Source organism: Nostoc sp., from assembly GCF_036917435.1.
Taxonomy (GTDB): Bacteria; Cyanobacteriota; Cyanobacteriia; order Cyanobacteriales; family Nostocaceae; genus Nostoc.
This window is the reverse complement of record NZ_JBALDM010000006.1, coordinates 57,672-115,342: the sequence shown is the minus strand read 5'-3', so window position 1 is coordinate 115,342 and position 57,671 is coordinate 57,672. Positions and strand designations below refer to the sequence as shown.

At 41.2% G+C, this 57,671-nt stretch carries 56 protein-coding genes, 1 tRNA gene, 2 pseudogenes and 1 riboswitch (2 of these 60 cut by a window edge); of the genes and pseudogenes, 32 read left to right on the top strand and 27 right to left on the bottom strand.

Features of this window, described 5'->3' with window-relative positions; all coding sequences use genetic code 11:
• On the bottom strand, nucleotides 1-120 hold the start of the coding sequence (locus V7K98_RS02695; RefSeq protein WP_335019288.1) for a carbohydrate ABC transporter permease. 717 nt of this gene lie to the left of the window's left edge; the window shows 120 of its 837 coding nt (coding positions 1-120); it begins with the start codon at nucleotides 118-120; its stop codon lies beyond the left edge, outside the window.
• 235 nt (nucleotides 121-355) lie between these two features.
• Nucleotides 356-547: pseudogene (locus tag V7K98_RS02690) on the bottom strand (Uma2 family endonuclease); the annotation flags it as partial.
• A 100-nt stretch (nucleotides 548-647) separates the two neighbouring features.
• Here V7K98_RS02690 and V7K98_RS02685 point away from each other — a divergent pair.
• The 5 genes from V7K98_RS02685 to V7K98_RS02665 all read left to right on the top strand — a co-directional run bounded on the left by V7K98_RS02685 (nucleotide 648) and on the right by V7K98_RS02665 (nucleotide 2,663).
• Complete coding sequence (locus tag V7K98_RS02685) at nucleotides 648-1,004, top strand: Spx/MgsR family RNA polymerase-binding regulatory protein (protein WP_335019287.1); 357 nt, start codon at nucleotides 648-650, stop codon at nucleotides 1,002-1,004.
• A 101-nt stretch (nucleotides 1,005-1,105) separates the two neighbouring features.
• Complete coding sequence (locus V7K98_RS02680) at nucleotides 1,106-1,273, top strand: hypothetical protein (RefSeq protein ID WP_335019286.1); 168 nt, start codon at nucleotides 1,106-1,108, stop codon at nucleotides 1,271-1,273.
• A gap of 129 nt (nucleotides 1,274-1,402) precedes the next feature.
• On the top strand, nucleotides 1,403-1,909 hold the full coding sequence (locus V7K98_RS02675) for a DUF1993 domain-containing protein (RefSeq protein WP_335019285.1): 507 nt from the start codon (nucleotides 1,403-1,405) through the stop codon (nucleotides 1,907-1,909).
• 251 nt (nucleotides 1,910-2,160) lie between these two features.
• Nucleotides 2,161-2,370 (top strand): hypothetical protein, encoded by a 210-nt coding sequence (locus tag V7K98_RS02670; RefSeq protein ID WP_335019284.1) that lies wholly within the window; start codon nucleotides 2,161-2,163, stop codon nucleotides 2,368-2,370.
• A 155-nt stretch (nucleotides 2,371-2,525) separates the two neighbouring features.
• Nucleotides 2,526-2,663, top strand: coding sequence for a hypothetical protein (locus tag V7K98_RS02665; protein ID WP_335019283.1), 138 nt, complete (start codon nucleotides 2,526-2,528; stop codon nucleotides 2,661-2,663).
• A gap of 250 nt (nucleotides 2,664-2,913) precedes the next feature.
• Here the strand turns inward: V7K98_RS02665 and V7K98_RS02660 are convergent, their stop codons facing one another.
• Nucleotides 2,914-4,119, bottom strand: a complete 1,206-nt coding sequence (locus V7K98_RS02660) for a glutathione S-transferase family protein (protein ID WP_335019282.1) — start codon at nucleotides 4,117-4,119, stop codon at nucleotides 2,914-2,916.
• A gap of 403 nt (nucleotides 4,120-4,522) precedes the next feature.
• Here V7K98_RS02660 and V7K98_RS02655 point away from each other — a divergent pair, with 403 nt between their 5' ends.
• Entirely contained in the window at nucleotides 4,523-5,125 is a 603-nt protein-coding gene (locus V7K98_RS02655) for a hypothetical protein (RefSeq protein ID WP_335019281.1), read from the top strand.
• A 9-nt stretch (nucleotides 5,126-5,134) separates the two neighbouring features.
• Here V7K98_RS02655 and V7K98_RS02650 read toward each other — a convergent pair whose 3' ends face one another.
• Entirely contained in the window at nucleotides 5,135-5,317 is a 183-nt protein-coding gene (locus V7K98_RS02650; protein WP_335019280.1) for a hypothetical protein, read from the bottom strand.
• A gap of 329 nt (nucleotides 5,318-5,646) precedes the next feature.
• Between V7K98_RS02650 and V7K98_RS02645 the strand changes: the two genes are divergently transcribed.
• On the top strand, nucleotides 5,647-6,696 hold the full coding sequence (locus V7K98_RS02645) for a J domain-containing protein (RefSeq protein WP_335019279.1): 1,050 nt from the start codon (nucleotides 5,647-5,649) through the stop codon (nucleotides 6,694-6,696).
• A 196-nt stretch (nucleotides 6,697-6,892) separates the two neighbouring features.
• Here the strand turns inward: V7K98_RS02645 and ilvC are convergent, their stop codons facing one another.
• Together ilvC and V7K98_RS02635 are read right to left on the bottom strand one after the other, a co-directional pair.
• Nucleotides 6,893-7,888, bottom strand: coding sequence for a ketol-acid reductoisomerase (ilvC, locus tag V7K98_RS02640; protein WP_335019278.1), 996 nt, complete (start codon nucleotides 7,886-7,888; stop codon nucleotides 6,893-6,895).
• A 76-nt stretch (nucleotides 7,889-7,964) separates the two neighbouring features.
• Nucleotides 7,965-8,126, bottom strand: a complete 162-nt coding sequence (locus tag V7K98_RS02635; RefSeq protein ID WP_335019277.1) for a hypothetical protein — start codon at nucleotides 8,124-8,126, stop codon at nucleotides 7,965-7,967.
• 13 nt (nucleotides 8,127-8,139) lie between these two features.
• Here V7K98_RS02635 and V7K98_RS02630 point away from each other — a divergent pair, with 13 nt between their 5' ends.
• The 5 genes from V7K98_RS02630 to V7K98_RS02610 all read left to right on the top strand — a co-directional run bounded on the left by V7K98_RS02630 (nucleotide 8,140) and on the right by V7K98_RS02610 (nucleotide 13,452).
• Nucleotides 8,140-9,066 carry a DUF4349 domain-containing protein gene (locus tag V7K98_RS02630; RefSeq protein ID WP_335019276.1) on the top strand — a complete coding sequence of 309 codons (927 nt, stop codon included), beginning with the start codon at nucleotides 8,140-8,142 and terminating at the stop codon, nucleotides 9,064-9,066.
• 234 nt (nucleotides 9,067-9,300) lie between these two features.
• Entirely contained in the window at nucleotides 9,301-10,656 is a 1,356-nt protein-coding gene (locus V7K98_RS02625; RefSeq protein WP_335019275.1) for an NAD(P)/FAD-dependent oxidoreductase, read from the top strand.
• A 131-nt stretch (nucleotides 10,657-10,787) separates the two neighbouring features.
• Nucleotides 10,788-12,023 carry an LL-diaminopimelate aminotransferase gene (locus tag V7K98_RS02620; RefSeq protein WP_335019274.1) on the top strand — a complete coding sequence of 412 codons (1,236 nt, stop codon included), beginning with the start codon at nucleotides 10,788-10,790 and terminating at the stop codon, nucleotides 12,021-12,023.
• 110 nt (nucleotides 12,024-12,133) lie between these two features.
• A complete protein-coding gene (locus V7K98_RS02615) occupies nucleotides 12,134-12,772 on the top strand; it encodes a Uma2 family endonuclease (RefSeq protein ID WP_335019273.1) in 639 nt (212 codons plus the stop codon).
• A gap of 134 nt (nucleotides 12,773-12,906) precedes the next feature.
• Nucleotides 12,907-13,452 (top strand): hypothetical protein, encoded by a 546-nt coding sequence (locus V7K98_RS02610; RefSeq protein WP_335019272.1) that lies wholly within the window; start codon nucleotides 12,907-12,909, stop codon nucleotides 13,450-13,452.
• Between the two features lie 285 nt (nucleotides 13,453-13,737).
• Here the strand turns inward: V7K98_RS02610 and V7K98_RS02605 are convergent, their stop codons facing one another.
• The 3 genes from V7K98_RS02605 to rsmI all read right to left on the bottom strand — a co-directional run bounded on the left by V7K98_RS02605 (nucleotide 13,738) and on the right by rsmI (nucleotide 17,404).
• Nucleotides 13,738-15,096 (bottom strand): voltage-gated chloride channel family protein, encoded by a 1,359-nt coding sequence (locus V7K98_RS02605; protein WP_335019271.1) that lies wholly within the window; start codon nucleotides 15,094-15,096, stop codon nucleotides 13,738-13,740.
• Nucleotides 15,097-15,190: 94 nt separating this feature from the next.
• Nucleotides 15,191-15,274, bottom strand: a riboswitch (Fluoride riboswitch).
• A 27-nt stretch (nucleotides 15,275-15,301) separates the two neighbouring features.
• A complete protein-coding gene (locus tag V7K98_RS02600) occupies nucleotides 15,302-16,489 on the bottom strand; it encodes an MFS transporter (protein WP_335019270.1) in 1,188 nt (395 codons plus the stop codon).
• Nucleotides 16,490-16,543: 54 nt separating this feature from the next.
• Complete coding sequence (rsmI, locus tag V7K98_RS02595) at nucleotides 16,544-17,404, bottom strand: 16S rRNA (cytidine(1402)-2'-O)-methyltransferase (protein ID WP_335019269.1); 861 nt, start codon at nucleotides 17,402-17,404, stop codon at nucleotides 16,544-16,546.
• Between the two features lie 110 nt (nucleotides 17,405-17,514).
• Between rsmI and V7K98_RS02590 the strand changes: the two genes are divergently transcribed.
• The 3 genes from V7K98_RS02590 to V7K98_RS02580 all read left to right on the top strand — a co-directional run bounded on the left by V7K98_RS02590 (nucleotide 17,515) and on the right by V7K98_RS02580 (nucleotide 20,427).
• On the top strand, nucleotides 17,515-18,411 hold the full coding sequence (locus tag V7K98_RS02590; RefSeq protein ID WP_335019268.1) for a sugar kinase: 897 nt from the start codon (nucleotides 17,515-17,517) through the stop codon (nucleotides 18,409-18,411).
• 20 nt (nucleotides 18,412-18,431) lie between these two features.
• Nucleotides 18,432-19,292, top strand: a complete 861-nt coding sequence (locus V7K98_RS02585; RefSeq protein WP_335019267.1) for a 3'(2'),5'-bisphosphate nucleotidase CysQ family protein — start codon at nucleotides 18,432-18,434, stop codon at nucleotides 19,290-19,292.
• Between the two features lie 415 nt (nucleotides 19,293-19,707).
• Entirely contained in the window at nucleotides 19,708-20,427 is a 720-nt protein-coding gene (locus V7K98_RS02580; protein WP_335019266.1) for a hypothetical protein, read from the top strand.
• A gap of 72 nt (nucleotides 20,428-20,499) precedes the next feature.
• Here V7K98_RS02580 and V7K98_RS02575 read toward each other — a convergent pair whose 3' ends face one another.
• The 4 genes from V7K98_RS02575 to murG form a co-directional block, all read right to left on the bottom strand.
• Nucleotides 20,500-21,387, bottom strand: a complete 888-nt coding sequence (locus tag V7K98_RS02575; protein WP_335019265.1) for a hypothetical protein — start codon at nucleotides 21,385-21,387, stop codon at nucleotides 20,500-20,502.
• Between the two features lie 48 nt (nucleotides 21,388-21,435).
• Entirely contained in the window at nucleotides 21,436-21,942 is a 507-nt protein-coding gene (locus V7K98_RS02570; RefSeq protein ID WP_335019264.1) for a hypothetical protein, read from the bottom strand.
• 262 nt (nucleotides 21,943-22,204) lie between these two features.
• Nucleotides 22,205-23,521, bottom strand: coding sequence for a hypothetical protein (locus V7K98_RS02565; RefSeq protein WP_335019263.1), 1,317 nt, complete (start codon nucleotides 23,519-23,521; stop codon nucleotides 22,205-22,207).
• 38 nt (nucleotides 23,522-23,559) lie between these two features.
• Nucleotides 23,560-24,633 carry an undecaprenyldiphospho-muramoylpentapeptide beta-N-acetylglucosaminyltransferase gene (gene murG / locus V7K98_RS02560; RefSeq protein WP_335019262.1) on the bottom strand — a complete coding sequence of 358 codons (1,074 nt, stop codon included), beginning with the start codon at nucleotides 24,631-24,633 and terminating at the stop codon, nucleotides 23,560-23,562.
• Between the two features lie 84 nt (nucleotides 24,634-24,717).
• Between murG and V7K98_RS02555 the strand changes: the two genes are divergently transcribed.
• The 4 genes from V7K98_RS02555 to bioD all read left to right on the top strand — a co-directional run bounded on the left by V7K98_RS02555 (nucleotide 24,718) and on the right by bioD (nucleotide 29,256).
• On the top strand, nucleotides 24,718-25,542 hold the full coding sequence (locus V7K98_RS02555; protein ID WP_335019261.1) for a nuclear transport factor 2 family protein: 825 nt from the start codon (nucleotides 24,718-24,720) through the stop codon (nucleotides 25,540-25,542).
• A 327-nt stretch (nucleotides 25,543-25,869) separates the two neighbouring features.
• A complete protein-coding gene (locus V7K98_RS02550; RefSeq protein WP_335019260.1) occupies nucleotides 25,870-26,643 on the top strand; it encodes an SDR family oxidoreductase in 774 nt (257 codons plus the stop codon).
• 181 nt (nucleotides 26,644-26,824) lie between these two features.
• Complete coding sequence (locus V7K98_RS02545) at nucleotides 26,825-28,576, top strand: protein kinase domain-containing protein (protein ID WP_335019259.1); 1,752 nt, start codon at nucleotides 26,825-26,827, stop codon at nucleotides 28,574-28,576.
• Entirely contained in the window at nucleotides 28,576-29,256 is a 681-nt protein-coding gene (gene bioD, locus V7K98_RS02540) for a dethiobiotin synthase (protein WP_335019258.1), read from the top strand. Before V7K98_RS02545 ends, bioD begins: the two co-directional genes overlap by 1 nt.
• On the opposite strand, the gene V7K98_RS02535 is transcribed toward bioD, so the two are convergent.
• Nucleotides 29,214-29,399 (bottom strand): hypothetical protein, encoded by a 186-nt coding sequence (locus tag V7K98_RS02535; protein ID WP_335019257.1) that lies wholly within the window; start codon nucleotides 29,397-29,399, stop codon nucleotides 29,214-29,216. The genes bioD and V7K98_RS02535 overlap by 43 nt on opposite strands.
• A 103-nt stretch (nucleotides 29,400-29,502) precedes the next feature.
• Between V7K98_RS02535 and V7K98_RS02530 the strand changes: the two genes are divergently transcribed.
• Both V7K98_RS02530 and V7K98_RS02525 read left to right on the top strand, forming a co-directional pair.
• The gene (locus tag V7K98_RS02530; protein WP_335019256.1) at nucleotides 29,503-30,405 is read left to right on the top strand and encodes an undecaprenyl-diphosphate phosphatase; all 903 of its coding nucleotides are present in this window, start codon (nucleotides 29,503-29,505) and stop codon (nucleotides 30,403-30,405) included.
• Nucleotides 30,406-30,489: 84 nt separating this feature from the next.
• Nucleotides 30,490-30,660 (top strand): annotated as a pseudogene (locus V7K98_RS02525) (dihydroxyacetone kinase subunit DhaK); the annotation flags it as partial.
• A gap of 502 nt (nucleotides 30,661-31,162) precedes the next feature.
• Here V7K98_RS02525 and V7K98_RS02520 read toward each other — a convergent pair.
• Nucleotides 31,163-33,457, bottom strand: a complete 2,295-nt coding sequence (locus V7K98_RS02520) for an IMS domain-containing protein (protein ID WP_335019254.1) — start codon at nucleotides 33,455-33,457, stop codon at nucleotides 31,163-31,165.
• A 770-nt stretch (nucleotides 33,458-34,227) separates the two neighbouring features.
• Here V7K98_RS02520 and pdhA point away from each other — a divergent pair.
• The 8 genes from pdhA to V7K98_RS02480 all read left to right on the top strand — a co-directional run bounded on the left by pdhA (nucleotide 34,228) and on the right by V7K98_RS02480 (nucleotide 40,198).
• Nucleotides 34,228-35,262 (top strand): pyruvate dehydrogenase (acetyl-transferring) E1 component subunit alpha, encoded by a 1,035-nt coding sequence (gene pdhA, locus V7K98_RS02515; protein ID WP_335019253.1) that lies wholly within the window; start codon nucleotides 34,228-34,230, stop codon nucleotides 35,260-35,262.
• Between the two features lie 52 nt (nucleotides 35,263-35,314).
• Nucleotides 35,315-35,467 carry a hypothetical protein gene (locus V7K98_RS02510; RefSeq protein WP_335019252.1) on the top strand — a complete coding sequence of 51 codons (153 nt, stop codon included), beginning with the start codon at nucleotides 35,315-35,317 and terminating at the stop codon, nucleotides 35,465-35,467.
• A gap of 11 nt (nucleotides 35,468-35,478) precedes the next feature.
• Entirely contained in the window at nucleotides 35,479-36,348 is an 870-nt protein-coding gene (locus V7K98_RS02505; protein WP_335019344.1) for an aldose epimerase family protein, read from the top strand.
• 61 nt (nucleotides 36,349-36,409) lie between these two features.
• Nucleotides 36,410-36,481: transfer RNA gene (locus V7K98_RS02500), tRNA-Lys, on the top strand.
• A 127-nt stretch (nucleotides 36,482-36,608) separates the two neighbouring features.
• Nucleotides 36,609-36,818 (top strand): hypothetical protein, encoded by a 210-nt coding sequence (locus V7K98_RS02495; protein WP_335019251.1) that lies wholly within the window; start codon nucleotides 36,609-36,611, stop codon nucleotides 36,816-36,818.
• Between the two features lie 443 nt (nucleotides 36,819-37,261).
• A complete protein-coding gene (locus tag V7K98_RS02490) occupies nucleotides 37,262-38,098 on the top strand; it encodes an RNA polymerase sigma factor (protein ID WP_335019250.1) in 837 nt (278 codons plus the stop codon).
• Nucleotides 38,038-39,636 (top strand): tetratricopeptide repeat protein, encoded by a 1,599-nt coding sequence (locus tag V7K98_RS02485; protein ID WP_335019249.1) that lies wholly within the window; start codon nucleotides 38,038-38,040, stop codon nucleotides 39,634-39,636. Before V7K98_RS02490 ends, V7K98_RS02485 begins: the two co-directional genes overlap by 61 nt.
• A 151-nt stretch (nucleotides 39,637-39,787) precedes the next feature.
• Nucleotides 39,788-40,198, top strand: coding sequence for a CVNH domain-containing protein (locus tag V7K98_RS02480; RefSeq protein ID WP_335019248.1), 411 nt, complete (start codon nucleotides 39,788-39,790; stop codon nucleotides 40,196-40,198).
• A gap of 7 nt (nucleotides 40,199-40,205) precedes the next feature.
• On the opposite strand, the gene V7K98_RS02475 is transcribed toward V7K98_RS02480, so the two are convergent.
• From V7K98_RS02475 to V7K98_RS02455, 5 genes are all read right to left on the bottom strand, one after another.
• Nucleotides 40,206-40,367, bottom strand: a complete 162-nt coding sequence (locus V7K98_RS02475; RefSeq protein ID WP_335019247.1) for a hypothetical protein — start codon at nucleotides 40,365-40,367, stop codon at nucleotides 40,206-40,208.
• Between the two features lie 40 nt (nucleotides 40,368-40,407).
• On the bottom strand, nucleotides 40,408-40,953 hold the full coding sequence (locus V7K98_RS02470) for an RNA 2'-phosphotransferase (protein WP_335019246.1): 546 nt from the start codon (nucleotides 40,951-40,953) through the stop codon (nucleotides 40,408-40,410).
• Nucleotides 40,954-41,014: 61 nt separating this feature from the next.
• Nucleotides 41,015-42,322, bottom strand: coding sequence for an amino acid permease (locus V7K98_RS02465; protein ID WP_335019245.1), 1,308 nt, complete (start codon nucleotides 42,320-42,322; stop codon nucleotides 41,015-41,017).
• A gap of 104 nt (nucleotides 42,323-42,426) precedes the next feature.
• Entirely contained in the window at nucleotides 42,427-42,492 is a 66-nt protein-coding gene (locus tag V7K98_RS02460) for a hypothetical protein (RefSeq protein ID WP_335019343.1), read from the bottom strand.
• Between the two features lie 43 nt (nucleotides 42,493-42,535).
• The gene (locus tag V7K98_RS02455) at nucleotides 42,536-43,516 is read right to left on the bottom strand and encodes a threo-3-hydroxy-L-aspartate ammonia-lyase (protein WP_335019244.1); all 981 of its coding nucleotides are present in this window, start codon (nucleotides 43,514-43,516) and stop codon (nucleotides 42,536-42,538) included.
• A gap of 309 nt (nucleotides 43,517-43,825) precedes the next feature.
• On the opposite strand from V7K98_RS02455, the gene V7K98_RS02450 reads away from it, so the two are divergent.
• Entirely contained in the window at nucleotides 43,826-44,638 is an 813-nt protein-coding gene (locus V7K98_RS02450) for an SDR family NAD(P)-dependent oxidoreductase (RefSeq protein ID WP_335019243.1), read from the top strand.
• Nucleotides 44,639-45,125: 487 nt separating this feature from the next.
• Here the strand turns inward: V7K98_RS02450 and V7K98_RS02445 are convergent, their stop codons facing one another.
• Nucleotides 45,126-46,088 carry a hypothetical protein gene (locus V7K98_RS02445; protein ID WP_335019242.1) on the bottom strand — a complete coding sequence of 321 codons (963 nt, stop codon included), beginning with the start codon at nucleotides 46,086-46,088 and terminating at the stop codon, nucleotides 45,126-45,128.
• A gap of 477 nt (nucleotides 46,089-46,565) precedes the next feature.
• On the opposite strand from V7K98_RS02445, the gene V7K98_RS02440 reads away from it, so the two are divergent.
• Both V7K98_RS02440 and V7K98_RS02435 read left to right on the top strand, forming a co-directional pair.
• Nucleotides 46,566-46,961 carry a hypothetical protein gene (locus V7K98_RS02440; protein ID WP_335019241.1) on the top strand — a complete coding sequence of 132 codons (396 nt, stop codon included), beginning with the start codon at nucleotides 46,566-46,568 and terminating at the stop codon, nucleotides 46,959-46,961.
• Nucleotides 46,900-49,467: a caspase, EACC1-associated type gene (locus V7K98_RS02435; protein WP_335019240.1), complete on the top strand. Its 2,568-nt coding sequence runs from the start codon at nucleotides 46,900-46,902 to the stop codon at nucleotides 49,465-49,467. The genes V7K98_RS02440 and V7K98_RS02435 overlap by 62 nt, the downstream gene beginning before the upstream one ends.
• Before the next feature lie 96 nt (nucleotides 49,468-49,563).
• Here V7K98_RS02435 and V7K98_RS02430 read toward each other — a convergent pair whose 3' ends face one another.
• The 6 genes from V7K98_RS02430 to V7K98_RS02405 all read right to left on the bottom strand — a co-directional run.
• A complete protein-coding gene (locus tag V7K98_RS02430) occupies nucleotides 49,564-49,785 on the bottom strand; it encodes a type II toxin-antitoxin system HicA family toxin (protein WP_335019239.1) in 222 nt (73 codons plus the stop codon).
• A complete protein-coding gene (locus V7K98_RS02425; RefSeq protein WP_335019238.1) occupies nucleotides 49,782-49,991 on the bottom strand; it encodes a type II toxin-antitoxin system HicB family antitoxin in 210 nt (69 codons plus the stop codon). The genes V7K98_RS02430 and V7K98_RS02425 overlap by 4 nt, the downstream gene beginning before the upstream one ends.
• A gap of 47 nt (nucleotides 49,992-50,038) precedes the next feature.
• A complete protein-coding gene (locus V7K98_RS02420; protein WP_335019237.1) occupies nucleotides 50,039-50,782 on the bottom strand; it encodes a Uma2 family endonuclease in 744 nt (247 codons plus the stop codon).
• A 33-nt stretch (nucleotides 50,783-50,815) separates the two neighbouring features.
• A complete protein-coding gene (locus V7K98_RS02415) occupies nucleotides 50,816-51,457 on the bottom strand; it encodes a Uma2 family endonuclease (RefSeq protein ID WP_335019236.1) in 642 nt (213 codons plus the stop codon).
• A 348-nt stretch (nucleotides 51,458-51,805) separates the two neighbouring features.
• Complete coding sequence (locus V7K98_RS02410; protein WP_335019235.1) at nucleotides 51,806-53,710, bottom strand: sensor histidine kinase; 1,905 nt, start codon at nucleotides 53,708-53,710, stop codon at nucleotides 51,806-51,808.
• 85 nt (nucleotides 53,711-53,795) lie between these two features.
• Nucleotides 53,796-57,671: the 3' portion of a trifunctional serine/threonine-protein kinase/ATP-binding protein/sensor histidine kinase gene (locus tag V7K98_RS02405; protein WP_335019233.1), read on the bottom strand. Its footprint extends 2,076 nt past the window's final position; 3,876 of the gene's 5,952 nt are visible here — the last part of the coding sequence; its start codon lies beyond the right edge, outside the window; its stop codon occupies nucleotides 53,796-53,798.

Below are 57,671 nucleotides of genomic sequence, written 5' to 3'. Positions count from 1 at the left end.
AGGCGATTTCAAAGCTGTGCTAATTAGCCACAGTAAAGGAAAGAGCATCACCACTGCGATCGCTCCCAACAGCCCATACATTAACAGATTTTGCGATCGTGATTTTTTCCAGTTCAGCATTTTTATGTTGGCTTGATAGCTTATCCCTCTTCTGTCACTCTCCGAAAACACTTACCATTTCTAAATTCTAGAGCTTTTGTATAGCAAGTGATGTCTACGACGGGCTACGCCTATGCTCGATTCTTTATCTAATAACAAATACAAGACCGATTTTTTTCTAATAGTATAGCTTGTATTGATTGCCTCATGGGGCTTCTAGCGATCGCCCTCCGACAACATTTACCGACTCAGTACTCTTGATCCGTTCACCAAGCAGTGTGCGAAGATAATCAGCTGCTTCTGTGTTGTAGTAGGCGTGAGGTTCTCGTTCTGGGGGCATAACAATCAGGTCGCCACGCAATAGTTCAATGGACTGGTCATCAAAGATACCTGCCTCTATTGCTTGGTGATAACGTTTAATTGTCCATTTATAGGTAGTTACGGTCATAACTATTATTTAGTTTTTTCTACCAATTAGACATTCTTGTTTACTTTGATTTTAAAATGAAGCACTGGCTAGCTCACCAGACATTGTTGCAAAATTTTTTATGCTTATTCAAGTCTACGGCATTCCAAACTGCGGCACTTGCAAAAAAGCTTTGACGTGGCTCCAAAACAACAACATTAACTATGAGTTCATTAACACCAAACATACTCCGCCTACCCGTGAGATGATTCAAAGCTGGGTAAAGTCTTTGGGTTTTGCTTCCATGCGAAATACCTCCGGTCAATCCTACCGCGCTTTAGGAGATCAAAAGAATAGTTGGACTGATCAACAGTGGATTGAGGCATTCACTCATGACACAATGCTGCTTAAACGTCCCCTTTTCGTCAAACATGGAACAGCTGTACTCGTCGGCTTCAGGGATGAAGGAATAGTTCGAGAAAAATTAGATTTAGCCTAAACCACTTACCCCAAAGCCAAATCTATCATCAATTCAATATTGTTTCTCTATCACGCTCAACAGCTTTTCCTCAGCAGCAGTATTCCTCAAATGTTTTGTGCGTGGAACGGTACAATCTGCGATCGCGCAATTCTGCTAGTGCCTTACCTGCCTCAAAAAATGCCCGTTCTACTTTCCGTTCCAAGTCCAAGCGATCGCTTTCTTCTTCTTGGTGTCGTCCCCAACTCTGGACGATGAAAAATCGTCCAGAGTTGTATAAGTTCGTTTAAAACATTCAGTATCTTTGGATCTGTGACTAAATTCGGTTCCATATTCTTTGTCACAGTATCACAGTCAATACCCCCTAATATTAGATGGGGCAGCTCAAAATCCTTTCAACTTTTTGTGGAGAAATCTCAATGACCATTTCAATGTACCAAGCTTCAATACCTGTATCTATTCGCACACTGAATAATCTGGTAAATATTCTCCAAAAAGGTGCTACTTATGCGGAAACTAAAAAAATAGATCCTTCTGTGTTTATAAATAGTCGTCTATCCCCAGATATGTTTCCGTTATCAAAACAAGTGCAAATTGCCTCTGACATTGTAAATAGAGGTGCTGCACGATTAGCAGGTATAGAAGCACCCCAATTTGAGGATAATGAAACTACATTCCCTCAACTTATTGACCGCATTCAAAAAACTATTTCTCATTTAAATACATTCAAACCTGAGCAAATTGATGGTTCAGAAGAGAGAGAAATTACCCTACAAATGCGTGACAAGACTCTATCTTTTCAAGGAATGCCTTATCTGTTCTATTTTGTTTTACCAAACCTTTATTTCCATGTCACAACAGCATATAACATTCTCAGACACTGCGGTGTCGAACTTGGGAAACAGGACTTCCTTGGTCAGCCTTAACCCAAGCAATATCTAACCCAATTTTTTCGAGAATTTCCAATCAAAACTTGCGTTAGATATTGCTTGGGTTAGTAAAAAATAGACTTGTTGACTTCTTGGCATTGTGGGGAAAAGTTTTTTATTCTTCAACATTTCCCTTTTCTCTTTCTCGGTAATTACACTGGCTTGAATCTCGCCGATTAATTAGTAAAATCTAATACTACATCAAATTCAATATTTGTTCGGGTATGAGTATGATTTCTTTTAGACCAATGATATTGATTATAGGCATAAGTATTTCTTTACTGCCTCTTTTGTCCAACTGGCGCGTCCAAGCACAAAATCAATCACAAAATATTGAGCTAAAAGTTTATAGTGAAAATCAGCTTAAACAAAACTGTCCAGACAAAGTGAAAAGTCAGGTGAAAAACCTCATCCTTATCAAGAAGGGAGTTTTGCAACAGATGGCTCTATTAACCTGAATGCCTACGCCAGCAACATCTCCGTTCAAGCCAGTAATAGCTTTAGTGTTACATGGGTTGGTACACTCAAGCCGAAATATTCCTTATGCTTTGCATCTGCTGGAATAACTAAAGTTGATGGACAAGCCTATTCTGAACACCTTAATTATTTACGGATGCACTTTGTTAAAGGTAAGGTTTACTTCATCTTAGATTTGGCTGGTGGCTCCGATCCGAATAATTATCCTCTAGTCGTGCTAAACAACAGTTTCAAGAATGGCAATCCTGCCTGGACTTGGGGTGGAAGTGACTAAAGATCATGCTGGCACCATTGCAGATGTCTATTAGAAGTATTCCAAGAGTAAAAGTTTGTTGCGCCGCCTGCTGTTGTGGAAGTTCCACCCGATGATGAGCATAATTCGATTTTTGAGCAGACACTGTAATTTCGCTAGCTACTGATGCTCCACGCAATATAAGCGGTAGGTTTTTGCGATCGCGCAAAGTAATTTCTTTTTACTATTAATTGTTAAAGGAGCGCGATCTGCCAGGATGGATACCTGAACCCTACTTGATGACAAAGTTAGACGGGTCTTGATCTCGTCGATGCTTAGTGGGAATGGGATCTGGCTGCCCATCACCTGCAAGGGCTGCGGTTTTCTCCAGGGATTCCCTCAATCGTTTGGCTGCGTAGATGGACATATCTCGCGGTACATTAATGCGATCGCGCAAATATCGTAGAGCGACATCAGATCCCAATGGAGGTACACAGTCTTCATTGCTCATCATGTGTGTTAAAGCACAACGTAGGGCTTGATCAAACAATTTATCATCTAAGGGATTGACTCGGATAATATTGATGCGGTGTTCGATAGTTCGTTGAAGAGCTTCCATGCGCGAGTTTTCGGGTTCTGGATAAGTAACATCTGGTAGCCCGAACCAGGGGCCATAATCTACCCGCGCTTTATTGAGAAGCATTTGGGCTTCGCCGTTTTCCCAACAGCCTCCCATCTGGGGTGGCAAATCATGTACGTGGGTGTGAAAGTCGCTCTGGGTACCGCAGTAGGTTGGTCGGCTTTCCATTGCCGCAAACCATGCGCTCAAGCGAGGGTTTTCCGAAAGCAGGGAGTAGCCCTTGTAGTAGTAAAGACTCGCATTCATCCGTTCGAGATATGGCGTAAAAATGACATCGACGATGCCGAAGCCCGATAGAAAGTAAGGGCTTGGAGTGCTACCTAGAGCCTCCTCTACCCTAGCCACGACGGCCATAAATTGTTCTCGGTTGAATTGTTCTTGTTGAGAGGAACCAGCTTTTGAACACAGCCAAGCGCACCAGGCTCTAAATAAAAGTCGTTCTAATTGACGTAGAGTCAGCACCATGCGGTCTTCGATGCTTTGGTTCAATGGAGCAAATACCTTTTCCAAAGCGATCAAAATGTCATCGCTTTCCTTAATAATCCGTCCATCTAGCTCGATCGCGGGGAGCATTCCTGATGGTACCTTACGTTTGTACCAACTTTCTTTCTCCCCGTAGCAGAACATTGTCACTTTTTCGATCCGATAGGGGATCTGTTTTTCCTCTAGCCATAACCAAACTTTTTGACAGTAAGGACACCAAGCGTGGTTATCGCGGTACAGCGTTACCCGCACATCAGATTCCGGCTGACCAAACAAGCGCAACCTGGCTTTAGCATTGGTAAGACCATTAACAGTGTCTATTTGATAGTCCGTGAGGGTTTCTAGTTCTTGCCAGGTTAAGGGTGCGGTAGTCATAGGCTCAGTTGTGTAGGGCAATACTTAGGATAATTCTATACTCTACAATATTTTTAGCTACTCTAACTCCCTTCTAGAGAAGAGAACCTTTCTTGGTTGTCTATCAACTTTATTATCGGAAATCTAAACTCAACCGTGCAACCAAACAATTCATAACTAAACTGATTTGGTCGCCAGTATTACAGTATTACTCGCTCATCTCCCAAAACTGCTGGTATTAGTTCCATAAGTTCACAAAATGTCAATGATATTTTGAAAACTATAACTAGCGAAATACCATGCTAAATTCTAACATTGCTAAAAACATCCAAATGCCTATTAGATAATGTTTTTTCCATAATTCGTTTGAGCTTTATTTCTGAATGTTATAATCACCTTAAAATAATTTTCGATAACTATAACTATGTCAACGAAAAAACGCATTGATATTAATCAAGGATCTTTCCTTAATCCCACAGATAAAAAGATAGTTGTCAATTTAGAAAGTGAAGATATTTTAACTTTAATCACGCAAGAGTTAAAAACTCGTTACTCACCAGAAACTCAAAAACAAGCCCTCGAAGAGAGTTCCCAGCTATTGCCTGATTTCGTATTACAAGAATTATTAAAACGCCAAGAGCAAGTAATAAATGTTAACCCAGATACTTTAATACTCGTTAACTGTAATATCACAGAAACAGAGGTCGATGAGTTGGAATTTGATTTGACTGTCGAAGCATATTTTGTAATTGCAGATGCAAATGGTCAAAATCATTTTCGGGCTAGTAGGATAGTTCTTTGGTCGAATATTTGGGGTGATGAACAAAAACTTTTCGATTTGGAAGATGAACTAGGTGAGCAATTCTGGACTGATTATCAAATCGAGTTGCTCTTTGATGAAAAAAATCAGCAACCAGTTGAATTAGAAGTATCACAAACAGATAATTATACAGCAAGGTTACAATTTTACCCATCTCTGAAAAGGTTTTTACCATCCATAGTTCCCTTTACGGATAATGACTTTTAAAATTAGCAATTAAACCAGAATGCGCCCAGCAATTATGGCAAAATCGTACCGATGTCCCCTGCATATTTGGGTCGAACTGGTGACAGATGCGCCCCAGTGGATTGAATGGATGGGTTGATTTGTTGCTTTTCGCGATCGCTTACCAAAATCACTTGCATTCAGCAATGGAATACGAGATGGTAAAAGTACCACCTCGCAAACCGTCACGCTTGGGGACAAGAAGTCCCTAACTCCGATTAAACAACCACAAAATTGTTGTTGGTTAGTGATAATCCACTCAAAAGTTGTGCAAATTGTACCAGAGTAAACCCAGATACACTGCCGTCTTGGTCAAAGTACAATTTAATGAGTTAACTTCTCGCTTACACTATATTCATTTTGACTTTTGACTTTTGAATACGTGACTTCCGCCTTGCGGTAATAGTCACAGTTCATGTATCATAACTCTTCTGCGTTCTTGTCCTATTGACCCAACTACTTTGACAGTTATATTTTAAACCTTAAACTTACATACGTATTTCATGCCTCGAAAAAAATCACTTCCATTACAATCAACTTCTTCAACTCCACTGGCTCTCTCTCAATTACATATCCGCTTACAGTTTCTAGAAAAAGAACACCAATCGCTACTCAAGCAGATTAAGAGAAAGCGAACTGAACTGAATAACTTTGTTGAACAGACGCGAACTTTCGCCACGGAAATCTTTCATCAAGCCAGTCCCAGCTTTCAAAAAATGGCTGAGTTAGACCAAGAAATTCATGCTCTATTTGATGAAATATTTACTACTAGAAAGTTTGGGAAACAAACCCTCAAAAATATAGAGGCAGTCTACCTCAATCTCCAGTTGACAGGAATCATTTGTCTCAAACCGAATCGTCAACAATTCAATAAAGAGCTAGACGAATTGTTTGACAACCCCGAACCAGAATCAGATTTTTCCAGGGAAACTGCTGAAGATCGCTATCAACATTGGCAAGCACAAGAATCTGTAGAATCTCAGTCTGTAGGTAGAACAAAGGATAAGAGAAAAATTCGTGAAACATTTCTGAGGTTAGCTGAAATCTTCCACCCTGACAAGGTAAAAGACAGCGAGACACAGACATATAATACAGAAATCATGAAATCAATCAATCAAGCCTACCAAGAAGGTGATTTGGCAAGACTTCTAGAAATTGAGCGACTTCACCAAGTGGGAGAAATTATTGATCTGAATAGCGAAGATGATTTAACTCGTAAATGTCGAACTATAGAACAGCAAAATGAAATTCTTCTCACTCAATATGAAAATGTGAAACAGGAACTACGTTTGGCAAAGAAAACTCCAGAAGGAACGATGGTTTCTGATTCTCGTAAAGCTGCTAAAAAAGGCATTGACTCTACAGCTTTGATGCTAGAAACAATAGAGTCACAAATCAACGTTGTTGCTCATATTCGGGATTTTGTCAAGGACTTTAAAGAGCAGAAGATCACTATCAAAGAATTCCTCGGTGGCCCACCAAGTCTGCACTCTTTAGACGAAGAAACTATGGAAGATATTCTGGAGCAGATGTTGTCAGAATTAATGAAATAGCAGAAATGTTGAATTCTGATACAAAGCTTTACATTGTTAGTTACACTAAGTCTCAAAAGCTTAAATTAGTCAGCAAAACATCATCTCCTCAAACCAATGAACATAGCTGATTTTCTGACACATACAAGATTGAAGATCGTACTAATTTTAAAATCATTGTAGAGAGACGTTACAACAATGCAACGTCTCTACATTCTTAAGCTTTTTTCAACCAGCTAAACATAGCCCGTAAATCTTTACCAACTTCTTCAATTTTGTGTTCAGCTTCTTTCCGACGCATAGCGGTAAATCCTGGTTTACCAGCTTGGTTTTCTAGAACAAATTCTCGTGCAAATTGCCCAGATTGAATTTCGCTGAGAATCTTCTGCATTTCAGCTTTAGTTTCTTGAGTAACAATTCTCGGCCCACGGGTATAATCGCCATATTCAGCAGTGTTAGAAATGCTGTCGCGCATTTTAGCTAAACCGCCTTCCACAACCAAGTCAACAATCAGCTTGACTTCATGCAGACATTCAAAATAAGCCAATTCTGGTTGATAACCAGCTTCTACCAAAGTTTCAAATCCGGCTTTGATTAAAGCACTCAAACCACCGCATAATACAGCTTGTTCGCCAAATAAATCAGTTTCGGTTTCTTCGCGGAAAGTTGTTTCGAGAACACCAGCGCGAGTCCCACCGATACCTTTAGCGTAAGACATGGCGCGATCGCGTGCCTGACCACTTGCATCCTGATAAACTGCAAACAACGCTGGTACGCCTTCACCTTGTTCATAAGTCCGCCGTACCAAATGCCCCGGCCCTTTTGGTGCTACCATCACTACGTCTACGTTAGTCGGTGGTACAACTTGCCCAAAGTGAATATTAAAGCCGTGGGCAAAGGCTAACACATTTCCTTCTTCTAGATTTGGTTCAATCTCGTTTTTGTAAATCGTTTTTTGGACTTCATCAGGTAACAAAATCATGATGAAGTCAGCAGCATTAGCAGCATCTGCAACATTTTTCACAGTTAACCCAGCAGTTTCAGCTTTTGCTACTGACTTACTACCCGGATATAGTCCCACAATCACATTCAAACCACTATCTTTGAGATTGAGAGCGTGGGCATGACCTTGAGAACCATAGCCGATGATAGCAATAGTTTTTCCAGCCAAAAGGTCTAAATTGGCATCTTCGTCATAATACATCCGGGCCATAGAAGCATCTCCTGTCAGCAAGCATCGTCATAAATTGGCAGACTTTTGATTGTACCTCAATTTGAGTAACCACAGATTAACTATGAGTCATTGAATTTATTCCTTTGAACTCTGAGATGAGGGAGATGAGGGAGAAATAAGCAATTCCCAATGCCCAATGTCCAATTCCTGTTACATAAATCGCAACAATACAGGCTTTGAGTTTTACATCAGCAATACTGGGGTTAACTTCATCCATCTGAGGATAGATTATGTACGCTTCGACTAAATTACCGCGCACATCTGCTTTATTTGTAAGTGCATTGTTAGGAGGGTTAATTTTTACCAGCTGCGCCTCTTCTCCTCGGTTGGCAAATAAGCAGTTACCTCCAATTGCAGCCGATGGCGCAGCAAATCCAGCAGCCGCACCTGCTAGGGAAAGCAGAATTTCCCAAAGGGCGGAAGCTGCACCAATAAACCGTTCTCGCCCCCAACTTATTAAAAAGGCAGCAATATCTTTAACTGTCAACTCTGTAGATAAGACTATTGATGCTGTTTCGCAAATTATTAATAAACAGCAAGGAGATTTAATCGGTTTGAAACAACAACAACCAAAAAGTGACAACCCGCGTTACACAGCAACAATCCAATTGCGGATACCAGAGAATCAGCTAGAACCTACTCTGGAAGAACTAGCTAAATTAGGCACTGTTGAAAGTCGTAATATCACTGCCGAAGATGTCGGCGATCGCTTGGTGGATTTCCAAGCTAGATTAACCAATTTGCAGAAGACTGAAGCTAATTTGCAAAAAATTATGGATCGGGCAGGTTCTGTCAGAGATGTGCTTAGTGTTGCTCAAGAACTGAGTAATGTCCGGGAAACTATAGAACAAATTAATGCCCAACTCAAAAGCCTACAAAATCAAGTTGCTTATTCCACAATTACACTCAACCTAGAAGCCGCAGTTTCTAGCACCAGTCCCCAACCTGCTTTTGGTTTGCAAGTTCAAGAAACTTGGAATAATTCTACCCACTCTTTGAGTGCATTTTCTGTTGGCTTACTCAAGTTGGGTATTTGGTTAATTGTTTACAGTCCCTATTTGTTAATTTTTGCTGCTCTTATCTATAGTTTTAGCCGTTGGCAGCGAACTCATTCACCACGTTTGACTCAAACACCAGAATCAACTAGTTCTGAATGAACTTGTATAAATCTTACATCTACCGTTGATAAATTTACATAAGCAAAGGGCATATTAAATATTGCCAAATCTTATTGTCTGAGGCTCTATCTTTAAAGGTTCTATTTATCCTGTAGTTTTGATTACTTTAATCATTCTTCAAATGTAAACAGCAATACAAAATATATGACGACAAATTTGATACAAATTTGTTAAGAATAGTTACAATAGTCGGAATACCTGATAATATTTCTTATGGTAAATTCACTTGACAATAATCCACCACATCAAGTAGTTATTGTTGGCGGTGGTTTTGGTGGACTGTATGCGGCAAAAACACTTGCCAAGGCAGCAGTAAACGTTACTCTGATCGATAAACGTAACTTTCATCTATTTCAACCCCTCCTATATCAAGTCGCCACAGGTGCGCTGTCTCCTGCGGATATTTCATCACCGTTGCGTTCTGTTCTCAGCAAGAGCAAGAATACGAAAGTGCTGCTGGGAGAAGTGAATAATATTGATTCAGAAGCAAAACAAGTGATTGTGGGCGACGAAGCAATAGCTTATGACACATTAATTGTTGCTACAGGTGCGAAGCATTCTTACTTTGGCAAAGATAACTGGGAAGAATTCGCCCCAGGCTTGAAAACTGTAGAAGATGCTATAGAAATGCGTAGCCGGATCTTTTCGGCGTTTGAAGCAGCAGAAAAAGAAACCGATCTAGAAAAACGCCGGGCTTGGTTAACTTTTGTAATTGTTGGTGGTGGCCCAACTGGTGTAGAGTTAGCGGGTGCGATCGCAGAATTGGCAAATCAAACCCTCAAAGACGATTTCCGCAACATCGACACATCAGAAGCCAAGATTTTGCTATTAGAAGGGCTGGATCGGATTCTGCCACCCTTTGCACCAGAGTTATCACAAGAAGCGGAAGCATCTCTGACACGGTTGGGGGTGATTGTCCAGACAAAAACACTGGTAACGAATATTGAAAATGATACTGTTACCCTCAAACAAGGCGATGAAGTTAAAGAAATTGCCTCAAAAACGGTGTTATGGGCAGCAGGTGTAAAAGCTTCAGCAATGGGCAAAGTGCTAGCAGAACGCACAGGTGCTGAGTGCGATCGCGCTGGACGCATTATTGTTGAACCTGACTTGAGTATTAAAGGACATTCCAATATTTTTGTAATTGGCGACTTAGCAAATTTTTCTCATCAAAATGGTAAGCCGCTACCTGGTGTTGCACCTGTAGCCAAGCAGCAAGGTGAATATGTCGCAGAACTAGTCCAAAAGCGGCTTGCAGGTAAAAGTTTACCACCCTTTGCTTATACCGATCATGGTAGTTTAGCGATGATTGGGCACAATTCTGCTGTGGTAGATTTGGGCTTTATGAAACTGAAAGGTTTCTTTGCATGGCTGTTTTGGCTAGTGATTCACATCTACTTCTTAATTGAATTTAACAACAAATTAGTAGTGATGATTCAGTGGGCATGGAATTACTTTACCCGTAATCGTGGAGCAAGATTAATTACAGGAAAAGAGTCGCTTACGGAGTTTGTAATTAGCGATCGCACCAATTATTCAGCCGATAATAAACAGCCTGTAAATGTCTAAATTGGGAATAGGGCATGGGGCATGGGGCATGGTTATTCTCCTTGTCCCCAATGCCCAATCCGCAGTCCCCACTCCCCCGCCCTCATAAATTAGCAGTAAGCTATTTGAGGGCGTTTTTCATAATCTAGAGAATGGCAACTATTAACGACAACTACCTGAAACTGAAAGCGGGTTATCTGTTTCCAGAAATTGCTCGGCGGGTGAATGCCTTTGCTGAAGCCAATCCTGATGCTAAAATTATCCGACTGGGCATTGGCGATGTTACCGAACCTCTGCCGGAGGCTTGCCGCACAGCTATGATTAAAGCTGTAGAAGAAATGGGCGATCGCAATACCTTCAAAGGTTACGGGCCAGAGCAAGGTTATGCTTGGTTACGGGAAAAAATTGCTACTCACGATTTCCAAGCACGGGGAGCAGAAATTGATGCCTCAGAAATCTTTATCTCCGATGGTTCCAAGTGTGACAGTGGCAATATTCTGGAAATCTTTGGTCATGACAACATCATCGCTGTTACTGACCCAGTTTATCCTGTGTATGTAGACACTAACGTTATGGTGGGAAATACTGGAGATGCTAACGACAAAGGCGAATTTGAAGGCTTAGTTTATCTCCCAATTACGGCTGAAAACAACTTCACTGCCGAGATTCCCTCCAAGAAAGTAGATTTAATTTATCTCTGCTTTCCCAATAACCCCACAGGCGCAACTGCAACCAAAGAATATCTCAAAGCATGGGTAGACTATGCCAAAGCGAATAACTCGATTATTTTCTTTGATGCAGCCTACGAAGCTTATATTACCGATCCATCACTTCCGCACTCAATTTATGAAATTGAAGGTGCAAGAGAAGTTGCGATCGAGTTTCGTTCTTTTTCCAAAAATGCAGGTTTTACAGGAACTCGTTGTGCGTTAACTGTGGTACCGAAGACACTCACAGGAAAAGCCGCCGATGGTTCTGATGTAGAACTATGGAAACTCTGGAATCGTCGCCAGTCTACCAAATTTAACGGCGTTTCTTACATCGTCCAACGGGGAGCCGAAGCGGTTTATTCTGAAGAAGGACAGGCACAAATCAAAGGATTAGTTAGCTTCTATCTAGAAAACGCCAAAATTATCCGCGAAAAACTTACAGCCGCCGGATTATCAGTTTATGGTGGCGTGAATGCACCTTACGTTTGGGTAAAAACGCCTAATGGTTTATCCAGCTGGGAATTCTTTGATAAGCTGCTGCAAACTGTCAACGTTGTGGGGACACCTGGTTCAGGCTTTGGTGCTGCGGGTGAAGGTTACTTCCGCATTTCGGCCTTTAACAGCCGGGAGAATGTCGAAGAGGCGATGAAGCGGATTGCTGAGAAGTTTAAGGTGTAGCGATCGCTTTTGTTAAACTCAATCTATTAGTCTAAAGGTTACGGTGGGCTATATTATCCACCGCAACCTGATAGATAATTAATTTAACTCAGCTTACTCATATTCTTATTATGACTGCTGCCATCCCCGTTTTTAAACCTGTTAGCCAGATGCAGTTAGCACCTGGTAGCACGGTGACTATTCCTGATGTTAGATGGGAAGAATTTGAATCTATTTTACAAGAATTAGGAGAAAAAAGAACTACACGAATTGCATACAGCCAGGGTACTTTAGAAATTATGGCTCCTTTATCAGAACATGAAATTCCCAAAGATTTAATTTCTGATATTGTGAAAATATTGCTGAAGGCTAAAAATATCAGATATCAACCTTTTGGTTCTACCACGTTTAAAAGGCAAGGTATAGCAGGAGTTGAACCTGATGCTTGCTTTTATATTCAGAATTATCAACAAATGATTGGTCGTCGCCGCTTGCAACCTAACGATCCGCCGCCAGATTTAGCGATTGAGACTGATGTCACATCAAAAACTACTCTTGATGCTTATGAAGCTATTGGAGTCCCAGAATTATGGGTTTACGATAGTGGAAACCTTTCTATTTATTTGCTAAAAGATGGGAAATATGTAAAATCTAACACCAGTCCTAATTTTGAGGATATAGCTATTACTCAGATTATCCCTACTGCTGTGGAACGTAGTTGGCAAGTAGGAAGTTTTCAAGCTTTAGAAGAATTGGAAGCGATGATTTAGTAAATAAAATAGGTAGTAGGAGGTGCGAGGAATAAATTCAATAAATACCAAGTTCAATAGTTTGTATCTTTATGTTATTAGTCATACTAAAAAGCTATACTTTAGTTTCTAATCTATTCCACATATAGATATTTATGCAAAACGTCTTCGGAATCGGTCGTTTAAATGCAAATCCTCACTACTATGACTACTTTCATTCTTTACTTTTTAATGAAGATGGCACTGTAGATATGGCATCTGGAGCAGGACAAGCAATCATTGTTACTGCTCAAGGAAATTATTCAGTGTCAAAAATTAACCGATCTTCATTTAGTATAAGATTTTATGAATTAATTGAAACTAATCATTATACTCACAATGGTAATATTGGCGATAAAATTAGAGATATTGAACCGTTTGGTGTCAGAGTAACAATAGAAAAAGGAACTTTTGCATTTGAGCAAGAAGTTATTTGGAACATAAAAAATGAAGAAGAATATCCATGCTATTTATTTACATCAAGGTATGTATTTGATTACGATCCTCTCAGCTTTTCTAAAGAAAAAAGCCAAATAAACCTCTATTATTTAATAGAACAGAAAGACTTCTATGAATCTGAAAAATACTATTATCCTCAAGCTGAGTGCAAAAAAATGATATTCAAAGAATTACAAGAGTTAGGGATTACGCCGATTTATTGAGATACTGATAGGATTGGTTAATACTTGCCATTTTTCAGATTAACATATAACGCGATCGCCTTCATGTTGTACTTGTCAACTTAGCGTTTTCGGTATGTTTGGCAGAATTACTTTCTGGCTCTGAATACATAGTAAATAACTCACTAAAAACCTCTTCCCCATTAATCTCTCCACTACTAAGAAATCGTTCTACCTCAAGCGCAACTACGAACCTTTAGAACCATTCATAACTAATGACATAGACCACTATGCACTTTCCCAATTATCTATTAACTACACCAATAATTATTCGTGAGAATCACTTACTCCTTCTTCGCCATCATCAGGTAAATCAACTTTTTGCTCAACTTTTCCTCGTCCATAATTAGCCAAAGTCACCCCTTCTTCTAAATATACAGCAGAGTATTTACTCAACCCAATACGTTGTGCCGAGTAAATTCCAGAATGGCCTGAAAATAGATAGCTCACTACACAGCCAATAGCAATAAATACTCCCGATTCCAAACCAAATAATTCAATTCCCATTAAGGTTGATGCTATAGGTGTATTTGCTGCACCTGCAAACACACCCACAAATCCCATTCCTGCTAACAATGGTGTAGGTAATGCTAAAAGCAATGACAAAGTATTACCTAAAGTTGCACCAATAAAAAACAAAGGTGTTACTTCTCCTCCTTTAAAACCTGCACCTAAAGTTAGAGCAGTCAAACCTAATTTTGCTGCAAAATCCCAAGGAGGTAGCTGAGTGGAGAAAGAATCAACGATTGTAGGGATACCAAGCCCAATGTATTTGGTTGTTCCACTTAACCCAACAATTACTGCTATCATCGCACCGCCTATAAAAGGACGCATTGGAGGATAAGATATCTTACTTTTAAACAAGTGACTAATTTGGTGAGTTACTTTAGCAAAGAATCTCGCTACTATTCCAAAGATTGCACCTGCAATAATGGCAGCAATCAGCCCCCAAATTGTGAGCGTTGGTATAGAGGGAGCGTGTCGGTATGCGGTATGATGCAAACCTAATAACAAGGTGACTTGATTTCCAACGATCGCAGCAATCAAAGAAGGGAAAAGAGCATCATAATTAAGTTTCCCAATTGCTAAAACTTCTAAACCAAATACAGTCCCAGCTAAGGGAGTACCAAAAACTGAAGCGAATCCTCCACTGATACCCGCCGTTAATAAAATTCGCCGATTAGCTCCTTGAAAATGTAATATTTTAGTTAACTGATCTGCTAAAGAAGCACCCATTTGTAATGCTGTACCTTCACGACCGGCTGAACCTCCAAATAAATGTGTAAGGACTGTTCCTAGCAAAACAAGAGGAGCCATACGGAAGGGAATAACACTTTTGGGGTTATGGATTTCTTCTAGTAAAAGGTTATTTCCGGCTTCCACAGTGCGACCGAATTGATGATATATCCAACCACTTAAAAAACCGCCAATGGGAAGTAAGGCGATAATCCAGCGATGCGATCCTCGACAATCGGTTGCCCATTCTAATGATGCTAAGAGAGCCGCAGAAGCCGTTCCAGCAAAAATTCCAACCACAATGGAAATAGGCAACCATTTAATTAGGTGTGGTAATGCAATAAACGGTTCAAATTGACGAAATTGTTTTATGAATGCACTGGCGAACATCCCATGACTCCTTGAGGCGCAATTTGTAGACTTACACTTTCTACAGGGGAGTCAGGTGATGCATTTAACAAGCCCTACTCTCCCGCAGTCAGCGAAGAAAGTAGGAGCCATCAGCCTTTCAGTGATTATTTTTTGGACTGAAAAGGCGGTTTTGGCGAGCTCCATCGCCATTCATTTAAGGATACCATTTTTGCTTTTAATAGAATTAATATTTGTTTTTTTGAGTGATTAATAATAATACAGATGCGATCGCGAACAAACTCCCAGCGATAAATGTCGCCTCTGCTCCCAGTGTTTGCCACAATCCCCCAGCTAGCAAACTCGCAGGTAAAAGCGCTAATCCTACAGCCAAGTTGAGGAATCCAAAGGCAGTGCCGCGCAGATTTGCAGGTATGCTATTTGCCACTAACGCTAATAGCAATCCTTTACTCATACCCAAATGTAGACCATAAAGGGCAAACAATCCCCAGACTTGCCAAGGTGCTTGTACAAAGGCGAAACCCAGATACACTACAGCATATAGGAGAAATCCGCTTATTAGTAGCCAAAATCTACCTAAGCGATCGGAAAGTATTCCTATTGGGTAGACACTAAAGGAGTAAGCCATATTCATTACCACTAATGTCAACGGGATGAGTGAGGCAGAAATCCCTATTTGCTCGGCTCGCAACAATAAAAAGGCATTGCTAGAGTTTCCTAAATTGAATAGTAGCGCCACTGCTACGAGTACCCAATATTTTTGACTTAAACTGCGTAAAGTTTCCCATTGCAGAGGATTGCTTCGGCTGACTTGAGTTTGCTCTGCTTTCGGTTCTTGTACTCCCACGGTTAATAAAGCCACCGCTAAAAAACCAGGGATGAGTGCTAGCCAAAAAACCAGGCGGAAGTTGTTTTGAGAAGCAGCCATCAAGATAAATGCTGCCAATGGCCCTAAGAATGCTCCGATAGTATCGAGAGATTGACGTAATCCGTAGGCTGCACCGCGTACCTCTGCATTAGTAGAATCGGCAACTAAAGCATCACGGGGCGCTACGCGGATACCTTTGCCAATGCGATCGCCAAATCGAGCTATTAACACCCCAGTTGGACTGCTAGCTATAGCAAATAGTGGTTTAACAAAGGTTGATAAACCATACCCAAATATCGCTAATCCCTTGCGATATCCCAAATAATCACTCAACGCTCCCGAAAATATTTTTAACACTGAAGCTGTTGCTTCTGCAATGCCTTCGATAATGCCCACAGTCAACACATTCGCCCCTAAAACTGACACCAGAAATAAGGGCAATATAGAATTAATCATCTCAGAGCTAATATCTGTCAGCAGACTAACAAATCCCAATACCCAAACAGTGCGGGGAATTGTCTGGAAAAATTTGTTTTGTAATTGCATATTTCCCGTTTTACTGATGGCATTTACTACATAGAAGCATCTCAGTTTTGCAGATCACAACTCAGGAGTGAAGACTATAGAAAGAGCTAGTTGATAGAGTTCACGACGGGGAAGGGAGGTAAATTTTGCTAACTGACGGCTAGCTTGCGATCGCGATATTCCCTGACTAATTAACTGTTTCAATTCGGCTTTCAATTCCTCTTCTGTCAATTGGGGTTGACTAGCCGGAATTCCAGCCACTACTAATGTATATTCACCCTGGGGTTCTCGTTGGCTGTAGTGAGCGATCGCTTCGGCAATTGTCCCCCGCCAAAATTCCTCATACAATTTAGTTAACTCTCGACACAGCACAATTTGGCGATCGCTTCCCCAAACTTCTGCTAAATCTTGTAAAGTATCTCGCAAGCGGTGGGGCGATTCATAAAAAATCAATGTGCGAGATTCTGTTTGCAGAGATTCTAAATGTTCTTGTCTCTGTTGAGTTTTCGCAGGGAGAAAGCCTTCAAAGACAAACCGATCTGTTGGTAATCCAGCCGCACTCAAAGCGGTAATTGCTGCACTAGCCCCGGGAATGGGAACTACGGAAATCCCCGCCTCAATACAGGCTTTCACCAGTTCATATCCAGGATCGGAAATTCCTGGCATTCCAGCATCACTCACAAGAGCGATCGCTTTATCGTTAACTAAATGCTCTAATAATTCTGGGATGCGGCTGGTACGATTGTGTTCGTGGTAACTCACTTGGGGAGTCTTAACTTGAAAATGTTGTAGTAGTTTCCCTGTGTGACGGGTGTCTTCCGCAGCAATAATATCCACTGTCTGCAAAATTCGCACCGCCCGAAAGGTTATATCTTCCAGGTTGCCAATAGGTGTGCCGACAACGTAAAGTGTTCTTGGTTTTGGATCGGTTTGCATGAGCAAGAGTTAGGAGTTTGTAGAGACGCGATTCATCGCGTCTGTGCAGGATAGACAGGAGAGACGCGATAAATCGCGTCTGTACAAGAGAGACGAAACATATATGATATATGGTTAATCCAAAATTCAAAATCCAAAATCCAAAATCGGATTGTGGGTTATTTGTGGGTTTAGTAACCTTAGATTTGATTTACCTTGCTGACTCTGCCCCGAAGAATAATCAGAAGATTGTTGCTACTGACTATACTGTAGCGGCAGGTGGCCCAGCAACGAATGCAGCTGTGACTTTCAGCCATTTAGGTAATCAGGCTACAGTCCTAGGTGTAGTAGGTTCTCACCCAATGACACAGCTAATTCGAGGTGATTTGGCAAATTACCAAGTTGCGATCGCAGACCTTGAGCCTACCACTGATTTAGCACCGCCTGTTTCTTCAATTATTGTCACTCAAGCCACTGGTGAACGGGCTGTGGTTTCGATCAATGCTGTCAAAACTCAAGCCAGCAGCGCATCTATCCCGCCAGATATATTATCAAATATCAATATAGTACTGATTGATGGACATCAAATTGCGATTAGTTATTCCATAGCTCAAATGGCTAAAGCTAAGAATATTCCAGTAGTAATTGATGGTGGCAGCTGGAAACCTGGATTTGAGCAAATTTTGCCATTTGTGGATTATGCCATCTGTTCGGCTAATTTTTATCCCCCTAACTGCCAGACTGGAGAAGACGTTTTTGCCTATCTGAGCGGATTTAACATTGCTCACATCGCCATTACCCACGGACAAAAACCAATTGAATACTTGAGTTGCACTAAAACTGGTATCGTAGATGTGCCACAGATGCAAGCGGTTGATACATTAGGGGCTGGAGATATTTTTCACGGTGCTTTTTGTGATTACATTTTACGAGAAAGTTTTATTGATGCACTGGCGCTAGCAGCTAATATTGCTGCTGAGTCGTGTAAATTTTTTGGCACTCGGCGCTGGATGAATTTAAAGAGCTAAATTATACAAGGTCAAATTTAATGAAAGACTTAGAAGAAATATTAGCGATCGCTCGTGAGATCGGTTGGGGTGCAGCAGATATACTGCGATCGTATTACCACGGCACAGCAAAAGACCCTAATTTAGACGTACAATATAAACAAAATGAGCCTGTTACCGTTGCCGATGTAGCTGTAAGTCAATATATTTTGCAGAAACTACAAGCAACTTTGGGTAATGAAGATTTTGCTTACATCAGCGAAGAAACCTATCAATCGCCAACTACGGGCGCACACCCTTCCGCCCCTTGGGTATGGATAATTGATCCTTTGGATGGTACACGAGACTTTATCGAAAAAACTGGAGACTATGCAATTCACATTGCTTTAGTAAAGGAAACACACCCAGTATTAGCAGTGGTAGCAGTACCAGAAGCAGAAAAATTATATTACGCCATCAAAGGTGGAGGGACATTTGTAGAAACCCGTGACGGATCTGTTCCTTTACAAGTATCGTCAGGTAAACGAGTTGAGGATTTAACTTTAGTCGTTAGCCGCTCTCACCGCAACCAACGCTTAGATTACTTACTACAAAAATTACCTTGCCAAAATCAGAAAGCTGTGGGTAGTGTAGGTTGCAAAATTGCTACCATTGTCGAGCAACAGGCAGATATCTACATTTCCCTTTCCGGCAAGTCTGCGCCCAAAGATTGGGATATGGCAGCACCAGAACTGATTTTAACAGAAGCTGGTGGTAAGTTTACGCACTTTGATGGCACTCCGTTGCAATATAACACCGGAGATATCAATCAATGGGGAGGTTTGCTGGCTAGTAATGGTGAATATCATGAAGTACTGTGCAAGGAAGCAGAAAAGACTCTATCACAGTTTGACCAAAGCTAATGGGTATTTGAGGATGAGTATTTTTTAATTTTGTTTTTAACATCTCTTCATAGTTGCCATATTTCCAGCAAGCCACAAGTAATTAGGCATACATCAATAAACAACAGTATTCGTAGTAGCGCTGAAAGCAAATACAGCGCTACTATAGTATTCATATTTGATTTTTGAAAAAACTCAGTACAATTCATCAGTACAATTCAAAGAGACTTCATGTCTCTTGCCTCGCCATATATAGCTTTTCTTAATCATACAAGGTACATCATAGCCCCCTCCTCGCTTGCGGGGAGGGGGTTGGGGGTGGGGTTCTTGTAACTCACTCAACTGACAACCGCTATAAATATATTCTTCCTCTATACCCATAAAGGATTATAAACATCGTTAGTCTGCAATCCTTGGCTGTGGATTTTGAAAAAAAATGTTACGACTTTATCATGTATTACTAGGTTCTATCTTGGTGGTGTCAGTACCTCTGGTAGCAAAATTTGTTCTTCCCCAATTTTCTCCACCCCAAGTAGTAAAGTCTCCTACCGTTGTAAAACTTCCCAACCCTAAAGAGGGAAATATCTGGCAGAAAATTCTGGGAACCACTGCTGCTCCAACTAACTGGCAAGTTGCCGCTTGTGAAGGAAATGCACCGTTGTTGTGTATCTTCTCCAAAGGGGAACGTTTGGGTACAGTTGAGATTAATGTTTACCCTTTAGCAAACAATGAGGATTTCCAAAAGAAACTCGTAGTAGCTGGTATTCCATCTGGTTCTCAAGTGGACTATCAAAGTCCTAAGTATCAAACCCAGGTATTAGCAGCACTCAAGGCTTGGGTTACAGATCACTACGCTGCGTTTGCGAAAGATCGTCAGCATGAATATGGAAAAGAGATTACTTTCTCAACCTATCCACCGCAACCTGTACCCATTGGTAAGCTTCAGGGAATCCGCTATGGGTTTGCCGGAGTTAAGGAAAAAGGTGGAGTACAAGAGCAACATATCGGTTATGTTGCTTTTGATGGCACTAAACTTTACGTAATTACCACTGCATTTGACACAGGTATGCAAACAGGTAAGTTTGAGAAACTAGAAAACTTGGCTATTTTTCAACCTTACTTAGATGCGATCGCAGCAGATTTGCGTTTACCCTAAAAGCCAAGGTTACAGGTTACAGAGAGAAATCTGTCTCCTGTAACCTATTCCCTTCTTTAATCCGTCATCAACCTAAATTTCAGCTACCGCCCGTTCAATCAAGCGACGTGCTAAAGTTTGCGTGCCAGTGTGTTCATAATAATTCGTTGCGACATCTAAGAACGCCGCGAGGTAATCTAACTTATCATCGGCAATATCGGCAAAACTTTTCAAGTTGTGGACAACCTTTTGTGGCGTTAAATTATTGGCGGAGACTAGCCCACTCATCCAACCTTTAACTGAGTCAAAGCTTTCGCCGATAAAGTTGAGTTTACCAGCAGGACTGTCCCCTGGAATCACATCTTTAATGCTTTGGAAAGTCGAATTTTGCTCTAACTCCTGTGGATTTGTTTGATCAAGCCCAGATAAAGCTTTGCTGATGAAATCTGGCCCTAGGGGTATCAAACCATCAACGCAAATCAATGCCACCATCCGAATGAGTGACTCACCACTATACTCACCTAAAGAGGCAACAAAATCCCCAATACTGTCTCCAGGAATGCCGTTAATTTGACAGAATGCTACCAACTCAGCTACCAATTTTAATGTCAAATCAATAGTTTGAGCTTTGTCTGCTTTAGGGGTGACAGAGTTTAAAAAACCCAATAAAGGAATTTTTTCACCGATTTTGTTAGCTAATGCGGCTGCACCAAGGGCTTTATCTGTAGCATCAACGGTTTGATATAACCACAAAGCCGTTTGGTATCCTTGGGATTTGTCATTAAATAGAAAAACCGCTCTTTCGCCAATTTGCTGAATTAAATCTTCGTCATCTTCACCAGTGACAATTTTAATGGTGTTCACAAAGCCGACAGTATTTTGCCACTCTCCAGGAGCAACAAAATCGAGGGACTTCAACATAGAAATAGTCAAGCCACCGGTTGGCAATTGATCGACTAAATCAACAATCGATTTGCTCACAAAAATCTCCTTATTTAGGTTTTGTTATCTAAGTGTTCGTAGTCCAAATTATTTGAGTTGAGCTAGAGCATTAAGATTAAACTTCTCTAGCCAATTGGCGCGATCGCTAGCTGTAAATGACGGATCGCGGGAAAGTACTTTTACTTGGTACTTACCTACCAAAATTGCAGTTTGCGTTTTACCAACTTCTACTGCGGGATAACCGCCAATTTTTTTGGTACTTTTGGAAAACTTGGCTGCTGTACTAGGTGTACTTGTGGTATCAGAAATAGATAGCAACGCTAATTCTTTACCGCCTTTTTTCAACTTCGCTTCCGCAAAGCCTTTTTTCTCTTGGGTATAGACGCGCTGGTAGCCATCACCTGACTCAGGGAAAAGTTTATTAAATTCACTACCCTGAGTTGCGGTTTTAGCTACTGCAACATTTTTTTGTTGAGTGCTTTCTTTTTGCGCTTGGTCAAAACGTCCAGGTGTTTTTGGACTACAGGCTGTTGTAAGTAATACCACTGACAGCAACAAAGCGGCTACTACCCTACGCCCACGGTGTAAAATCATTCTTGGCTTCTCCTTATACTTGAGCTTTTAGGCAATTATCTGCGCTGCTAGTAATTATTACCCGTAAAATTAACTTTTTGAAATTATTGTCTAAATTCTGAATTTATTGAACGTTAATCAATGGAAAAACGCCCCCTTTGGGGAGAGCGTTTTCCAAGCAACTGATGTACAGCTTAACCTCACCCGATAAAAAATAAGCTTTATCTCCCCTCTCCTTAGCAAGGAGAGGGATTTGGGGTGAGGTTTTAAATTGTTAATGCATTTACTTCTTTATTAAAAAATACGCCGTAGCATACTCTGGCAATTGTGTGATATTTTGCCCAAATTCTTGTTTATTCTTAAAGATACCTGCTAAAAAATCGAGTTGATAAAGATTGGGTAAAAAGGCTCCACCTGTATCGGCGATGACTCCCATTCGCAGATGTTTGCGACCACCCTGAGTATGCTCAATCACAACCACTTTACCTAAACCGATATTCAAAACATCTCCAGCAAAAGTAACTCCGGGTTTAACAGAAATTTTTGCATCTATTTTATATCCATAGCCTTTAATAGCATCAACTTCTCTAAAATACCAATAACGCTTTTGTGCTGTTGCCTTCAATCCGCGTATATAAGATATTCCATTATTTCTATCTACATTAAAAAATGCCTTATAACCATCTGTAAAATTAATTAGTATTGTTCCTTCCATAATTGCTTCTTCTAAGCCGTTTCTGGTTAGATAAGCAAGATTGGTAACTTTTCCAAATTCTCTACCTCCAGGTTCGTAAATCCCTGATAAAACATCTTGCTTGGTGTATCTTGTATAAAATTTATCGTTATTAGCGTTTTCTTTTAAGCTATAAATGGGTGTATTAAAAGTAGAGGTTTTCTTGCGAGAACCGGGATGAGTAAAGACAGCATATTTGGTAATTCGTAATTGCTTTTGCTGTTTATTTTTTGGGTTGTAAGCAGACCATTTAATTACTCGAAAATTCGTATTGATAAAGTTAGAATCTTGCAAGCGAGTAGCTCGATTATTAGCAATATCCTCCTTTAAAACAACAATCATAAAATTCAAAGTGTTGAGAACATCCGGCACAGTAACGCCTTGACTGGTAAGGATTCCTGGACGGAGAATGTCTGGGTCTTCTGAAGAGTAATCTTGAAAATATTTTCTAGTATTAACGAGAACAGTTAATAAATCTTTTTGATTAAAATTAACCTTACTACTTGGTAGTTTGGCTGGGGTAACAACTTGGCTGCCATTAATACTAAATTTATATTTCTTAAATTCATCGACAACTGCAAAGGGTGCAGATGCAGCTAACAAATTATGTTGAGATAAAAAAGCATTTTGCTTGCCTATAACCTCATCAGATATTTCTTTAGCAACAAAAGGACTTTGAAAATTAGAGGTGAGAGAAATCTCTGATTGAAGCGGGGCAAAACTTTCTTGCTGACTAAAGGGCTGATTTTGTCGATCTAATTGTTTAGTTTTTGACTGAGTATATAAATCGCTACTGGCTAAACTTACAATTAATAAGGCAGCACAACCTACTGTGAAGCGAAATTTGGGGCTGGATAAGATATTCATAACTGGGAAAATAAATTTTTAATATTCAATAATCAACGTTATGTTTCTATCACTTCACGCACTAATTGGGCTAACTTCTCAGCACTATCGGGTACTGCGATCGCATGAGCGTTTTCCCCCATTTTTGCTAACTCTTGCGGTGACTGCAACAAATTCAACACATTACTTTGTAATATTTGGGCTGTCAACTCCGATTGCTTCAGTGTTAACGCCGCGCCAGCTTTGGTAAATACGTCTGCATTATAAGATTGATGGTCTTCTGCGGCAAAGGGGTAAGGAATCAAAATCGCGGGTGTCCCACATACTGCCAATTCTGTCAAGCTACCTGCGCCAGAACGACTAATGGCAAGAGTTGCTCGTTGTAACAACGCCGCCATATTGTTATAGAAAGGTAAGGATATGTACTGTGGATGTTTGAGAGTATCTGCTTCGGGATCGCGATCGCCAGTCAAATGTACTACATAAATACCAGCATCAAACCAAGCCTTTGCAGATTCACGCACTAACTTATTAACCGCAACTGCACCTTGGCTACCACCAAAGACAACAATTAAAGGAACACCGTCAGGAATAGCTAAATCTAGGGGTGCATCGATTGCCCCATCGAGAAATTGCGCTCTTACTGGAGTACCAACGCAGACATTTTTAGCACGAGGCAAATACTTAGCAGCGACTTCAAATCCCAAAGCTACCGCGCTACACCAAGGGCCAAAAAAGCGAGTTACTTTACCTGGTAAGGCGTTAGATTCGTGGAAAACCACGGGTAAACCAAGGGAACGCGCCGCAATAACGGCAGGGCCGGCAATGTAACCGCCTGTGGTAAATACTCCTTGAAAATTTCCCTGCTGCAAAATTCGTCTAACTTTTATAATCGAAAGGGCGAGTTTACCCAAAATGCGAATCGAGGAGAGTCCAAACCCTTGCTGAAACCCTTCAACTGCAATAGTATTCAAGGGATACTCTTTAGGGACAAGTTGAGTTTCCAGGCGATCGGGTACTCCCAGCCATTCGATTTGATAATCTGGAAGTTTTTGTGCCAGTGCGATCGCTGGAAACAAGTGTCCACCAGTCCCACTGGCAGCTATTAATAATCGTATCGGCGCGTTTGCCATCAAACCTCTACCGTTTAGGGTCTAGCTTAACTAAGATAAAACAATTTCCTGACTTTCTCTCATCAAATTAGTAAACTCTTGCCAATGACTAAAATTATTACCGCTTTAGTGAAACGTCAACTTAGATTTCCCGCCAGTATTTGCCTAGTTTCATTCCTGCTAACCTTTGGTTTAACAAGTGGTTGGCAACGCACTCAAGCGACGACACCACAGCAATTAGCCCAAGCGGGTACAGCCAATCTACAAAATCTGTTGACACAAGTTGATGCTGCCGCAAGTCGGGGTGATGTCAAAGGGGTGTTGCAATTCTACAGCCCTTCTTTCACTCATGGAGATGGATTAAACCTCCAAACCCTGGAAAAGTCTTTGGTTTCACTTTGGCAAAGATATCCTAAATTACAATACAGTACCAAACTGCTATCTTCAAAATCTGAAGGCAATGGAATTATTGCTGAAACAGAAACTAAGATAACTGGCTTACCCTCCGGTAGTGGTAATAATTCGACTCTTAATGCCACGATTAAATCGCGTCAGCGCATTGAAAGCGGTAAAATCGTCCGCCAAGATATTTTGGCAGAACGTACTCAAGTTACCTCTGGCAGCAAGCCGCCCCAACTTGATATTAAGTTACCAGAACAGGTAAAAGTCGGTCAGAAGTATAATTTTGATGCGATCGTTCAAGAGCCACTTGGTGATGATTTCCTACTAGGAACGGCGCTAGAGGAACCCATTCAAGCAGATAAACTTTTCAGCCCCACATCCGTAGATTTGCAATTATTAACATCTGGCGGAGTGTTTAAAACGGGACAAGCACCATCTACCCCTGGTAGTCAATGGGTTTCTGCTGTCATCCTGCGGGGTAATGGGATGACGATGGTAACTCAACGCCTGCAAGTGGTGAAGAAATAAGGAGAGACGCGATTAATCGCGTCTGTACAAGTTATGCGATTAGGGACTTCCAAATAAAAAAATATCCAACTATTTATTGTGGGGTGGGCATCTTGCCCGCCCATGATTACGGGCGGGCAAGATGCCCACCCCACAAGATGGGATAATTTATTTCTTGGAAATCCCTTAATCGCGTTTGTATAAGTTATGCAAAACTACGACTTATAGGGGCGATTCATGAATTTCCTTAAGAAAAAGTTTTTCTTTTCGGCTAAAGTCTTCGGTAAGTAATAACTATGAAATTTGTGCTAATTCATAACTATTAACTGCTCACTCCTAACTATCCTAATGACTTCTCTAGAAAATCAAATCATTTTGATCACTGGTGCAAGTAGTGGTATTGGTACTGCTTGTGCGAAAATCTTCGCTGGTGCGGGTGCAAAACTTATCTTAGCGGCACGACGACTGGAACGTTTGCAGCAGCTAGCAGATGCTCTCATTAAAGAATTTGGTATTGAAACTCATTTGTTAGAGCTAGATGTGCGCGATCGCAATGCTGTGGAATCTGCTATTTCTACTCTACCGTCTGCCTGGTCTAACATCGACATTCTCATTAATAATGCTGGTCTAAGTCGTGGTTTAGATAAGTTGCACGAAGCTAAATTTCAAGACTGGGAAGACATGATTGATACTAACGTTAAGGGTTTACTTTACGTTTCTCGTTATGTCGTTCCGGGAATGGTGAGCCGCGATCGCGGTCATGTGGTAAATTTAGGTTCCATTGCTGGGCATCAAACCTATCCCGGTGGTAATGTCTACTGTGCAACCAAAGCTGCTGTCAGAGCAATTTCTGAAGGTTTAAAGCAAGACCTCTTAGGGACGCAGGTACGTGTAACTTCCGTCGATCCTGGTATGGTGGAAACGGAATTTAGCGAGGTGCGCTTTCATGGAGATGCTGAACGCGCCAACAAAGTCTATCAGGGAGTTAAACCTCTGACAGCAGATGATGTGGCTGATGTGATATTTTTCTGCGTGACGCGATCGCCCCATGTCAATATTAATGAAGTTGTGTTGATGCCTGTTGACCAAGCTAGCGCTACCCTAGTTAATCGACGAACTTAAAGGGGGAAGGGGTATGAACTCAGTACTGGCTAAATGCCCCACTACCGCTAACAGCACTTGGAACTTAGGACTCTTCATGTGTTCTTAGAATTACATAACGGGATTTAAAGCCTTACTTTGCGTATACTCCTAACTGGGGGTCACTTCCTCTTCAGTTGCTAATACACTCAATCAATCGATCATGCAACCACCCATTACAGTTGGCACTGTCTTGCAAAACCGTTACCGCATAATTCAAATTCTCGGACAAGGAGGATTTGGTAGAACCTATCTGGCAGAAGACCAGAGGCGCTTTAACGAACTTTGCGCGATCAAAGAATTGATTTCAACAGCAACAGAGGCTTCGGCTTTGCAGAAGGCACAAGAGCTTTTTCACCGAGAAGCTGCCATTTTGTATCAAATTGAACACCCACAAGTGCCAAAATTCCGGGAAAGATTTGAGCAAGACCAGCGCTTGTTTTTGGTGGAAGACTATGTTGCAGGTCAGACTTACCGCAATATGCTAGATGAACGGCTAGCTGTTAGTCGAACTTTCACAGAGACTGAAGTATTGCAGCTAATACAGTCGTTATTGCCTGTTTTAGAGCATATTCACAGCCGAGGGATTATTCACCGGGATATCTCGCCAGAAAATATTATTTTGCGAGATAGTGACACTAAACCTGTGTTAATTGACTTTGGGGTGGTAAAGGAACTAGCAACCCGTTTGCGATCGCCAGAGAGCGCTATGCCAGAAACCACTGTGGGAAAATTAGGCTACTCTCCGAGCGAACAAATGCAAACAGGGGGAGCTTACCCTAGTAGTGACTTGTATACATTAGCGGTGACTGCGATTGTTTTGCTGACTGGTAAAGAACCAAGGGAGTTATTTGATGAAAACCAACTAACTTGGAATTGGCAGCGATGGGTAAAAGTGAGTCCGCGATTTGCTGTAGTGTTGAATCGAATGTTAAATCATCTACCGAGCGATCGCTATCAGAGTGCTGCTAGTGTATCTCAAGCACTACAACCTTTAGAGCAAGTCAGTCTTCCTCCCCTGAATGCGTCGAACTTGCAGACAATGGCTGTTAGTCGCCGTCCTGACTCAGTACCACCCGCTTCGCCCAAGAAACAACCCGATCCTGTAATTCCACCAAGTTCCACTAGTTCAGTCTTGGATAATCCATTAGCGATCGCGGCAATTGGTACTGTTGTAGTGATCGTTACCGGATTTGGTTCTTGGGCACTGGTAAGTTCTATCCGCAGTCAGTCAAAACCATCACCAACAGAGACGCTTCCACAAAATTTCCCTTCACCAGTTATTTCTGGTGGTACTACATTCACATCCACACCTACCATTGAGCAACCTATTTCTAGGCGGCTCAATATCGGAGCAAATAACACAGCCACGGTTACAGATACTCTCAAAATAAATCAAATCATTCACTATACTTTTTCTGGGCAGCAAGGTGACAAATTAACTGCCTTTATTGACCCAGGAAGCAACGTATTCCTAAAAGTTTTAAGTCCTAATGAACAACCACTTGATAACAATACCCTGCCAGTAACAGCTTATGAAGGGATATTGCTGGTTACTGGTAGGTATACTATTGAATTAACAATGCCTTCAGGAGTTGCGGAAAGTAATTACAACCTCAATGTTTCATTAGAAAAACCAGTCAAACCAATTCCTATACAAACACCGACTCCAATTCCTACAGAGACACCATTCCCAATTCCTACACAGAAACCGATTCCAATTCCTACAGAAACACCGTTCCCAATTCCTACAGAAACACCGATTCCAATTCCTACAGAAACACCGTTCCCAATTCCTATACAAACACCGCTCCCAATTCCTACAGAAACACCAATTCCAACTCCGACTACTGGTGAAACGCCAACCTTGCCGCCAGTTGATGGAACACAACCATTTTCTGGCCAAAGAAATTAATGTTAAACACACTACTAATTACTGGAACTGATACCGAAGCTGGCAAAACTGTTTTAACAACAGCGTTAGCAGCCTATTGGCAAAAATATTACCCACAGCGTAGTTGGGGAATCATGAAACCGATTCAATCAGGGATTGGCGATCGCGAATGGTATCAAAAGCTATTTACGCTAGAACAATCCTCAGAAGAAATTACACCGTTATACTTTGAAGCACCTTTAGCGCCTCCCATCGCCGCAGCACGAGAAAATCGCCAAGTTGATTTAGGCGTGGTTTGGCAAGCTTTATCTAAGTTGCGATCGCAGCGTGATTTTGTGCTTGTGGAAGCTTTAGGAGGGTTAGGTTCGCCAGTAACTGAGGAGTTAACCGTAGCCGATTTAGCAGGAGAATGGCGTTTACCAACGGTATTGGTAGTGCCAGTTAGATTGGGTGCGATCGCTCAAGCAGTAGCGAATGTAGCATTAGCTAGGCAATCGCGCGTTAATCTCAAAGGCATTATTCTGAACTGCGTACAACCCCGAACCGATGCAGAAATAGCCGATTGGACACCATTTCAATTGATTCAATCACTTACTAACACACCAGTTTTAGGCTGCTTGCCCTATTTAGATAACCTGACTGATTTAGATAAACTTGCTCAAGTAGCATCAGATTTAGATTGGGAAACATTGATGCTTTGAATTGGGCATTGGGCATTGGGCATTGGGCATTGGGAATTGGGAATTGAGAATTGGGAATTGGGCATTGCTAACTTCTTACCCATGCCCCATGCCCTGTTCCCCATGCCCAAAAACTCCATCCCCTTGTGGGTGGAGTTTTTCATATTTAGATGTCATCCAAGTGCCATGTATTAGTCACAGAAGCGTCACTAATATAAGTTACTTTGTCGGTGTTTGATTAAAAGTAAATTATTTACGCCTGATATCATGATGCTTTCTTTTATGGTAGCGAATGCCGTCTGTGGCAACGGTAGTGAAGTGAATCTAGACTTTGCTAACCTTAGCTGGATTGACGTGATTATTTTAGGCATCGTTCAGGGAATTACAGAACTACTACCAATTAGCAGTACTGCTCATTTGCGGATAGTACCAACTCTACTGGGACTGAAAGATCCGGGATCTGCTTTTTCAGCAGCCATGCAGTTAGCTAGCTTGACAGCTGTTTTAGTCTATTTTTGGCAAGACTTAAAAAAATTAACCGGAGAGACAGTTAGAGCAATTAGCGGACAAGACTATCAATCTAGCTCTTTGCAACTGATGTTAGGCTTATTGATCGGAACCTTGCCCATTGCTGTAGCTGGTGTGCTACTCAAACCAATTCTTAACGCTTGTAACTCACCAATGCGAGGGTTAGTAGTTATCGGTGCAGCTTCAATTATTATGTCAGGATTGCTAGCGATCGCCGAAAAACGTGGAGGACGCGATCGCACTTTCGACAACCTCAGCCTCTGGGATGGCATTTGGGTAGGGGTTGCTCAAGCTTTTGCCCTGATTCCTGGCGTTTCTCGCTCTGGTTCCACCCTCACTGCTGGGTTATTTTTGGGCATGGAACGGGAGACATCTGCTCGATTTTCTTTTTTGTTAGGCTTACCAGCCGTGATTTTGGCCGGTGCTGTAGAACTCCATACTCTGACAAAAGCAGGACTGAGTACGGCTGGTTGGTTGACTTTGTTGGTAGGCTTAATCTCCGCCAGCATTTCCGCTTTTGCAGCAATTTGGGGACTCCTGCGCTACCTGGAAAAACACAGCACCTTGATTTTTGTTTTCTACCGCTTGGCGATGGGTGTATTTTTGATAGTTGGTGTGATGGCTGGTTGGTTGCAGAATTAATGGAAGTATCTCAATGAGTGTAAAAAACACGTTGGTTTACCTTGGCAATGGAATGATGCCTCCGGCAAACCTGCCGTAGGATGTTGTCCAGTCCCCGTTAATGGAACACCGACATTTGAATTGAGCGATCGCAAAATTGAATTAGGTATCGGTATCTACGGTAAGCTAGCAATAGAACGCACAGATATAAAGTCAGTAGATGAGATTACCGAAATTTTGACGCGATCGCTCCTATTTGCACTCAGAACGAATTAACCAACCACTTGAATCTGATTATATGTTGGTAGCGCCAGGAAAATCAGTAACTTTTACTTGTGATGCCTTTCTTTTTTGGATACAGAATCGAAAGAAAAAGCGCGACCGAAAATTAACTTTTAACATCCCTTTTCCATCTGACGATATTTATGTTTTTCGCCCACTGTATCCAGGTTTATATCAATTTCGCTTCAAGTATCGTGAATCTCGTGAAGGGATGGAGGATTTTTCTAACTGGATTGAACCAATAATATTACAAACAATATTACAAAATCTCTGGACTGGAGAGGTACTAAGCTGAAAATACTTTAATTTGCATCCTCAAAAAAATAAATTTCTTGTGGGGTGGGCATCTTGCCCGCCCTATTTGTGCAAATTAAATGCACGACAGCTTAACTCCGCTTGTGGATATTCAATTAGTAGAGTTATCAGCTTAAGTAATGAAAATATAACAGTAGGCGAACTGTAGACATCGCCTAAAAATTCAAACTTATCTAATTATCTAATTCACAACAGATGTACTCTGAATATGCCATTTACCTTGTTCTCGAATCAAATCATACCGAACTCGCAAATTATCGTTAGAAGAGTTTTTAAACTGACCATTTTCATATAACTGCGTTACTTCCTTCACCGTAGCTTCCACGGCAGCACGATTTGCAAATAGCCCAATTTTTTCAACAGATTCTATCTTAAAACTATGCTCGTACTTGCGATAGCGATTGTCTGACCTATTCTGTTGAGCAATCAGCCGCCATTGAGATAAAGCTGAACCAGTTAAAATCTGCTCTAAATTATTAATCTCATGATTGGGGCCTAAAGCTGTGGCTTTGGTAGATAACCAAGTGTTAATAACTTCCCTTGCCTGTACCTTTGTTAAAGAGCCTTCTTCTGATTCTGGTTTACTTTTTGGATCGGGAATAGATACTGGTGGTTCATTTATCTGTACAAACAACTGTACATCATGCAGAGAAGGTGGAGGAAACAACAGATTTTTTAACCATGCAAAAGCTGTTGTGGCTAATACCCAAAAAACTAATATACTCACCAAAGAAATAAACACTCTCCATACCAACCGTGTTTTTCCTTCTATGGTGTTCGGAAAAGTTCGCCGCCGCCGAGGACGACGAGAACTAGGACGATTATCTGGCAGACGCTCTCGGCTAGCAGATGGAGTGGGTTTTCTCCGCCGACGCTTTTGGCTATGACTAGATGCAGCACTCTTAGCTGAACCGTTCAAATGCTGATTAGTACCTCTGCTTATCCGTTCAGCAGCAGGAACGTCTGATTTGATACTTCCAGACGAATTCCACATCTGTGGTGAGAAATTTGGATATTCGGGCGTTTCTCTTGGTGGTGTTTCTGGTAAATCTGGGTTAGGTGTTCTGCTGTGATTAAATTGCGCTGAAGTCTTAGTTGAATTGTTGTGAAAATGAGGATTCTTTGCCTTGGGCTGGGGAAAATACTGAGGGTTAATTACAGCCCATTCATTAGTTGTTTCTGCATCAGTTGGCAAAGCTTCTAAATAAGCTTGTACCTGTTGATTAGCAAAGTAATCTTTTAGGAAAGCTTGCTGGTTTGCTAAATCTCGAAAATGGGGAAATACTTCGTGTTGCAGCCACTGTTCTGCATATAGACACAGCCCTGGTAACAAATCTGGGGAATCTTGAGATTTTTCCCGAATAAAAGCTAAGGCTTCGTACTCCTGACTAAGCTCTAAAACACGAGTTGCTTCTTCAGTTTGTCCCAAGAGTAATGCACATAGCGATTGTTCTAAATGTACATCTTGGCGTTTGCCCAGACGCACGAGCATTTGTCTTGCTTGACGAATTAAAGCAGGTTGCCGTTGAGCAAATCCCCGCGCTATCAAGGCATAAACAGCTAAGTAAGTGGCAACAGCAGAAGAACGTTTGCTTTGAGCTTCAAATAATTTGTGCTGCTCTGCGACTGTTAAGTGGTTGCGTAACTGCTGGATAAATCGCAAAAAGTCATCTATGTTTAAACCAGAGTCATCATTGTTCGTGCCATCAATGCCGCCACGATCTTCTAAGAGATTTTGTAATAATTCCAAGCCTTGGCTTCGTTCGGCAGTCTTTTCTTGAGGTAGTGCCAACAATTCCAAAATTCGATATGGTCGCAATTTGTAAAGATCAGCCTGAATTTCTGCCTGTACACTAGAGAACAACCCCTCGCGTACTAGCAGTTCTTGACCAGTTTCTAGGGATATTGCGGCATTTTCATAGTGACCTTGCTGCCACTGTTCACGACCTAATTCTAGACAAGCAAGGGCAACAGTGAGAACAACATCGGGATGTTCAGCACTTTCATAAATTTCTTCGTCTGCTAAATTATTACTTTTTCTGGCATTCTTAACACTATTTTTATTTACCAGGTACGGACGACCTAGTTTCAATACAAGTTCGTATTCGCCCAACTCTTGCAAAATCAATAAAGCACCAACTAATTCGTCTTGGGTAATTTCGATACCCATACTTTGGGTGTCAATGCCCCTTTTGGTGCTTTCTGTGCGATTTTCCAGTGCTACTGCGGCAGCAGCAAGGTTATCAGGATCATAGGCATGGGCAAGATAAAGCTGATCGTAGGTACTGCGTTGTTTTGGATCTGATAAAACCACGTAAGCTTCTTCTATGAGTTGTTTACGAGAAGAAATTGCAGCCTGAGAAAACTCACGTCGTGGCAATTGTACAATGCGATCGCTGTACGCCTGTCGCAATTGTTCTTCACTTGCCGCTAACGGTAGTCCTAAAATTCGGTAGTAATCTAGCGGAATTCGCACAGCCTACTTCCCCTGCACCGCGATCAACATAATTCACCTAGAGCTTTCCAGGACTGTAAAACCGTGCCATAAAAACGCGGCATAGAATTTACTCTACAAGTGTATATTGCAACAACTTGTTTTGTATCTTCCCCAAATTTTGAGTCACATTTTAGTACTAATTTTTTGCTTTCGCCTAGAAAGCCTCAATTGTTTGTCTTAATTCTTAGTATTTTTGTTTAACACGACTATTATCAGTCTTCGATAGCACAAACCACAACTACCGCTTTTAATCACGGCATAAATGTTGTGGCTGCAAAAATCTATTGATGATTGATTTTTTTGGGACTTTCCCAGTAGGCGGTTACTAAAATACCACTATTGGAGTTTAGACCCTGATAACATTAAAAGAGGACTATATCATAATTTACTTTTAATTACAATTACTTATTTGGGTAGATAGATTTTGCTTCCTTTTTTTTAAATTGTTAATGGATATGCAGAAAGCAGTCTATCTTGATTGCTAGTCTATGAAGGGGAATAGTGAGAGAGCAAAACCCAAAGCGACATAATATATTGTCGTTAGAGTCAAATCCTCACAGGGCACGGGCTGAAAAGTTAAAAATCAAAAATTAAAAATTCAGCTATTCCCTAAGATCCTTTTTTGGTGCATAAATAAAGTTTGATTGTTGAGTCTTGCAAACGCTAGCCTGTTAAAAGCTGAGGTGTTATCAGACCAATTTATTTAAGACCGTAACTTTTAAGTTGTACAACACGGATACTCAAAAATAATGATTCAAGAGCGTACATTACCCGCATTTAATCCTGCTACCACGCACATTACAAAGGAAGAAGGGTTACGGTTCTATGAGGACATGGTATTAGGGCGCTTGTTTGAAGACAAGTGCGCTGAAATGTACTACAGGGGCAAAATGTTTGGTTTTGTCCATTTGTACAACGGTCAAGAAGCCGTTTGCAGTGGTGTTGTGCAGTCAATGCGACCGGGTGAAGATTACGTTTGTAGTACTTACCGTGACCACGTTCATGCTCTGAGTGCGGGAGTCCCAGCAAGAGAGGTAATGGCAGAATTATTTGGCAAAGCCACAGGTTGCAGCAAAGGGCGCGGTGGTTCCATGCACATGTTTTCTGCGGAACATCGCTTGCTGGGTGGCTATGCTTTTGTGGCTGAGGGAATTCCTGTAGCAGCTGGAGCGGCTTTTCAAAGTAAATACCGCCGCGAAGTCCTGGGAGATAAAAACGCTGACCAAGTGACAGCTTGCTTTTTCGGCGATGGTGCAGCTAATAACGGTCAGTTTTTCGAGACACTAAATATGGCAGCTTTATGGAAACTGCCAATTCTGTTTGTAGTCGAAAATAATAAGTGGGCTATTGGGATGTCTCACGAACGAGCGACTTCCCAGCCTGAGATTTATAAAAAAGCCAGTGTGTTTAACATGGTGGGCGTGGAAGTAGATGGCATGGATGTACTAGCAGTCCGAGCCGTGGCCCAAGAAGCTGTAGCCCGTGCCCGTGCAGGTGAAGGGCCAACATTAATTGAGGCGCTTACCTACCGCTTCCGGGGTCACTCCTTGGCTGATCCCGATGAAATGCGAAGCAAAGCTGAGAAAGAATTTTGGTTCGCCCGTGACCCTATTAAGAAGTTGGCAGCTTATTTGCTGGAGCAAAATCTGGCGGATGAGGGAGAAATCAAAGCAATTGATCGTAAAATTCAGGATGTAATCGACGACGCAGTTAAGTTCGCCGAAGACAGCCCCGAACCAGACCCAAGCGAGTTATATCGTTTCGTGTTTGCAGAAGATGAATAAATTCTAGGGAATGGGGAATGGGTAATGGGTAATGGGTAATGGGTAATGGGTAATGGGTAATGGGGAGACAAAAGAGACAAGGGCGAATTTTTTCAATTCCCAATCCCCAATCCCCAATTCCCAATCCCCAATCCCCAATTCCCAATTCCCAATCCCCAATTCCCAATGCCCAATGCCCAATCCCCAATTCCCAATCCCCAATTAGGATCAAAATTTGTGTTTAGCATTGCAGTTCAACAGCAACAGTACAAGACATACATTCTTTCTGACGAAGCCGCTAGTTCTCAATTAGAAGTTGTACCTGAACGCGGTGGGATCATCACCCGTTGGCGCATTAAAGGACAAGAAATTTTCTACCTGGACACTGAACGCTTTACTCATCCTGATTTGAGTGTCAGAGGTGGAAATCCAATTTTGTTTCCTATTTGTGGCAATCTCCCAGATAATACTTACACTCATGACGGGCAAAAATATACTCTCAAACAACACGGTTTTGCCCGTGAATTGCCGTGGAAAGCAACAGAACAAGAAACTGGAGATAAAGCTAGTCTCACTGTTGTTCTTGATAGCAATGAGCAAACTAAGGCAGTTTATCCTTTTGATTTTCAACTGGCTTTCACCTACGAACTTCAAGGTAATACTCTAGAAGTCCGTCAGCAGTATAAAAATCTGTCGTCCACACCAATGCCTTTTTCGGCTGGTTTCCATCCCTACTTTTTATGTGGTGATAAAACTCAGCTAGAGATTGAAATTCCCTCTAAGCAGTATCAAGACAATCAAACTAAGGAATTTCACTCTTTTGATGGCAATTTTGACTTTAGCCGTGATGAAATTGATTTTGCCTTTGCACAGCTAACGAGTAAATCGGCTACTGCGATAGATCGTAGCCGGAAGTTAAAACTCACCTTGGATTATGATGATTTCTCTACCTGGCTGGTATTTTGGACAGTCAAGGGCAAAGAATTCTACTGTCTAGAACCGTGGAGTGCCACTCGGAACTCTCTCAATACTGGTGATAACCTGACTGTGTTAGCACCAGGAGCTAGCCATACAGCATCTATAAGGTTGACGGCTAATTTTTTCTAAACCCATTTACAAATATACGGATGTATATGCTATGATGGCAAAGTTGCGAAATGCAGCGAAAGGGTCGCTAACTCAACGGTAGAGTACTCGGCTTTTAACCGATTAGTTCCGGGTTCGAATCCCGGGCGACCCATATTAAAGTTTAAGTCATAGTCGCCTCTGCTTTCATGTCAAAAGCAGGGGCGAGTTTTATGATTAGGAAATTTGTTAGGACTGACGCAAGTAATAGCCGAAACCATATTTTCAGGTAGGGGCAATTCATGAAAAACTCCACGCCACTTGCGGGATGGAGTTTTTGGGCATGGGGAACAGGGGATGGGGCATGGGGAAGAAGTTACCAATGCCCAATGCCCCAAGCGACGGGGCGACTATCACGGTACACACACAAGGGGATGGAGTTTCTCGTCGCTTTCAATGAATTGCCCCTAGAGCGATCGCTATTGCTGGTATTGAACCTCGCATTGACGTAAAGTCACGCGATTCCTGCTTCATAGATCCCTGCCTAAATTGCTCCAGGTCTTATGGGTTCTCCACAGGCGTTTTGATGAGTCTCCGACGCACCGGCGGCGACTTTTGAACAACTACCTTAAAAGTATGTTCAACCTCAGTACCTTAAAGATTTTACCTACTAGAAGGATGCGGCACAATGTACCCATTTCTCAGTAGAACCCCATATCTTTAGTTGTCGTGGTTCTGTTAGCTTGGTTTTCGCTATGTATATAGTGTATCAGAATATGGATTGCTTAACTCATGACTGGAAGTCACGAGTGTGCAGCTTGCAGAAATCAAAAAAGATTGCGATTCATAGAAATTAACTAATTTTTATATTTAATTCAGTGAATATACGGATACTCTAGTACGGGTTGAAAGTGAATAAATAAAGGAGTTTGAGCTTTTAAACTGGAAGTAGTAGATGCAGGCAATTTTGGGGCAAACAGCCTTTATTTCCTTAGCAGGGCTGGAAACTGAGAACCGATGGTCAAAACAAATGCGATCGCGGGGTTTGTCTGGGAGCGATCGCGACTTTTGGCAGTTATGGGCGCAATATCAAGATTATTTTTACAGTTGTAGCTTAGGCTGGATGAGTGGTAATCCTACAGATGCTGAAGATGCACTCAGTCAGGCAATGCTCAAAGCCTGGAATGAATGGCCAAAATATGCCGGGAAAATCACTAATCCCAAAGCTTGGTTGAGCCGAATAACGCATAACCTCTGCATCGATATTCATCGAAAACGCCAGCGCGAAAGGACGGAAAACATTGAGGATATTCAATGTGTAGCTCATGCAGCAGTCAGTTGCAGCCTGGAATCTGCTGAATCAGAAATTTTCCGTCATGAACTAAGGGCATATCTAAACCACAAAATTGAGTCCTTACCCTCCAGATTGCGCGACCCTTTTATCCTCCACTATTGTCAGGACAAGTCCTACAGAGACATTGCCAAGGAACTGTCCCTCTCTGAAGACAATATTCGCAAACGGGTTAAACAAGCGCAAACCATTCTGCAAAAGCAGCTAAACAAATATCTAGCGGGGGAAGATGACACTTCTTTAGATTCCCTCTCACCATCTTTAAAATCGATAATTCCAATGATGGAATCCCAAACTGATGAAACCACGATTTCTGATTGGGAAGCGGCAATAACAACAAAGAACATCATCGAAGAAATCAATTATAAAGTAAGCGTGATATGGTTGGAAACCTTGCCACATATTTGGTACAGTCCTCCCAGTCCTCTGGGGTGGACATAAATATTCACTTGGTATTAGACGAAAAGCCAAGTAGACAAGACCAAAAGCTGAAAACTTTAACTAAGTATGTCCAGAAGTATCCCCAAGGGTGGAAGAAACGATTAGAACTAGCTGATTTGCTCTACGGAATGGGAATTTGGCAAGAAGCGATCGCAGAGTATCGCCAAGTACTTGAGCGACAGCCTCAATTAATCAATGTGCGGCTACAACTTGGAAAAATTTTGCAGATAATGAAACGAGAAGCAGAGGCTATAGAGCTATATGGGAGCGCCCTAGCATTATCTTGTAATCAAGGAACTCAGCACCATATCGGTGGATTAATTGCTGTCTGTAAAAATGAAATTCAGAAAGCAATCAGCGCTTTTGATGCTGCGGCTGATCTAGAACCTGATAAAGTCGTTCACTGGCTGGCATTGGGACAAGTGCAGAAGGGAAGAGAAGATCCAATTGGCGCTTTAGAAGCTTTCTCACAGGTTTTGTCACTCAATCCAGATGATATTGTTGCCTTGCTTCATAGCTATGATGCACTGATGGCAATGGGGGACTTCCAAGGAGCTAGGGAACAGCTAAGTAGAGCGATCGCTTTAGCTCCCGATGATTTTCGGGTACTCCAACGACAATTAGATCAGCGTTGCGGGATGAAATTGGTATTAGGTAAAGAAGGAAAGCAGACTAAAAAGCTGATTGGTTCTGCACTGCGACAGGCTCCTCACGCTGCTGAAGCTTACAAATCACTCGCGTATTATCACCTCTACCGGGGTGATTGGGCGAAAGGGGTAGGAGTGTTAGCAGAGTTTGCCCAGCAACACCCAAATCATCCTAGCGCTTGGTATTACTATGGACAGTGCTTGTTCCACACGGGAGAATATCAGGCGGCGGCTGAGATGATGCTGAAAGCTTATAGTTTGTATCCGAACGATTGTGAAATCTATCGGGCGTTGTGTAAAATTTTACCCGTCGCTGGGCGATTAGAAGAATTACAACCCCTACTAGAAGAGATGCTTGAGCGTTTTCCTGAACGGTGGAGTATTTGGGCAACAGTGGGGCGGGTTTTGGTAGAAAGCTTTCAAGACATTGAGCGGGGGTGTAGTGTTTCTGCGAAGGGAATACAACTCCAACCCCAATTAGCTGATGCTTGGTTTCGTCATGGGCGGGTGTTAGCTTTGGCGCTTAAACATCAAGAAGCGATCGCGGCTTTGGAGAAAGGATGGCAGTTTTTGCTAGTAGCGGGGGGTTATCTGCAATCTGTACCTGCTGCGGTGTGGTTGGGAGACAGTTATCGAAGGCTAGGGAATGATGCCCTTAGTCGCCGATGGTGGGAAGAGGCTTGTGTGCGAAGCCAGGAACTGAAGTCATTTAACTCAGCTATGGCTGATTACTGGCAGGGGAGAGCCTTAGAAGGGTTGGGGGATACTTTCGAGGCGATCGCAGTTTATGGCAGTGCTTTGAGTCAACAATTGTTTTATCCGGCTCGCGGGGAGGTTGAGGAAACTCTGGCACGCTTACAAGCGATGGTGCAGAAGAATTATTGTCCTTGAGTCTGGTTTGAGTGGGTGGATTTATTTAGACGAAAAATGCCTCTAACTCGAAAAATTCCAAAATTGGTGACTGAGATCGTCTTAAAGTATAGAGATAAAAAAGAAACCTTAATCTCTACATAAAAGTTCTGCAATATCTGGAGTGTTTCAAATGAAATTAGGTAAATTGATTAATGCGATCGCAGCTTTGATCTTTGTTTTTTGTATTTCACTGATTGCTAGTCCCTTGACTGCTGTAGCCGCTCCAAGTAGTTATCAACAAACCTGCTCAAATATTTCTCTTCGGGACAATGTATTATCAGCTATTTGCAGAAAACGGGATCAATCACCCAACAATACTGCCATCACTTTGAAAGGAATTGAAAATATTGATGGTACTCTCAAGGTTCTTGATCCTCAAAAAACAGCTAATTTTAACCTCTCTTGTGCGGGTACTTCTGTTGCAGGAGCGCAAATTTCCGGTCAATGCCGCAAGATAAATGGTCAATTTGTACAAACTGCTACTAATATCAATGGAATCGAAAACATTGATGGAGTACTAAAATACACGAGTACTCCATAAACAATCGTTATTTTTTTCGATGATATGTAGAGCGATCGCTTATCTTGTCCAAGAAAGTGCGATCGCTTTTTTTAATTCCAGTCAGTGCGATTTTTTTTGTTTTTTGATGATGTGTACAGCGATCGCTTATAGCGGTTCTCAGTTGAGTGAGATACACCCGTATGGGCACTACCGTGCCCTTCTGCTGACTTTTTAATTAACATAAAAAATCAAATTCTTTGTATATACTCAGGTGGCACACGATCTACTAACCAAACACCATTAGCAGAGCAATAAAAAATATAACCTGCCTGATACATTGCCGCAGTATTTACAGCAAAAACCACTGCTTTTCCATGTCTTGCACCAACAGTTTGTGCTGTTGCAATATCCTTCGATAAATGGACATGATGTCGTGACATTTTGCAAAGTCCCGTTTGCAGAATTGCCTCTACAGATTTGCTTCCTGTACCGTGATAAAGCTGATTTGGAGGAGCAACAGATTCTAATTGTAAATCGACTTTTATACTATGTCCTTGGTTAGCACGAATTAGAGTACCTGTTGAATCAAAAGAAAAGCGTTGTTTATCGCTGGATTCAACTACCGCCTCTAATTCTTGACGGGTAATCGGAAATTTGTTTTTAGCACAAGCGGTAAGTAGTTCATCAACAGCAATCCAGCCATTAGGAGCAAGTTTAATTCCAATTGCATCCGGTGTGTGTCGTAGATATTTGCTGAGATATTTGCTGATTTTGACGAGGCGAGTATCACTCATAAGATTGTGCTTGGCAGAGAATATACTACAAGTGCATATAGAAAGTATTACATCAATATTTTTAGTTAATTGATAAAATTTGTCTTCCCATCATCGCTAATGCCACTGCAATCATTACAATCAGCGTCACCTTTCCACCAGGCATGAGTGGTTGATTTGTACTATCTGAATTTTCTTGTTCTTGACGTTGCTTCCAACTCATTAACGCTGGAATAATTCCACCCAGAACTGAAATACTGAACGTCCCAGTGTAATCTAGAGCAGTAAAAAAGATGCTGGGATTGAGCGTCCCCAGAGTCATTGGAGGGAAAAGAACCAGGGAATATAAGGGGAGGCGACTAGAAAATTTACTTTGTGTAATGGAGAAAATATCTTTGAACAAATCCAGCAAACCGTAGACAAATCCAATGAATGATGTAGCGATCGCAAACTCTGAAAAAATGGATACTAGCACTCCTAACCATTCTCCCCCCCCACCTGCTCTTAAAATTTGCAGTGGATTAAAAACAGTTTTATCGCCAGATGCACTATGTAGCATATCGGGAGTGACGCTTCCTAAAATTACGGCATTCCATGCCAAGAACATAATTAGAGGAATCACAGAACCCATAAAGATAGACTGACGAATTTTGCGGGCATCGCCTTCGAGTTGGGTTACAACCAGAGGCACAACGTTTTGAAAAAATAGCGCCACAGACATGACTGAGATGGCACTACCAAGGGCACTCCAATTTTGAAATAACAGTTGGGTACTCTGAATATGTCTACTCGCCAAAAACAATAATCCCAAGAAGGAAACGATGACAATACCGACAAAGACGCTGTTTAATTTTTCAATAAACTTTTCTCGCCCAAGATACATAATGCCACCAAATAAAAACGTGAAAGTTGTTGTTCCCATCCACGTAGATATATGTACACCTCCGATTTTTGCTGCCGTATAAGCTAAAATCTCTCCACCTTCGGTAATGTATGCCACCAAAAGAGCATAATGCATGAATAAATATGCGCCGCCTGCCATTCGCGCTCCCATTTTACCAAGGATTTTCTCAACAATTCCCAAAAAACCGATACTTGCACGCCCTTCTGTTCGCATCGTGTTTAAAGTAACATCTGCAACCAATAACCCGGAAACTAAAGCGTAGAGCCAAACAGCAATCAATCCAGATGTAGATGGCACAATCCCAGATGGCATGGTGACGGCTGGTAGAGCGAGAATCCCCGCCCCAACAGTGGTTCCCGCAATCAATGCAGTACTTCCCAAAACGCTACCCGGTTGATGATTCAGCTTTTTTCCATCAAATTCGAGATTAGAAAACAACCGAGTGACTTGCTCTGAATTTTTGATAACAGTCTTTATGGGAACCATATATATTAAATACTGCCAAAAGTTAGAAATGTTATCATCAACAATCTTTTCAGATGATTCGCATTCGGATAGGCTCGAAAACTTTTTCAGCTTTAAGACTGGCACTAGTTAGCATAGCCTAAAGAAGCTTGAATATCTTCAAGGATAATACCAGGGTAGTTGCGGAGAATTTCGTCATTTGTCCAGCCTTGAGCAAGAAGATCAATTGAAAATTTAACTTTTCAATCTCCCAGAAAATAATTTACCAACTTGCGCCAAGTCTACATTTCCACCACTGATGATGACACCAATCCTTGACTCTGGTGCTGTCACTACACCTTCGAGTAAGGCTGCTGCAGCGAGGACTCCGGTGGGTTCAACGACAATTTTCAGACGTTCCCACAAGAAAAACATCGTGCGAAGAATCGCTTCTTCAGATACCGTCACCATATCATCGACGTAATGCAGCACTAAAGGGAAAGTAATTTTACCAAGGCTAGGAGTCCGCGCACCATCGGCGATAGTATCAGGATTTTTCACAGTTTGCAGGGTTTTGGTGAGAAAAGAGCGGGTAGCATCATCGGCAAGTGCTGGTTCTACCCCGATTACTTTACAATTGGGTAAAAGTGCTTTGGCTGCGATCGCACATCCTGAAAGTAATCCGCCACCACCACAACAAACTAATAGCAAGTCCAATTCACCAACTTCTTGGATCAGTTCTAAGGTAGTTGTCCCCTGTCCAGCGATTACATGGGGATGATCGTAAGGGGGAATGAGTGTCAAAGAGCGATCGCTTGCTAAACTTTGGGCTAATTCTTCTCGGTTTGTCTCCTGGCGATTGTATAAAATTATCTCTGCACCATAATCACGAGTCGCAGCTTGTTTGACAATAGGTGCATCATCAGGCATGACAATGGTGGTGGGAATATTGAGGATTTTGCCAGCTAGAGCGATCGCTTGGGCATGATTTCCTGATGAAAAGGTGATAACGCCTGTTTGTTTTTGGGCTACCGATAGTTGCGTTAGGGCATTGTACGCGCCTCTAAATTTAAATGCCCCCGTGCGTTGAAAGTTCTCGCACTTAAAGAATACTTGGCTATTGGTGCGATCGTTAACGATTCTAGAAGTTAGTACTGGGGTGCGGTGGGCAATTCCCAAAATTCGCTCTTGTGCTGCTTGCACATCATTTATAGTAACGGAATTATGTTGTGGCATTAATGACAATAAGCTAAAACACATTTAATTTGCATATTAAAATTTTATCAATGTCTTGTAGGGTGGGCATCTTGCCCGCCCTGATGATGCAAGTTAAATGCCAATTATCTTAGTAAATATTTTTGCTCTTGTTTATATAGATACAGATTTTTATATTTACGCCTCTTATGCTTGATTAAAGCATACTAGTTTCAGGTGGATAGCATCATTTATTGTCTGCATAAAAATAGCTATAACAAACATTATATATTGCTATAGCTAAATTTATAAAACTTAAATTAATTAACTCACCTTCGCCATTTTTCTAGCATGAATAAAACATCTGAAAGTCGGCAAAAAAAAACTGCCCTAATTACAGGAGCCGCTAGTGGGATAGGCTATCAATTAACCCAGATTTTTGCTCGACATGGTTATAATCTGGTGTTAGTCGATAAGAATGAACAAAAACTTACTGAAATCGTAGGTGAATTTCCGCAAAAGTTTGGTATTTTTGTGAAAATTTTGGTTAAGGATTTATCTATCCCAACATCTCCAGAAGAAATTTTTACTGAACTCCAGCAAGAATCAATTAAAGTTGATGTGCTGGTTAACAATGCTGGCTTTGGTACTTATGGAGCATTTACCGAAACAAACCTCAGCCTTGAACTGCAAATGCTCCAGGTAAATATGGTGACTTTGACTCATTTAACAAAGTTATTTCTCAAGGATATGATCGAGCAAGACTATGGAAAAATCTTAAATGTCGCCTCAGCAGCAGCTTTTCAACCAGGGCCTCTAATGGCAGTGTATTTTGCTACTAAAGCCTATGTGTTATCATTTTCAGAAGCGATCGCTAATGAATTAGAAGGCACTGGTGTCAGCGTGACTGTTCTTTGTCCAGGGCCAACAGCAACGGAATTTCAACAAACTGCTGCAATGGAAAATTCCAAGATTGCTAGCGTTAACAGAATGATGGATACGGAAACCGTTGCTAATATTGGTTATCGGGGCTTAATGAAAAATAAAACTGTTGTTATTCCTGGGATGAGAAATAAGTTATTGACTGAAAGCGTCAGATTTACACCCAGAAATTTAGTAACAAAGGTTGTGAGAAGTATGCACGAACTGAAAAAAAATAGGTAGTTCGATGAATACGGTTCGGTTAAGGTTTTTTGATGGAAATTCTAGATCGTAAAGACGCGATAAATCACTGACTATTGTAGAGACGGCGATTCATCGCGTCTATTACAAGGGCATCTACCTAGAACCGAATGGATCAGCCATCCAACGCTTCTGTCACAACTGCATCACTAAAAGTTTGTGTTGTGAAGCCCACAGTAGATATACAGCAGATTGCAACAGGCGTGAGGTACAGATCATCGTAGGGGCACAACATGTTGTGCCCCTACCCGTGTACTTCATTTACCTGCAATACGCTATATATGCCAACATATTCGCCCAGTTTCCGGGCGCAATATTCATAAAAAGTATTGTCTCTTCTGACAACCTTGAAATATTCCATTTTATGTTTGACTTATAACCTGCAACAGCTAAAGACCGGAAGATTCTGAAAGTATTTCTTTATATTTCTTTGTCATGAAAAAATTATGAAATTTTCCGGTACAAGTCTTCAAGAACGGATTAACATTGGGTCATAAATTTGAAATTCTTGAACCCCATAATTACCCACAATCAACTTAGCTTGTTCAAGCTCATTGTCTGTACCGCTAATAATGAGTATATAATTTCCCTCCTCAACTTGCTCATTATAAAAGCGTGCCCAATCATCTGGTATTCCTAGCCTCATAGCGTCAAATCGCTCGCTCAAATTAACACCATTTAAGCCAATAAATTGAGAAAAATCTTTGCAAATTAAGGAAATCTGGTTTGATGTAAAACCTGCCACATACATATCGTTAATTGCAGCTTGAACATTATTTATATTATCAAAGCAACTAATAGCATATTTCATTAAAATTCCATTTTTAGTTAGCATGGCAGTCGGAGAAGTTGTTGTGGTCAGATAATTTGTCGGTAATTGCTCACTATTAAGAGGCTCGTAAATGCCAAACTCTTCAATACCCCAACGGTGTAGAATTGCTTCTACTTTAGCAATTTCAAAAGATGTACAATCTACGATTATAAAATAGTGTCCATGCTCTACTCGCTCGTTATATGCTCTAGCTTTCTCTTCTGATATTCCCCAACCAACTAGCGCACCAGCAAAAGTGCCAGTAGCAGCACCAATACTTGCACCAACAAGGGTTGTAACCAAAGCAGTTGCAGCCGCGCCAGCCAGCATTATTGGCCCAACTCCAGGGATTGCTAAAGTACCAAGACCTACTAATAAACCAGTTAACCCACCAACAGCGCCCCCTGAAAGCCCTCCTACAGTTGCACCTTCGTCGGCTTTATCACCAGTGCGCTCTTTAATTTCATCATCGCCTATCTGATGATTGCGGTCTGGATTCTGGACAATTACAGATACTTTTTCCATCGCCAAGCCAGAATCTCTCAATTCATGTAGCGCCTGTTCTGCATCTCGACGATGAGTAAATACGCCTACAGCACGTTGATATTGACTTAAAACCATTATTACTCCTTCATAGCAGGGGAAATTAATTCCCGGCAAATCTAATTTTTTATTACCTATAATTTTAAATACAACTTTATTGAACTCGAAACTATCCTAAGTAATAAGAATTAAATAACATCCAGTTTATGTCTCTGGCTTACCTCACCCTCAATCCCTCTCCTTGTAAAGGAGAGGGAAGCTAGAGACAGGATACAAGTTTTGCATTTTATTTAATCCATGTTCCTAAGTAATAAAAATCATTATAGTTAAGGCAAGAGACGTGATGAATTGCCGTCTCTACAATAATCAGTCTTTCGTCTTGACGGCAATTTATCGCATCTTGCTTAGATATACATATTTTTACTTAGACCTGATAAATTTCTGTAAAAATCTTAAAAATTTTTCGGAAGACCCACGTAACAGATATTATGTCAATAGAGATATCACGGAAATAGAGTTGAGTCCCAACTACTAAAAAACTTAAAAGGGTAACAAATGAGTTCTGAATCTAACGTCAAACTGACGATCGCTCTTTCTAATCCAGACTTAGATGCAGAGGAGCAAGAACAGGAAACACGGAATCTGCTGCGAGAGATCAAAGATTTAGATGTAGAAAGTGCTGAACTTGTAGCAGTTACAGAAATACCCGAAGGAGCCAAATCTGTTGGCGGTTTTCTAGTAGGGGTGTTGCAGACAGAGGTGAGCCTTGCCAATTTTAAGAAATTGTTGGGATTTTTAGGCGATCGCTTGGGCAACAAAACTATCGAACTGGAAGTCGAGGCTAACGGTAAAAAACTAAAGGTGAAAGCTAGCAGTCGGGAAGAGTTAAATGCCGCCATTGAACAAGCGCAAAAGTTTGTCGGAGGCGATTCTATTAGCGAGAAAGAATAGCAATATGGCGAAAGTAGCACTTCTAATTGCAGTCAGTGAGTATGAGCCTGGTCTTACCCCATTGCCATCAACGATAAAAGATATTGAGGCAATGCGGCGGGTTTTGGAGAATCCAGAAATTGGCGATTTTGAGGTGAAATCCTTATTAAATCCTGATACTTTGGAAATGCAGACAGCTATTGAAAATTTGTTTTTAGATCGTCAAAGAGATGACATCGTACTGCTTTATTTCTCTGGACATGGCATTAAATATAATAGTGGCAAACTTTACTTTGCTACAAAAAGCACTCGTAGAAATGAAAAAGGAGAACTTTTTAAAGCATCAACAGTCTCAGCCGATTTTGTACATGACATCATTAACGATAGCCGTAGCCGTTCAAGAAGACAGGTAATAATTTTGGATTGTTGCTTTAGTGGTGCTTTTGCCAATGAGACAAAAAGTAGAGATGATGTTTCTTTAGATTTCCAGAAGATTCAACTGGGTGGAGAGGGGCGAGCTGTTCTAACATCTAGTACTTCAAGTCAGTATTCATTTGAGTCTATTTACACTCAATACTTAGTGCAAGGAATGGAGACTGGTGAAGCCGATGAAAATAATGATGGCTTTATTTCTGTTGACGAGTTGCATCAGTATGTCCAAAGAAAGGTTCAAGAAAATAATCATGAAATGAAGCCACAGATTCAAGCGGTAATTAAAGAAGGTTATAACATTGTGTTGACTAAAGCACCTATTCACAACCGCGAGAGTATATATCTTGGAATAGTTAGATTTTGGGTACGTGATGGTCAAATTTCTGACATTGGACGTTTAGCATTAAATGAACAACAAAATCGTTTAGAAATAGAATCTGACAAAGCTGTTGCAATTGAGGAAGAAGTTTTAAAACCTTATAAAGAGTACGAGAGAAAATTACAGCGATATAAGGAAGCATTTCATCAAGCAGTTAAAAAAGAGAATCCTATAACTGAACAGACTCGCCATGAATTAATTAGCTTTCAGAGACTTTTACGACTAACCGATGAAGATATAAACCGAATTCAAGCCGCAATAATTGCAAACTTAACAGATACAAAAAAAAGGGATGAATTTACAACTACTACTGCCAATAAAAAATTACTGCAATTCATAGGTTTGGCTGGTGTAGTAATAGTCATCTTTGGAATAGGCATAGTTTTAGGTAAACTCAATATTTTTGTAACCGATCCCGATCCAAACTCTAAAAGTTGTCAGGGTGTGACAAATACCCTACAAACAGGGTTAGAAATTAGTTATGGTGGGCAAATTTTAGAAACAGGAGATACCAATTCTTGTAAAAAAGCTGGAACTCAGGCATTTGCATCCGGGAACTATAACGATGCCTTAAATAAGTTCAAATTATCTCTTCAAAATAATCCCAACGATCCAGAAGCATTAATTTACTTGAATAACGCTAAAGCTCGTCAGCAAGGAGAGTATCTGAAAATAGCAGTCAGTGTACCTATTGGTGCTAACCCAAATGTAGCAGGAGAGATGCTACGCGGTGTGGCTCAAGCCCAAGATGAAGTAAATAACAGTAGCCGCATTAATGGTAAACTTTTGGAGGTAGCAATCGCTAATGATGATAATAACTCAACCAAAGCCCAAGAAATTGCTAAACAATTCGTCCAAGATCGAAGCATTTTGGCTGTGGTAGGACACAACGCAAGCGATGCTGCCTTAGCTGCTGCATCCGTGTATAGAGGAAATTTAGTGATGATATCTCCCACCAGTTTTGACTACCACTTGTCTGGTCTTGGTAACTATATATTCCGTACAGTTAGCATTAATGACTTGGCAAAAAGTCTCTCCAATGACATAAGCAATACTGCTGCAAAAACTAATATCGTTGTTTGTTTCGATGCTGATTCTTATGATAATAACTTCTTTAAAGATAAGTTTACCGAAGCGATAAAAAATACTAAAACCACGATTAATCCTACTTCTTGCAACCTTTCTGACTCTAATTTTGACCCCAATAGAATGATTTCTCAAGCTAGAGAAAGTGAAGCAGACAGTTTGTTCTTGGCTCCTGATGTGCAGAGAATTGATAAAGCTTTAAAAGTGGTAAAAGCTAATCAAGGGCGGTTGTCGCTATTTAGCAGTCCTACAATGTACACACAACAAACCCTAGCAGATAGGGAAGCCGATGTTAATGGAATGGTACTGGCTGTACCTTGGCATCCTCAAGCAATTCCTGGTAATCGCTTTCCCCAAGATGCTCAGAAACTTTGGCGTGGCCCTGTAAATTGGCGAACAGCGACGACTTATGATGCAACCAAGGCAATCATTGCAGGTTTACAGAAGAGTAATACCCACGAGGAACTGCAAAAGACGCTGCACAGTCCAGATTTTTCATTCGATGGTGCAACGGGAAAAAATATTCAGTTTTTACCATCTGGCGATCGCACAAATAATCCCACCTTCTTAATGAAAGTTCAACTAAAACCTGGCACTGATAAATATGAATTTGTGCCGATTCAACCTTAGTTTTGAAGCTTTACTTAATAGCGATGTCTACGGCGGTAAACTACGCACTTGTTTATTCTGGCATTCAAAAATAGCGGTCGCATCCAATCTCTTATTTTACATTAACTCGATAAACTCATCAACACTCAGCCCAACTTGTCTAATAATTGCTCGCAAAGTTCCTTTATCTAATTCTTGATGATTCGGAACAACGACTTCACTAAATGGTTCATCTCGACGTAAAATAATGTGGCTTCCGCGTTGCCGCAAAATATAAAAACCAGCCTTTGCCAAAGCTTTAATGCACTCTTGACCAGAAATTATTGGCAACTTGCTCATACATCAACCAAAACAGTTTCCAGATGATCTTCTGGAATAGACCTACTTTCTTCTCTTAACACCTCAATATATAGTTTAATTGCTTCTTTGATATTCGCAACAACTTCTTCTTTCGTCTTACCTTGACTGATGCAAGCAGGTAAACTAGGACATTCAGCCACCCAGTAACCGTTTTCTCCTGGATAAATAATTACTTGTCTCTTCATCTATAATTCCATGAGTAAGTGCAGACTATCATAAAAACCAAAATCTCTCACAACATATCTGGATTTTCCCCCAGTTCTCTTAATCTAGCCGCTAAACGAGCCGCCTGTGCAACAGCAATTTCCGCCTGTGTGACTGCGGCTTGTGCAAGTGTCGCTGCAGCCTCTTCTGGTAACAAAACCAAATTGCCAGCCACATCGTAAAACCGCAACCATATCGCCGTTTCTCTGTCTATTGTTCCCTCATTCGTCCCCAACCAAAAGCCTAAACGCTTACACCATAGCCACCCGCGCTCATTTGGGATCAAAGGTTGATATTGCTGATTATCATCTAAATGCCACCCCTGCAAAGAATTAGGGTCAAAAGGATCGTAGACGAAATAATCTGAGGTGCGAAAAGTTTGTTCGTAAAGGTTTTTCTTAATACCCTTGTCTATTGCTGCCGTAGATGGTGACATTAATTCTACGATTACATCAGGATAACGACCATTTTCTTCCCAGACTACCCAACCTTGTCTTGAGTTATTACCGTCAACATTCAGCACTGCAAAGAAATCTGGGCCTCGGAAATCACGGTTACGAACCTGGGCGCTGCTGTAATAGATAAACATATTGCCCCCGGTGAAAAAATCATTGCGATCGCTCCAAGCTTGTTGCAATGACCGAATCAGGACATTCATAGCAATTCGGTGCCGATTTGATTCCAAGGGTTCACCATCATCAAAAATTAAATCTGTAGGTGGCATGGGGGGTTCCCACTCCACAATGGCTGCTGGATTTATCTCAGTAGTCATGAGCGATCGCCTTTCTCAGAAAGCCTTAGATTTCTATGATAAATTATTCTTCACCCAATCTCGAAAGTTACGCATAGCTTGACTTCTGCCAATTGTTAAACACTGCTGAACATATTCATTCACTAATTCAACAATTGGAATATTAGGAAAATTAGGACTAAATTCAGATTTAATATATTTCCCTTCTCTTAGCACAGAAATTTCTAACCCTTGTTGTGTATGTCGCCAAAGTTCAGGAACTCCCAATATTTCATAATTCTCAAATGGAGTCCGAGAAGTAATATCAATTTCGATGGCTAAATCTGGTGGTGGATCTATATTTAAATCAATGCGATTTTTCCCAATGACAGCAGCTTGATTTTGAATATAAAAACTGGTGTCTGGTTCTACTGCTTGCCGCGATCGCTCATTTTTAAGTGTTGTAGATCCAAAAGGTTCAAAATCAATTTGGAGTATTTCTAACAGAATTTTGACTAAATCACCAATAAGTTCTTTATCTTTTTCGTGTTCTGGTAGGGGAACCATAATTTCCAACCACCCATTACTATAAGAAATCCGGGCGGCACGCCTTTCTCCCATTTCATCTAAAATATTTTCTAACTGCTGCCAACTAATATCTTGGAGTAACATTTGTTGTCCAGGCTTGACGATAATTTGTTGCAGTTCTAAAAGCATATTACCTCAGAGAATTGATGTACTCTGTGAAAATTCACGGTGTCCAGATCCCCGACTTCTCAAAGAAGTCGGGGATCTAATTGACAAATTAACTTTATTAAAGTGTATCGCCTCTGAGTATAAGTGTAGAAATTAGCAAAAAATTATTAATAAACCTCATCTAAGTTGAGAACCGTAGTTTTTGCCCTGACCCTAAATCCCTCTCCCAGACATGGGAGAGGGACTTTGAAATTCTGGCTCCCCTTCTCCCATATCTGGGAGAAGGGGTTGGGGGATGAGGGCAAATCCTTTTCATCAGGGAAAAACTACAGGTTTCAAGATAGATATGGTTTATAATCTTTAGTTGTTTCAATGTTTAGCGGAATTTTTACTTGTTAAAGGAATACGAATGGTAAACTCTGTGCCATATCCTGGAGTAGAATCAACTTCAATAGTTCCTGCATGTTTTTCTACAACAATTTGATAAGCGATCGCCATTCCTAATCCGATTCCTTTCCCCACAGGTTTCGTAGTGAACATATAGTCAAATACTCGTTGCTTAACTTCTTCTGACATCCCAATTCCATTGTCATAAATCTGAATTATCACTTGTTTATCATTAGCTAGTTCAGTCCGAATGCAAATTTGTCCTTGATTCTTTACTAATGACTCTTCTATAGCATCGATTGAATTCGCTAAAACATTCATAAAGACTTGATTTAGTTGCCCTGCATAGCATTCTACTAGAGGTAAATCACCGTACTTCTTAACAATCTGAATTTCTGGTTGATTAGGCGTAGCTGTGAGGCGATGATTTAGAATCATCAGAGTGTTGTCTAATCCCTCATTAATATCTACAAATTTCATGTCTGCTTCATCAAGGCGGGAAAAATTACGCAGCGACAGCACAATTTGACGAATGCGCTTGGTTCCCACTTGCATCGATGCCATTAGTTTGGGTAAATCTTCTGCCAGAAACTCAATATCAAGATCTTGGGCGCGATCGCTAATTTCTGGTGTAGGATTTGGGTAGGTTTCTTGATAAAGCTTAAGTAAATCGAGGATGCCTTCGCTGTACTCGCTGGCATGATTGAGATTTGCGTGAATAAAATTAGCTGGATTATTGATTTCGTGTGCCACCCCAGCAACCATTTGTCCCAGGCTAGACATTTTTTCGGTGTGGATGAGTTGGGCTTGGGTATTTTGCAATTCTCTCAAGGTTTTGCTGAGTTGCTGCGCCTGCTGGCTAGAAATCAAGGCGCGATCGCGAATTTGTTCATATAATTGCACCTGTCGCCATGCACTGATCAACCCTACCACTAGCAATCCTCCCAGAACCGTAGCCAACAGGTTCAACGCCTGTAATGGCGATTCAATATTTTCTTGTGGTACAACTAAGGCTACCGACCAATTTGCTTCTTGAAGCGGAGTATAAGCAACATAGTTCGACTTCCCATCTAGTTGAGCTAATTCAATATTGGTATGTTTAGCTACCATCTTTTGAGTGATTTTCGCCAACTGGAGATTAGGTGAATTGAGGAAACTCTCGGCGGCTTTTTCAGGCGTGCCAATCAGTTGGATATCGGGATGGGCAATGGGAATTCCTTGAGAATTGAGGGCAAAGGCATAGCTACCCTTACCTTGATGTAAATCGCTAATCACCTGAACTACCCGATTAATCTCAATTCCTCCCATCAACACACCTGCTGGTTTTTTGCCTGTTTCGGCAAGAATCGGCGAACTAATTTGAATCTGCAACTTGATCGATGTGCGCCCAATAATGGGATCGGCGGCTACTGTTTCACTTGCCATACTGCGCTGAAAAAATTCTCGATCTTTGACGCTTGTCCGACCTTCCTGAGTATTAATTAATGCACCATCTGGCGCGATCAGTGCCATGAGCAAAAATGTTTGCATTCGCTTCACCTCAGATTGTAAGTAAGGTTCCATCACAGGCCAATTTAGCGATCGCACCACTGGAGAATTTGCCAAAGTCTTAATTTCTGTCTTCCGAATAGCTAACCAGTTATCAATATCATTCTGACCTTGGTACGTTTTTAATAATGCTTGCTGTTTGAGACTATCGAGTAACAACCCCTTAACAATTTTGTAACTAGCGATCGCCGTGGCGCTAATACTAATGGATAGAATTACCACAATTGATAGCAACACAAAATTGCGCGATCGCCATTTCAATGAATAGTTATTTTTTGAGATTGACCCATAATATCGTGAATTAATTTTTAACCAAATTTTGCGTAATCTAAGCATCATAACCTTATTTACTAGAAGTTAATATTTGAAACGCAAAAAGGAAGAGTACTGAATACTTTACTCATTACTCATTACTCAGCACTCACTATTCTTGTTGAGTAGAAATTTGAATGACAAACTCTGTACCCTGTCCGATTTCTGAAGTGCAGGAGAGGGAACCACCATGTGCTTCTACTACAATTTGCCGAGCGATCGCTAATCCTAATCCAGTGCCTTTTCCTACAGGCTTGGTAGTGAACAAATGGTCAAATACTCGTTCCTTGACCTCCTTTGACATCCCCATGCCATTATCGGCAATTTTAATCAAAATGTGCTGGTCTGATTCTGCTAAACGGGTTTGAATGGTGATGCGATTGGGGTTGGCAAGAATGGCTTCTAAACTCCGTTCTGTATTGTATTGTTCAAGTGCATCAATGGCATTTGCTAACAAGTTCATAAACACCTGATTAAGTTGTCCAGCAAAGCATTCCACTAGGGGAAGTTTGCCATAATTCTTGACTACTTCAATTCCTGGACGGTTTTCGTTAGCTTTTAAACGGTGTCTGAGAATTAGAATAGTGCTATCAATGCCTTCGTGAATATCAAAGGGAACTTTATAATCCTTATCTGCCCTGGAAAAAGTTCTCAAACTGGTACTGATACTGCGGATACGCTGAACACCCAATTTCATTGAGTCCAGCAATTTAGGTAAATCTTCGCGTAAATAATTCAGGTCAATAGCATCAATTTCATCTTGAATATCTGACCCGGGATTAGGGAACTTACCTTGATAAAGATTAATTATTCCAAACAAATCTTTGACATAATCTTTCGCTGGTTCTAAGTTGCCAGCAATGAAGCCAATAGGGTTGTTGATTTCATGGGCAACACCTGCTATCAAATTACCAAGAGCAGACATCTTTTCATTTTGCACTAATTGTAATTGCATCATTTGAAGTTCTCGCAATGCTTCTTCTAATTGTTGCTTTTGCTGTTGCAATAATTGTTGTGCTTGCTGGCGTTCGGTGATGTCTTCAGAAGTGCTAAGAATCCCAAAAATATTTTTTTCTCTATCTTTTAAAGGAATTTTATTTGTATTAGACCATTTTTGTGTGCCGTCTAGTTGCTGCACAGTTTCGATAATGTTGAGTTCCGCTTCTCCAGACTCCATGATGCGGCGATCGCGCCCTACAAAAAAATCTGATTGCTCGATAGTGCAGTGAAGATCGTAGTCTGTTTTACCAATAACATCTTCTGGCACTCGTAGACCCCAAGTTTGAGCATAGTTATGGTTACAGCCTAAGTAAACACTATTGCGGTCTTTCCAGAAAACAGACTGGGGGATATTATCAATAATTAACCGCAAGAATTGTTCCGTCTGTCCCAGGTTTTCTAGAGTATTTTGGGCTTGCTGATAAAGTCGGGCGTTTTCTAGGGAGATTGCAGCTTGAGTGCATAACAGATTGAGAATTTCGACGCGATCGCTGCTAAATGCCCCAGTCATCAGATTGTTTTCTAAATACAAAATCCCTAACAGTTTGCCTTGATACAAAATTGGCGTACACAGCAAGCTTTTGGGTTGCTGGCGAATGATGTAGGGATCGGCGATGAACGCCGGATGTATTGTTGCATTAACGATCGCAGTAGGTTGAAGGTTGCGTTTAACGGCGTAAATTAGGCTACGGGGAATGTCTGCGCTATCTTCCACAAAAATGGACTGTAACACCTTTGATTGCTGCCCAACTTCAGCAGTCGCCTCAATAACTAATCTACCTTCTTTGAGTAGTAGCAATGCACACTTATCTGCTCCAGCATTTTCAATTACTACTTGCAACAGCTTCGTAAGTAATTTATCCAGTTCAATTTCACTAGAGAGAGTCTGAGAGGCTTTTAAAACCGTTGCCAAATCTAGCATTACTGATGCACTGCTGCTAGATGTTGACTTATTAGTGCTGGAGTGCAAGGTAGTAATGCTGTCAATATTTGCGATCGCCGATACTCTTTCAGAGTCACTTGGCGATCGCGTCTGTTGTAAAATTGGAGCTAGCAGTTGTGGATAACGTTTTTCTAAGTCATCGACTTTAGCTTTAGCGCCCCAGCGAGTGTAACAATAGTAAGCATTAATCAAATACTCTTGAGCAATGCGTTCTTTGCCCCATTCTAAATAAAACTTAGCTGCGAGTTCATTAGCGATCGCTTCTTCGTTGACGTATTCATTTTCTTTGGCTTGAGCAATGGCGCGATCGTAATACTCAATTGCCTCGGCTTTCGCCCCCAAAACTCGACATTTTTCGGCGATGACTAAAGCATAACGGTGAGCCTGATTGCTCGGTGCATAATCTGCCCAATTCTTGAGTTTTTCTTGATGATTTGTTACCCGTTCTATAATGCTGATTTGCTCTGTCTTACTTGCAGTTGGGTAAATCGCTAATCGAACCAATGCATCGTAAAAATAGAAAATTGGAACGTGTATGAGTCCTTTCCCAGCACTTAAATACTGTTCCGTTAGGCTGGCGTTTTCTAATGCCTGTTCATAGCGTTGAAACAGGTAGGAGAGGAGCAATTTATTGATATAAATCTGATATAGTGCTATCAGATCATTGGTTTTGAGGTGAAGCTGAATCATTTCATCCTCATTATAGTGTTCGCTATACAAGCGATCGGGTTCCTCCCTAGTCTCCAGCAGATTGAGTACAGCTTGATAGTAAATACTTTGCTTCTGGAGATAAGTATCCTGGCGCAGCTGCTGCATCACCTGGCGATGATCTTCCATCGTTTGTCTGAGAGAAGATAACTCTTGACTGGTTAAATAAGCAGTGATGCTATAGCCAAGAAGACTTAGTGCGACATATTGAATATCACCGATTTCTAAGCCACTAGAATAGGCTCTTAGAAAACCTTCCAGAGTATCTTTGGCAGGTTCTTGCCAATGTCTGAGAAAGTTGTTGAAGGCAAAAATAGTTTTAGCGGTTAACTCAGGCGCATGGATATGTTGCAGCAGGTTGATCCCCAGTTGTCCAAATTCATAGCCCGCCTCAATATCTCCCAAGACAACAAGCAATGTTAACCCGTACATCACATAGCCATGAGTCGATTCTGGTGCATTGCCATATTGCACAGATAAATCGACGTGAGCAAGAACGATCAAAGGTAATAAGTCTGGGGCAGCTTGAAAGGCAGCAGAAATAATTGTGGACAAAATAACCATTGCCGCTTTTTTCTCTGGTGCGGTCATTTGCGGTAATTCCAGCAAAGATTCGATTGACCTATCCTTGAGTAAGATTTGGGTGTGCCTGAGTGCCTGTTCGATGTCTGTTGGGGTAGGTTGCTCTGACAAATCCACTCCCAGATGTTTTAAGACTTCCCGTGCTAGTCGCAAGGCTTCTAGTTGCTGATTTTGGGCAATGCAAGCTTGAATTTTAATATTGTAGATATTTGCCCGATCTAGCCAGGACTGGGCATGATTCAGCACAACCTCGGCTAACAGTTCCATCTCTTCAAAATTGGTGCAGAGGTAAGCTGATTCAGTTGCTCCTTCATACAAGATTAGGGCAAAATTGTATTGACTTTGCCAACAATTAGGCGTAAGTATACTAATACCTATTTTGAAATATTCTAAAGCTGCTGCGTAAGCCGTTGCATTCTTGGCTTTACGTCCCGCCGCTAGGTTTAACTCTACAAGTTCCTCTTGCTCCTGTTCATCGCTAATCAAAGCCACCCCTTGATTTAGGTGATTAACGATCGCAAAAATTTTCTCATCTCGTTCATTTGCAGTCATTGTTTGTTGCAACAAACGCCCAATGTGCAAGTGAGTAACTTGCTTTTGATTGTCAGGAATTAGTGAATAGGCAGCTTGCTGAATGCGATCGTGAAGAAATTTGTAGCTGATGGTTATTTGTCCATAGTCATTCTCGCTAGCGATCGATGAATGCTGTTGATAGAACTTATAAACATCATTGGTGGGAATAATAAATCCTTCTTG

Coding starts and splice junctions, on each gene's coding strand:
- V7K98_RS02445 (WP_335019242.1), bottom strand. CDS start 46,088: ATGGTTTTAAGTCAATATCAACGTGCTGTAGGCGTATTTACTCATCGT.
- murG (WP_335019262.1), bottom strand. CDS start 24,633: ATGGCAAACGCGCCGATACGATTATTAATAGCTGCCAGTGGGACTGGT.
- V7K98_RS02670 (WP_335019284.1), top strand. CDS start 2,161: ATGATATTGATTATAGGCATAAGTATTTCTTTACTGCCTCTTTTGTCC.
- V7K98_RS02545 (WP_335019259.1), top strand. CDS start 26,825: ATGCAACCACCCATTACAGTTGGCACTGTCTTGCAAAACCGTTACCGC.
- V7K98_RS02655 (WP_335019281.1), top strand. CDS start 4,523: ATGTCAACGAAAAAACGCATTGATATTAATCAAGGATCTTTCCTTAAT.
- V7K98_RS02485 (WP_335019249.1), top strand. CDS start 38,038: ATGGTTGGAAACCTTGCCACATATTTGGTACAGTCCTCCCAGTCCTCT.
- V7K98_RS02510 (WP_335019252.1), top strand. CDS start 35,315: ATGGGTAATGGGGAGACAAAAGAGACAAGGGCGAATTTTTTCAATTCC.
- V7K98_RS02590 (WP_335019268.1), top strand. CDS start 17,515: ATGGTTAATCCAAAATTCAAAATCCAAAATCCAAAATCGGATTGTGGG.
- V7K98_RS02620 (WP_335019274.1), top strand. CDS start 10,788: ATGGCAACTATTAACGACAACTACCTGAAACTGAAAGCGGGTTATCTG.
- V7K98_RS02565 (WP_335019263.1), bottom strand. CDS start 23,521: ATGAATATCTTATCCAGCCCCAAATTTCGCTTCACAGTAGGTTGTGCT.
- V7K98_RS02470 (WP_335019246.1), bottom strand. CDS start 40,953: ATGAGTGATACTCGCCTCGTCAAAATCAGCAAATATCTCAGCAAATAT.
- V7K98_RS02415 (WP_335019236.1), bottom strand. CDS start 51,457: ATGCTTTTAGAACTGCAACAAATTATCGTCAAGCCTGGACAACAAATG.
- V7K98_RS02610 (WP_335019272.1), top strand. CDS start 12,907: ATGCAAAACGTCTTCGGAATCGGTCGTTTAAATGCAAATCCTCACTAC.
- V7K98_RS02440 (WP_335019241.1), top strand. CDS start 46,566: ATGAGTTCTGAATCTAACGTCAAACTGACGATCGCTCTTTCTAATCCA.
- V7K98_RS02490 (WP_335019250.1), top strand. CDS start 37,262: ATGCAGGCAATTTTGGGGCAAACAGCCTTTATTTCCTTAGCAGGGCTG.
- V7K98_RS02465 (WP_335019245.1), bottom strand. CDS start 42,322: ATGGTTCCCATAAAGACTGTTATCAAAAATTCAGAGCAAGTCACTCGG.
- ilvC (WP_335019278.1), bottom strand. CDS start 7,888: ATGGCCCGGATGTATTATGACGAAGATGCCAATTTAGACCTTTTGGCT.
- V7K98_RS02530 (WP_335019256.1), top strand. CDS start 29,503: ATGATGCTTTCTTTTATGGTAGCGAATGCCGTCTGTGGCAACGGTAGT.
- V7K98_RS02425 (WP_335019238.1), bottom strand. CDS start 49,991: ATGAAGAGACAAGTAATTATTTATCCAGGAGAAAACGGTTACTGGGTG.
- V7K98_RS02675 (WP_335019285.1), top strand. CDS start 1,403: ATGACCATTTCAATGTACCAAGCTTCAATACCTGTATCTATTCGCACA.
- V7K98_RS02660 (WP_335019282.1), bottom strand. CDS start 4,119: ATGACTACCGCACCCTTAACCTGGCAAGAACTAGAAACCCTCACGGAC.
- V7K98_RS02495 (WP_335019251.1), top strand. CDS start 36,609: ATGAAAAACTCCACGCCACTTGCGGGATGGAGTTTTTGGGCATGGGGA.
- V7K98_RS02665 (WP_335019283.1), top strand. CDS start 2,526: ATGCACTTTGTTAAAGGTAAGGTTTACTTCATCTTAGATTTGGCTGGT.
- V7K98_RS02685 (WP_335019287.1), top strand. CDS start 648: ATGCTTATTCAAGTCTACGGCATTCCAAACTGCGGCACTTGCAAAAAA.
- V7K98_RS02580 (WP_335019266.1), top strand. CDS start 19,708: ATGTTACGACTTTATCATGTATTACTAGGTTCTATCTTGGTGGTGTCA.
- V7K98_RS02625 (WP_335019275.1), top strand. CDS start 9,301: ATGGTAAATTCACTTGACAATAATCCACCACATCAAGTAGTTATTGTT.
- V7K98_RS02645 (WP_335019279.1), top strand. CDS start 5,647: ATGCCTCGAAAAAAATCACTTCCATTACAATCAACTTCTTCAACTCCA.
- V7K98_RS02605 (WP_335019271.1), bottom strand. CDS start 15,096: ATGTTCGCCAGTGCATTCATAAAACAATTTCGTCAATTTGAACCGTTT.
- V7K98_RS02555 (WP_335019261.1), top strand. CDS start 24,718: ATGACTAAAATTATTACCGCTTTAGTGAAACGTCAACTTAGATTTCCC.
- V7K98_RS02455 (WP_335019244.1), bottom strand. CDS start 43,516: ATGCCACAACATAATTCCGTTACTATAAATGATGTGCAAGCAGCACAA.
- bioD (WP_335019258.1), top strand. CDS start 28,576: ATGTTAAACACACTACTAATTACTGGAACTGATACCGAAGCTGGCAAA.
- rsmI (WP_335019269.1), bottom strand. CDS start 17,404: ATGCAAACCGATCCAAAACCAAGAACACTTTACGTTGTCGGCACACCT.
- V7K98_RS02435 (WP_335019240.1), top strand. CDS start 46,900: ATGCCGCCATTGAACAAGCGCAAAAGTTTGTCGGAGGCGATTCTATTA.
- V7K98_RS02600 (WP_335019270.1), bottom strand. CDS start 16,489: ATGCAATTACAAAACAAATTTTTCCAGACAATTCCCCGCACTGTTTGG.
- V7K98_RS02615 (WP_335019273.1), top strand. CDS start 12,134: ATGACTGCTGCCATCCCCGTTTTTAAACCTGTTAGCCAGATGCAGTTA.
- V7K98_RS02535 (WP_335019257.1), bottom strand. CDS start 29,399: ATGAAAAACTCCACCCACAAGGGGATGGAGTTTTTGGGCATGGGGAAC.
- pdhA (WP_335019253.1), top strand. CDS start 34,228: ATGATTCAAGAGCGTACATTACCCGCATTTAATCCTGCTACCACGCAC.
- V7K98_RS02585 (WP_335019267.1), top strand. CDS start 18,432: ATGAAAGACTTAGAAGAAATATTAGCGATCGCTCGTGAGATCGGTTGG.
- V7K98_RS02420 (WP_335019237.1), bottom strand. CDS start 50,782: ATGACTACTGAGATAAATCCAGCAGCCATTGTGGAGTGGGAACCCCCC.
- V7K98_RS02410 (WP_335019235.1), bottom strand. CDS start 53,710: ATGATGCTTAGATTACGCAAAATTTGGTTAAAAATTAATTCACGATAT.
- V7K98_RS02550 (WP_335019260.1), top strand. CDS start 25,870: ATGACTTCTCTAGAAAATCAAATCATTTTGATCACTGGTGCAAGTAGT.
- V7K98_RS02480 (WP_335019248.1), top strand. CDS start 39,788: ATGAAATTAGGTAAATTGATTAATGCGATCGCAGCTTTGATCTTTGTT.
- V7K98_RS02635 (WP_335019277.1), bottom strand. CDS start 8,126: ATGGATGAAGTTAACCCCAGTATTGCTGATGTAAAACTCAAAGCCTGT.
- V7K98_RS02450 (WP_335019243.1), top strand. CDS start 43,826: ATGAATAAAACATCTGAAAGTCGGCAAAAAAAAACTGCCCTAATTACA.
- V7K98_RS02430 (WP_335019239.1), bottom strand. CDS start 49,785: ATGAGCAAGTTGCCAATAATTTCTGGTCAAGAGTGCATTAAAGCTTTG.
- V7K98_RS02630 (WP_335019276.1), top strand. CDS start 8,140: ATGTACGCTTCGACTAAATTACCGCGCACATCTGCTTTATTTGTAAGT.
- V7K98_RS02570 (WP_335019264.1), bottom strand. CDS start 21,942: ATGATTTTACACCGTGGGCGTAGGGTAGTAGCCGCTTTGTTGCTGTCA.